Here is a 57,671-nt window from a genome sequence, read left to right as displayed (position 1 = left end):
GACAGACGCGTAGCGTGTACACCCAAGAGGGCAAAATCGCCGTTCGCCTCGACTGGAACCATGTGCGCCCTTTTGCATCCGCCGTGCCGGGTCCGCTAACCATGGGCGCGCTGCCGGCCTGGGCTTTGACATTGGTGGAATTCAGCGCTGGGCCATCGCCGCGGCCGATACAACGCATGCGCGTGCAAGGCATCCTGCCCGACCGGGATGCATGCCAGCGCCTGTGGGAACTCATCCGACGCTACATGGACGAGGCGCCGGAACAAATGCCTGAGCTCGAGGTGGTACCCGGTGGCCGTACATGGCAAAGCGCATTGCTCGACTTTGGGCCGATGCGGGAGGTCAGCCTCTCCGATTCATCAGAGGAGATAGCCGCGGGGGTCATTGGGCGCTTGCGCAAACGTAACTGGTGGCCCGCCATCGGACCTTTCCGCATCTTCTGGTGGACCGCCTTCTGGCCTGGGCCGCTGTCTACCATTTTGTATGAGCGGTTCCGGCGTGAGGCGCAGTTGCCTGCCGCATGGACGGCAGACGAAGGGCGAACAACCGAAGAGGCCAACCCGTACCGTGTTCGAAGCCAAGCCTCCGATGAGCGCGCTGGCCGACGTAAGGCGACTTGGATCATCGGTATCGTATGCGCTGTCTGCATTGCGCTGGGAGTAATCGCATGGGGGTTCGTATTCCACGTCGCCTTTCAACCGTTCTTGGTTGAAATCTGGGGCGAACTACTCCGGGAATTTTGAGACGGCACACAATCGAATGTCTTCTCTAGCTTCGTAGCCTTCACTGTACCCATGGACACTCTCTCCAATTCGCCATCGCGTCGCCAGCCTATCCGCTGGTACGGCGCCCTTGTCGCGCTACTGCTCATCACTGGTGGCTTGTGCTTGATGTTGGGCCAATCGCAAAACATCCGTTGGTTGGAGCAGTTGGACTGGCATCTCAACTACGACACGGCCGGCGTGGCATTGCTATGGCTTGGCGCACTGTTGATGCTTCCGCAGTTGGCGTATTCGTTTTGGCTCAGTCGCGGACCAAACGCACACGGCGGATGGCACAAGCGAGCCGGCGCCGCCATTGCGGTTTTGATAGCACTCGTGCTACTGGCAGTTGCCCCAGATAACCTGATGATCAAGAAGTACCACTTGCAAGACACGGCGGCGATGAGTGAGGGCGAGCCAACTGCCGGCGGCACACGCACGAGCCTCTATGCATTCCAAGGCTTTCGCCCAATACCCGGCTTCTACCGCCAGCATGAGGTTGATACGGCACCAAACCGGTCCATAGAAGGCAGGCCGAGCCGAACTATCTGGCGCGGCACGCACAACGTGGTATTCGGCACAATCGACACGTACGAAACCTACGCAGCCGATGAAGCCCAGACCACAAGCAACGCCGGGTCCCATGGTTACGAATGCCTTGTCCGCACAGTGCGATACTTCGGCCCATTTGTCGGGCTGTTCACCGTCAACATTCGCAACGCTGCAGAGGCGTCAAAGCAGCCGGAATGCAAACCCATCGCGTTGTCGCGATGATCCGGATCGCGAGTACGACAGCAAGGGCCATCTCACAGCAGTTCAAGCATGGTGAGTAGGTCGATCCACCAAGTTGGCGACATGAAAACTCTGTCCAACCCACCCTCCCGCCAACCCCTTCGCCGGTACAGCGCCGTTGTCGCCCTGCTGCTCATCACCGGCGGTCTGTGCCTCGCGCTGGGCCAGTCCAAAGACATCGGCTGGCTGGCCGCGCTGAACTGGCATCTCGGTTATGACGCTGCGGGCACTGCGTTGCTGTGGCTGGGCGGGTTGTTGATGCTGCCGCAACTCGCTTACTCGCTATGGGTGACGCGCGGGCCGGGAGTGCGCGGCGGTATGTATCGGCAGGTTGGTGTTGCGCTTGCTGCCGCAGTGGCGCTGCTGGTGCTGGCCATCGCGCCGGACAACGTGAGCATTGAGCATGTTCACCTGAGAGACGCTGCAACCAACACGAGCGGCGAACCGGAGCCGGTTGGCACCACGCAAGAGACTACGTACGCGTTCCACGGATTCCGGGCCCTGCCCGGCCCCCGCATCGAGCGGAATGCGGCTTCCGCACCGGTTGAGTCGGTTGAGGGCAGGCCGAGCCGCGTTGTCTGGCGCGGCGATCACACCGCCCTGCTGGGCACGCTGGACACGTTTGAAGCCTACGCCCCGGACGATGCCCAAGCGCAGGGCTATGAATGCCTGGTACGGACGCAGCGCTACTTCGGCCCGTTTTCAGTACTGCGTCTGTCCAACGTGCGGGACACGGCAGAGGCGGCCGCCCGGCCAGAATGCAACCCGCTCGGGCGCGCCCAGTAGCGCCATCCCAGCCGCGGTGGGTGCAGCCGCTGGCCGTGGCCATCTTGTTGCGGGCCCATGCGGCGGCCCGCACCAGGCTCACACGTCGATCGCCGAGGTGGAGTTCACCTTGCGGCGCAGCTCGTACTTCTGGATCTTGCCCGTCGACGTCTTGGGTAGCGGCCCGAAGAACACGGCCTTGGGCACCTTGAAGCCCGCGAGCAGCGTCTTGCAATGCGCGATCAGGTCTTCTGCGGTGGCGGTGGCGCCGTCTTTGAGCTCAACGAAGGCGCACGGTGTTTCGCCCCACTTGGCGTCGGGCTGGGCGACCACGGCGGCAGCCAGCACGGCGGGGTGCCGATACAGCGCGTCTTCCACCTCGACGCTTGAGATGTTCTCGCCGCCGGAGATGATGATGTCCTTACTGCGGTCCTTGATCTTGATGTAGCCGTCGGGCATGCAGACGCCCAGGTCGCCGGTGTGGAACCAGCCGCCGGCAAACGCCTCGCGCGTGGCCTTCTCATTCTTGAGGTAGCCCTTCATGCAGATGTTGCCGCGGAACATGATCTCGCCAATGGTCTCGCCATCAGCCGGCACGGGCTGCATGGTCTCGGGGTTGAGAACCGCCACCTGCGATTGCAGGTGATAGCGCACGCCCTGGCGTGCCTTCATCGTGGCGCGGTCATGCTCGGGCAGCGCGCGCCATTCGTCCTGCTCGGCACAGACGGCTGCAGGGCCATACACCTCGGTCAGGCCGTAGACGTGCGTCAGCTCAAAGCCCATGGCTTCCATCTGCGCCAGCACGGCGGCCGGGGGCGGTGCGCCTGCCACCATGCCGCGCACCGGCCCACGCAGGCCCTCGCGCCAGGACGGCGGTGCGTTCACCAGCGCGGTGTGCACGATAGGCGCTGCGCAGTAGTGCGTCACGCCTTCATCGCGCATGAGGTCGAACACCAGCTTCGGCTCAAACTTGCGCAGGCAGACGTTCACGCCCGCGCGCGCCGCGATCGTCCACGGGAAGCACCAGCCATTGCAGTGGAACATCGGCAGCGTCCAGAGATAGACCGGATGCTTGGGCAGATCCCACTCCAGGATGTTCGAGACCGCGTTGATGGTGGCGCCACGATGGTGATAGACCACGCCCTTCGGGTCACCCGTGGTGCCCGAGGTGTAGTTGAGCGCAATCGCATCCCACTCATCCGCCGGCATCTGCCAGTCGTAGTGCGGATCGCCCGAGGCCAGGAAGGATTCGTAATCGGTGTCGCCAAACGGCTCGGCCTGCGGGCCCAGGGCATCGTTCACGGCAATCACTTTCAGGCCAGGAATTTCCAGCGCCATCTGGCGGGCCACGTCGGCAAACTCGGTATCGGCCAGCAGCACGCGGGCTTCGCCATGACGCAGCATGAAGACGAGGTTGGCGGCATCCAGGCGGATGTTGAGCGCGTTGAGCACGCCGCCCGCCATCGGCACCCCAAAATGGGCTTCCACCATGGCCGGTGTGTTCGGCAAGAGCGCCGCCACCGTGTCGCCACGGCCGACGCCGGCCAGCGCCAGCGCACTGGCCAGGCGCCGCGCACGGGTGCAGGTGTCGCGCCAGTTCTGACGCACGGGGCCGTGCACGATCGCCAGGCGGTCGCCATAGACGTCTGCCGCGCGGGCAAGAAACTCGATCGGGGTGAGCGGGACGAAGTTGGCCGCGTTGCGGGCCAGACCGCTATCAAAATCCGTGGGCATTGCTGTGTCTCCGTGCGCCGGGCGCTGTTGCTTTTTGTTGGGCAACGCTATCATCTGCCGGCTCCCGCACTCTGTCACCTGAATGACAAACCGCCCGGAAACCCGCGCCACACCAAGGCTGACGGGTTTCTTACAAAGCGACGGCAGAGCCCCACGCGCCCCCGCCACCCTTTGACCGAGTGCCCACGCCTGCCATGAACGCCACCCGCGCCCCCACGCCTGCCACGCCCGCCATGCAACTGGAAGGCCATGCGTGGTTCACCGCGCTAGCGCCTGAACACCAGGCCCTGGCCGCGAGAGAAACCCTGCTGCAGGCATTCGAACCCGGCGCCTTCATTGCCCGGCGCGGCGAGCCGTCTCGCTACTGGATCGGCGTCGACACCGGCCTCATCAAACTGGCGGTGTACACCTCCGACGGGCGCGGCTGCACGTTCTCCGGCGTGCCCGCTGGCGGCTGGTGCGGCGAGGGCAGCGTCATCAAGCGCGAAGACCGCCGCTATGACGTGATCGCCATCCGTGCCTCGCAGGTGCTGCTGGTGCCCGAACCCGTGTTCAACACGCTGCTCGCGCAGAGCCTGCCATTTGCCAGCTTTGTGGTGCGTCAGCTCAACGAACGCATGGGCCAGTTCATTGCCACCGTGCAGAACGACCGCCTGCTGAGCGCAGATGCACGCGTGGCGCAAGCGATTGCGCAGTTGTTCCACCCGGCCCTGTACCCGCGCACAAGCACCGTGCTGGAACTGTCGCAGGAAGAGATCGGGCTGCTGACGGGGCTGTCGCGCCAGCGCGTCAACCGCGCGCTGCAACGGCTGGCCGAAGGCGGAATGATCGCGCTGTCATATCAGACCATCCGCGTGACCGACCTTGAGCGGCTGCGGCTCTTCGGCCTGTCGGAACTGTAAGCGGCACCCCACTCTGTCACCCGAGCGACATTGCCCCTGTTGCACGCAGACTTAGAATCCTGCGACAGTCGCGCTTCACCCGCCGCCTTATCGGTCAGCCATGCCACTCATCAGCCGTGCCCATGTCCGTCTCTCGCGCCTGCGCTTTCCGTTTGCGGTGCGCGTGCAGGCCGAGCGGGGCAGCGCGTGCCTGCGCGATGCCAACGGGCGGCGCGAAGTGCGCCCGGGTGACCCGTTTGTCGTGCCCGCCTTCGCGCATTTCGGCTGCGAGATACCGGGCACGGTATGGCAGCCATGCGCCATCAGCTTCAAGGCCATGCCCGACGCAGGCTGCCCGCGCATGGCCGCCATTCAGCATGACAAGCCCTGGGCGCGCGCAGCGGCCACGCTGGTGTTCGAACACCCCGCGCAGGCGTGGAAAGCGGCTTTGCTAAGCGAGTGCTGGCAGGCCTGCCCGCGCCAGGTGCGGGCGCGTCTGTTTGCAGAAGGCGAAGCGCTGCACGCCCTGGTGCGCGAGCAACGCGCCGCGTGGGCGCTGTACCAGCTGGCGCAGATGTGCGGCAGTGCCGAGCCCGATGGCGAAGCGCCGCACGCGCTGGCCCGGCGGGCCGGCATGCGCAACGTGCGCACGCTGAACGACACATGCGCAAGCCTGTTCGGTGTGGAACTGAGCGCCCTGCTGGCGGGCAACGCAGATTCGGCTGGCGGTGCGGCACACGGCAGCGCCGCCACATTGGAGCGGTGGGCGCAGCCGCTGGTGATGGCCGTTTAGGCGTTGCGCGGCAGCCGCCGCATCAATCCAAGATCACCCCGCCTCGCACGCCTGCACGCGGCGGCATGCTGGGCTCGCCCATGATGTCGCGCACCGCATCTTCAATCGTGTTGGACAGCGCGTTGAGCGCGAGATCGTTGTCTTCCGTGCCGAACGGATCTTCAAGCTGCGAGGCGATGGCTTCATGCGCCATGAAGGTGTACGCCACGAACACCGCAAACACGGGCGTGAAGCTGCCGATGCTTTCCACCAGCCCGAACGGCAGTGCGGCGCAGAAGAAGTACACCGTGCGGTGGATCATGACCGAGTACGCAAACGGCAGCGGCGTGCCGGCAATGCGCTCGCACCCGCCGATGCTGTTCGACAGCTCGTTCAGGTTGCGATCGAACGCCAGGGCGGCATACCCATCGAGTGCGCCGGCTTGCGCGCGACGCTGCACCCATTCACTCAACCACTGCACGATGGCGATGGGCTGGTAGCGCGAGGCCAGCACGCGTTCGAGCAACGGTGCAGGCAGGCGCGCGGCGAGGTCTTCGCATGCATCGGTATGGCGCAACTGATGGCGCAGCGCGTGCGGCAGCGCACCGAGCACCTGCGCGAACTCGCGCACGTCGGCATCGGCCACGGCACCGTTCATGCCATTCGGGCCATCGCCACGCGGCAGGGTGAGCGCCTGACGCATGAGCGAACGCGACGTATTGAGCAACTGGCCCCAGAGCTTGCGCGCCTCCCAATAGCGGTCGTAGCTCGCGTTGTTGCGAAAACCCAGGAACACCGCCAGCGCAATGCCGACGAGCGAGAACGGGGTCGTGCTCAGGTTGACCGAGATGGGCAGCAGGTGCGCATGCACCGCAATGGCCACCAGCGACACGAAGAAGATCAGGAACAGGCGCGGCAGAAGCTGCGGCAGCACCGAACCGCGCCATGCCAGAAGCATGCGGAACCAGTGCAGATGGGGGCGGACAACCATGGGGAGGGTGAGGCGGGAGCTGGAGTGCAGCGATTATCGCAGAGCACCCCGGGCGTCTGACACCCTTCTTGGCGCGGTGCTGAGCGCCGCTGCGCACTGCTGCGCAGGCGCACGCTGGCATCACGGCGGGTGAATTGCCGGCAAGCAGGGCCATGCCGCGCAGTAGGCGGCAAGACTGATAAGCAGATTATTTTCAAATACCGGCCGACCCTGACCTGGCAAAAACCAAGAAAATAAAAACCAAAAATAAAAAGCAAAACATAAATCGGCGTAAAGCGAACGCACTCGCTTTACGCCGACCTAGGCGGAACCCTTTTTCAGATTCCGCACGATCAAGCCTGCGGTAAATCAGTTGGTGGCGGTGTAGCCGCCCTTGGTCCAGCTGTTGCCATCCCAGCACCACTCCGTGGTGTTGCTGCCGCTGGTTGCATACACGCGGATATGGACAGCGCTGCCGACCAGCCAGCTGGTGACGGAGACGTTATCGCCGGGCTCGCTGAAAGCGCCCGTGTACCACCCCTTCCCGTCATAGCAACGCTCGGTGATCTTGCCACCATTGGCCGTGTACACACGGATCGACGGTACTGTCCCCCACGAAGTGGCAGCGGTCTGAACGTTCGACATGTTCTATCTCCAGAATGTGATTTCAATATTCATCAGGCAAATGCAGCGAGATATTCACGGCATTTACTTCGTCCCGATTTCAGGGCTTCGGTAGCATAAGCAAATAAAGATCCGCTCGCCCCTGAGAGATAAGATGCACAGATGGAGAGAAAACTTACTGAACAGGTTACCCATTTGGCGCGCCTAACCATTATGTTGAGCGCACCATCAAAATAGTCACAAGTACCGGGCGTGGGGATTAGAAAATATCTAATCCAAAATGGCTGAAAGAGATGGCATAGGCCCCGCCTACTGCACCGCGCCAATGAACGCCGCCAGCTCCGCCGTCTTGGGGCTGGCAAACACCTCCTTGGCCGGACCGCTTTCATGGATCAGCCCCTGGTGCATGAAGACGAGCTGATCACCAACGTCACGCGCAAAGCGCATCTCGTGCGTGACCATGATGAGCGTCATGCCTTCGGCCGCCAGTTGCTTGACCACGGCCAGCACCTCGTTCACCAGTTCAGGGTCCAGCGCGGAGGTGATCTCGTCGCACAGCAGCACCTTCGGCTGCATGGCCAGCGCCCGCGCAATGGCCACGCGCTGCTGCTGACCGCCGCTGAGCTGATCGGGGTACGCGTCAAACTTATCGGCCAGGCCCACCTTGACCAGCATCTGGCGCGCGAGGTCTTGGGCATCGGACTTTTTCATGCCCTTGACCACCACGGGCGACAGCGCCACGTTCTCGCCCGCCGTGAGGTGCGGAAACAGGTTGAACTGCTGGAACACCATGCCCACGTTCAGACGCAGCGCGCGCAGTTGCGCCGGCGTGGCCTGCGAGCCCTTGAGCACCGCGTTGTCTACCACGATCTGCCCGTCGTCGATGGCCTCCAGCCCGTTGATGGACCGCAGCAGCGTGCTCTTGCCCGAGCCGCTGCGCCCGATGATGGCGACCACCTGGCCGCTTTCCACGCGCAGGTCGACGCCCTTGAGAACGTGGTTGTTGCCGTAATGCTTGTGTACGGCGCAGAGATCAACGAGCGGCATAGAGCTTCTTTTCCAGATGAGAGGCGTAAAGAGACAGCGGCCAGCACAGCGCAAAGTACGCAACGGCCACCAGCCCGTAGATGAGGAACGGCTGGAAGGTGGCATTGGCCAGCACCGAACCCAGCTTGGACAGGTCTTCAAACCCGATGATGGACGCCACCGCCGTGCCCTTGACGATCTGCACGGAGAACCCGACCGTGGGCGCAATCGACAGGCGCACCGCCTGCGGCAGCACCACGTGCCGCATCTGCTGGAAGTAGCCCATCGCCAGGCTGGAAGACGCTTCCCACTGGCCGCGCGGGATGGCCTCCACACAACCGCGCCAGACCTCGGCCAGATAGGCGCTGGTGTATAGCGTCAGGCCGATGGCGGCGGCAGTCCAGGGCGACATCTCGAATCCCGCCATGGACGCACCAAAGAACACGATGAACATCTGCATGAGCAGCGGCGTGTTCTGGAAGAGCTGGATGTACGCCTTGCTCACGCGCCGCAGCGTGGCGTTGCGCCCCACGCGGGCAAACAGAACCACGAGGCCAGCCGTGCCGCCCAGTGCAAAGGCCATGAGCGACAGCATGAGCGTGGCGAGCAGCCCTTCCCCCAACTTGAGAAGAATGGGCAACAGAGGGATGTCGGAGATCATGCGGCGTCTCCAATGGAGGCGGCTGCGGTGGTGGCAGCAAGCGGTGCAGCGGACACCGCAGGCGCGCGGCGCCCCACGACAAAGCGCTGCCCGATCCAGGCCAGCAACTGACGCAGCAACAGCGCCAGCGCAAAGTACAGCGCCGTCACCACCAGGTAGGTTTCAAACGCGCGGAAGTTGCGCGACTGGATGAAGTTGGCGGCAAAGGTCAGATCCTGCGCGGCAATCTGCGAGACAACCGACGTGCCCAGCATCACGATCACGATCTGGCTGCTCAGCGCCGGCCACACCTTCTGCAGCGCGGGCCGCAGCACCACATGCCGGAAGATGGCCCAGCGGCTCATTGCCAGCGCATTGGCTGCTTCCAACTGGCCGCGCGGCGTTTCTTGAATGCCAGCACGCACGATCTCTGTGATGTACGCGCCCAGGTTGACCACCGCCGTGAGCAACGCCGCCTGCCATTCGTTGATCTGCACACCCAGCGAGGGCAAGCCGAAAAACACGAACATCAACTGCACCAGGAACGGCGTGTTGCGGATGCCCTCCACATACACCTTGAACAGCGCATTGAACGGGGCGATGCGCCAGGCGCGGCACACGCCCCCGGCAACGCCGATGGCGCCACCGAGCAACGCGCCCGCCGCCGTGAGCGCCAGCGTGAAGGCCGCGCCCTGCGCGAGCTGGCCGCTGTAACTCAAGACAGCGCCAAAGTCGAATTGATAAGCCATGGAGGTCATCCGTGACCCGGCACACCTAAGCGCGCGCCGGGCCTGTGTTGCGAAGGCGTGCGCGGTTCTTACATCTTTGCCGGCAGCGGCATCTTGATCCAGCGCTGCGACAGATCGTTCAGGCGGCCATCCGTCTTCAGTTTGGTGATGATGGCGTTCACCTTGTCCAGCAGCGCGGGCTCGCCCTTGGCCACACCCACGTAGCAAGGCGTGTCTTCCACGGGGAACTTCAGGTCGAGCTGGCGCAGCTTCGTGCGTTCGTTCACCGCGTTGGCCACGATGTTGCCCACCGTCACCAGCTGCACCTGGCCGATCAGGTAGCTCTGCGCCGTGGCGTTGTTGTCTTCATAGCGCTTGATGGTGGCCGACGCCGGCGCAACGGCCGAGAGCGCCAGGTCTTCAGTCGAACCGCGTGTCACGCCAATCGTCTTGCCGGCCAGATCTGCCGGACCCTTGATCGACGCTTCCTTCGGGCCGTACACGCTCTTGGGGAACGGTGCATACGCCTGCGAGAAGTCGATCACCTTGGCGCGCTCGGCGTTCTTACCCAGGCTGGAGATCACGACATCCACCTTGCCCGTGGTCAGGAACGGAATGCGGTTGGTGCTCGTCACGGGCACCAGTTCTGCCTTGACGCCGAGTTCCTTGGCGATGAGGCCGGCCATGTCGATGTCATAGCCCTGCAGCTTCAGGTCCGGACCGAGCGAGCCGAACGGCGGAAAGTCATTCGGGATGGCCACGCGGATCACGCCCGCTTTCTGGATGTTGGCCAGCGTATCGGCATGGGCCGGGCGCCCCGGCAACAACGCGACGAGGGCGCTGGCGGCCATGACGGCGTGGAAGAAGGTGCGGCGCGAGGTGTGACGCGACAGCTGCAGAGCAAGGGTGCGGAACATTCAAAAACTCCTTCAGAAAATTCAGGAAATCGAGGCGAGGCGAAAGGAAACCGGTTCGTGCTGCATGGGTTCGGGCGTGGCGGGCGGCGCGCTCAAGTCGATGCCGCTGCGGCGCGCGGCCGACAACAGATGCGCACGCATGGCCTCTGCGCTGGCGGCGGCATCACCCGCGGCAACGGCCTGCACGATGGCGTCGTGCTCGTGCGCGGGGTGGTCGTCTGCGCCGTTGCGGGCAAAGGGCAGGCGCAGGCTGTGGCCAATGGCGTGCTCCAACTGGCCGGCCATCGCCATCAGGCCCGGGTTGCCGGACAACTGCGCGAGCAGCACGTGGAAGTGCAGGTCCGCCTCTGCCGCGCTCAGCAAATCATTGCGCTCCAGCGCGTGGGCCAACTGCTGCTGCAGCCATTGCAGGTGGCGCAGGCCGGCGGCATGCATGCGCGCGGCGGCCAGCGCCGTCCAGCCGGGCTCCAGCACCAGACGCAGCTCAATCAACTGACGCGGCGACAGCGTGCCCAGCGCCGGCGTGGCAAACGGTCGATGCATGCGCTCGGCACTGGCCCGGTCTGCGCCAAACGTCTGGCCGCGCACCACCACGCCCCGGCTGGGCAGGATGTCGACTAGGCCCAGCGTCTCAAGCACCGTCAGCGCCTCGCGCAACGACGCGCGGCTCACGCCCAGCGTTTCCGCCAGCTCACGCTGCGGCGGCAGGCGGCTGCCACTGGGGTAATCGCCGCTCAGGATGCGTTGCTGCAGCGTTTGTGCGACGGAGGAAGGAATGCTGTGCATGGGCCGAAATTGGAGAAAGACACGGTCGTGGTCTGACCGGTCGCCCACGGCTTATGCGAGTTTTGTGCCATGCAGCATGAAGTGGCGTGTTGAGCCGCACTACGGGTGGTTGATTGCCTGGGCGCTGCCCTTGTGCTGGGCGTGCGCTGGCGAATGAGCGCATTGCCGCTTGGACTTGGTGCGGAGCGCACCGATTTGGAACGCCCCGCCCCACGCACCCGTGCCAAGCGCAACCGCGCAGGTCGTAAGTCAGACGCATACGCAGGCATTGCGCACCGCCAAGGCCATCTTGCGGACAGCGCAGGTTTGGTGCGTCCGGCCGGCTTGGTCAGGACGACAAGCCATGGAGATGTTCAAGAACTCTCACCAATCCCGCCATTGCCTTGACGCGCGCCGAGGCGACGTGGGATACCGCGTGTGCCAAACGGAGCACCCCACTTTGGTAGGGGGTGGCTGCCGCGCGTAACCCATCTAAAAGAAGAGCCAAGACATGTTGTTGACGTTGAGAAAAACGAGCGCGCCACAAGACCGGCATCCCCCCCTCGCGCGGAGCATGGTGATCGGTTTGCTGAGCCTGTGGCTAGCAGCGTGTGGTGGCGGCTCGGCCGACACGCCTGCCGACTCGTCCACTACGGGGACGACTGCGCCCGTGTCTGCATCAACTCCTGGCGCCAGCCCCGCGCCGACCACGACACCGACACCTGCGCCAACGCCCACTCCTGCGCCGAGCCCTACGCCAACACCCACGCCAACGCCAACGCCAACGATCACCTGGCTCAACCCCGCATCGATTGCATGGGGAACGGCGCTCAGCACAGCGCAGTTGAACGCGACTGCCAACGTGCCCGGCACCTTCACCTATTCACCCGCGGCTGGCACCAAGCCGGAGGTCGGCACGCAAACCCTGTCGGTGACATTCACACCGCAGGACACGACCAAGTACGCCACCACCACCGCCGTGCGAACGCTGACCGTCAACAAGGCCGAGCCGCCGGTGCGGTGGGATCTGCCCGCCGCCGTGCTGCAGGGTTCTGCGCTGACGCCTGCGCAGGTCTCCACCGCGCCCTATGCGCTGTACGGCATTGGGGGCACGGTGGACCCGGCTTCATACACCACAGCGGATGGCGCACCGCTGAGTGCCGCCACCACCAGCACCGCCGGCAGCGTGACCTTGCAGGCCACGTTCGTGCCGAGGGACAGCGCGCACTACCGCACGGCGATGGTCAGCACGACGCTGAGCATCAAACCCGCCGCCACGGCCGCGGCCATCAACTTTGGCAGTGCGAAACAAACCATCCAGGGGTTCGGCGGCTCGGCGGCCTGGTACTACACCAAGATGGCGGACGACCGCGTGAACGCGCTGTTCGGCACCAGCCTGACCGACAGCCTGGGGCTGTCCATCCTGCGGTTGCGCATTGCGCCCGCCGAGTGGAACACCACGACCCAGACGGCCGACACCACCCAATGGACGGCGGAGCTTGCGAACGGCGCCGCCGCCCAGGCACGCGGCGCACTCGTCTTTGCATCGCCGTGGACGCCGCCGGCCAGCATGAAGATCGTCAACACAGACCGCACGAATCCGCTCTACAGCGGGCGCCTGGACCCGGCGCGATACGCCGACTACGCCAAGTACCTGAACAGCTACATCCGGTATGCCGCCACGCGCAACGTGAACCTCTACGCCGTATCACTGCAGAACGAGCCGGACTGGGACCCGGCGACCTACGAATCCTGCCTGTGGAGCCCAGACGAAATGCGAGTGTGGGCCGCCGGCCATGGCGCCGAGGCCGTTGCCGGCACCACAGCCAAGCTGATGGCGCCGGAATCCTTCTACTTTTCTCAGGCGACGGTGGACACACTGCTGGGCGATACCAATGCAGCCAGCAACATCTCCATTATTGGCGGGCACCTGTACGGCGGCGTGCCCGCCTACCTGGCCTCTGCCCGCAAGCTGGGCAAAGACGTATGGATGACCGAACACTTCCTGGACTCCGTCAACAAGGCCGACAACAAGACGGCATGGCAGACCAGCATTGACGATGCCATTGCCATTGCGAAGGAGATCCACGACGGCTTTACGCTGGGGCAGTACAACGCGTACGTCTACTGGTGGCTGGTCAACTCCAACGACGCCCAGCCCACCGGCCTGATCGGTTCGGACAACAAGCCCACCTACTTCGGCATTGGCCTGAAGCACTTTGCGTACTTCATTCGCCCCGGCTACGTGCGCTACGACACCACCGCGTTGCCGCAGAAGGGCGTGCGTGTTTCTGCGTTTGGCACGCCTGCAGGTGCGAGCGTCAACAAGGCTGTGGTGGTGCTGGTGAACGAGAACGCCACGGACGTCACCCTGACGACGTCGATCAACCCTGCGGGGCGCACGGTGACCAGCCTGACCCCGTACCGGACGACGGCGACTGCCACGTTCGAGCAGCAAGCGCCGCTGGGGGTGAGCGGGAATACGTTCACGGTGACGCTGCCGGCCAAGAGTGTTACTACGCTGGTGAATTAGGGTGGCAGATTACATTTGATGGCCATGAAAAAATTAGCTCGCGGCCTTCTTTGCGTAATTCGTAGCCGAGATGCCATATGAACAAGGGCTCCCATCCTTAAACATGAAAGTCAGATTATTATCTCCCGACTTCATTGAAACCATAATTTTCTGTTCGAGAAATTGATTTTTCTCGCCAGCCTCCCTAATATCCTCTCGCGTTATGCAGAAATCATTTTGAGGCTCAAGATTCCAGAAGTGATCAATCGCAATATCTTTGTTACTCAAATTGCTATAAGTCGACGAAGAACTCAACCTTCCATATCGATCGTAAATTCTATAATTATTGTTCATCATGTTTTTTGACCAATCATAGACCTCCGATCGCTTCGTCACGTTGATGTTAAGAGTCTCCGCCATATATGCCGCATCCACCACATGATTAGATTGCGTTGCTGCAATCAAAGCGCGGACAAACTTAATTCTATCTTCGGCAGCGATCTGTTTTGGTGGCATTGGGGCGCAGCCCGAAAATAGGAGGGCGCACAGGCCGGTCAAAAAACAAACCAAGGAGAAAGGGCTTTTCATGAAATTCCTCGACAGATATAAATTTTAATCCACGACAATTCATGAGCGAAAGTGCTCATAAGTGGCTTGCACGACGTTAGCGATAGCTAAACTCAACGAGTCTGGGCAGAAAACAAGGCTTTGCTTGTTGAAGCGGTCAGCGTTGTTACCCAACAAAGTGGCGACGCGCGACAGCACGCCTCAGATGTTGTCTCATGCGAAAGCACTCCCTGCCGTTGTGAAACGGAACAACACCCCGACGGCCTCGCCCTGTCTGTTGCAGAGCGATCGCCTTTTTTTCTGTTTGCGCGGATGATAGTCGAAATGGCCTTCCCGATAGCCAGGAAATACAAATTCGATGCAAATGTGCGACGTTGCTCGCAACTTAGATCTGAATACAGCGATATTGAATTCAGATTAATTGAGACTTTGCAGCCTCATTTCAACAAGCAGTCTTGATGGCGGCCGGATCGAGCCCCAGCAATTCGCAGATGGATTGTTTAGAGCCCACATCCGCCAAAGACCATGCGGCGCCCGGAAGCATGCACCCCAAACCCATCACAAGATGAGGACGGATGAGGCTGCCGATGCCTCACCGTTGGCACGGTTGGCCCCGGCAGTTCCCTCACTGGCGCCGGCTTGTTGGCCATATTCCTCGGTAATCAAAAGGGGCGCCAATGCGCCCCTCCAACCCACAGTTACATCGCTGCAACGCCACCCGATGTCAGATACTGACCGAAGAGGCGCGCAAACTGGCCTCCGTCGGAGTTGATGTTCGTCGAATAGGTGCCGCCGCCGCCAAACACAATTGCGAAGGTATGCATGCCGCCGTACTCCCACGTGTTGCGCAGCATGTAGTCAACGTGGTTGTCTCGGTAGTGCCCGGGCGTGCCGCCAGGGGTGTCGGAAGGCACACCCAACGGCGTTTGCCACCAGAGAATCGGCAGCCCGTTGCCCAGCGCGTCACGATAGGCTGAGTACGCGTTCTGCTGTTGGTGGAAATTGGGCGTGTTGACGTTGTTCTCGTCCAGGTAGAACGGACCACTGCGGCCCATGCATTCCCCAACGGCCGCGGCTTCGAGGCAGCCGGCGTCGCGGTCGCTTGTCTGCGCCACGATGAAATCGGCACGATCCGCGCCAACGAGCTGCATTTGCTTTGCGAAGACGTCTGGCGTGGCATTCCAGAATGCCGGGGGAAAGCCAATCAGCGCTTTGGGCGCATGCCAACGCGCCATCGACACCAGACAGCTGCCGATGTTGGCGGCGGTGTTCGCCATCCAACTGCATTCCGGCTGGTTATTGAGCACGGCAGGCATTTGGGTCATGTCGTGGTTGGGCGCCTGCGCGTAGACGTAAGGCCAAAAGTCCGGCTCCAGATTGACCAGCACCGCGGTGTCGAGCTCGTTGATGCGGTCATACATCGTCCGCACTTGCGACCAGTAGTCATTCATGAAGCTCGCATCGTTGATGCCGCTCAGGTTACCGTCGCCCCGTTGGGCCATCTGGTAGAGCGTGAACATCGGGGTCGCGCCATAGCTGATGGCGTTTTTGGCCTGATAGGTCACGTATGCGCCGGTGGGGCTGTTCCACGAAGTCCAGGCGCCTGACCCAACGCCTACGAGGTAGACGTCGACAATGTCAGGACGAATGCCCTGGGCCTGCATATCGGCAATCGACTGCCCCGAACCCAGGCCGATCTGCACACGCCCCGTTCTGCCCATCTTGCTGAGAATCGCGGCGGAAGCGTTGGTGTCCGTACCCATGACCCGCTTGGCTTCGCCAGCGCCGGTGCCGGTGCCTGTTTGTGCCGAGCCTGGTGCGCTGCCACTGCTGCTTTGCGTCGTCGCGCCGCTGGTGGATGCATCATCGCTTCCGCCGCCGCAGCCGAATAAGGCAAGTGCCATCAAAGCTGCTGCCACATGCCGATGAGAGAACAGACAGCGATTTCCGCGCGCGTACATTTCTTGCCGACGCGTGTCCGCCGCCACACTACCGTTTGTCATTTCCCGACCTCGTCAATTTTCATGCTTATTTGAGAAAGCACCCGACTCAGCGGCACCTTCGCGCTGAGGGGCATCGCGGCCCGGCAAAGCAATCTGCTTGCGCCGGCGCCTTTTGCCTACATGCGTGCTATCACGCTGAATCAAATTAGCATCCGTGCGCGCGCTTAAAGATGACCATGAGGAAAGTTGAAGGTCCGAATCGCGCCTTTTACGGGCCGTTCGAATGGGCCAGCGTGAAGTGAATCGCCCCGCTATTTGAGGAGGCCTGTTGGCGCCAGTCGCTCTGCGTTGCGACTGGGCAGGTACCTGCGCGACGATGAACTAGATCGAATGCTCACACTCAATTGTTCTCGAGTCGATCGAGTGCTTCGAGGCCTCTGCGCAGTCGTGCGACCGTCTCCGTCGACACATCGTCGAAAGTCTCGGCTTCCTGGCCGTCGGTATAGACAATCGAGGGATTGGTGCCCAGGCGGGAATCGAAGAGTTCTTCCCCAACGACCCTAAGCGCATGCTCGGCTAGTTCATCCCCGAACTGCAACGGCCCTCGTCCGTGCATTGCTGCGCTTGTCGAAAGTCGTCCCTGTACTTCAGACGACGACATCGGCTCGATCATTTCCACCTGCTCTGCCATTCGGTCCCACTCTGAACCGCCTGGCGCGAATGAGTCGACAAACCGACCTTCGGTGGGGCGGTATGGGGTCCATGTGTCGGTCTTGGCATCATGCATCCGGGCTTCGGACAAGGTCGAAGCCGACGCGACGACGGGCCATGGATCCACCACTACAGTTCCGCGCTCGCCCCACTGTGGCACACGTGGATCGCCGATCATGGCATATGTGGTGTTCAAGGTATTTCTACCTTCCCAGACACGAATCACCGGTGCATTGAGTTCAGTGCCGGGATTCTTCCCAAGGCGAAGCAAGAGAGCAGTTGCTAGTGAGGCGTGCTCCGGGCAGTTACCCCCTTGCGCGTACTTCACCCGCTGAATCTGTGCGTGCATGGTGCCGCGTGGCGCATGCTTCGTGCCTAGTTCACGCCGTGCCCAACTCTCGCCGCCGCTTCCTGCGATATCCACGGCTTGGCAACCCGATCCGCTCTCCATAACGGAACCGACTGCCAGATTGGCCAATCGCCCCACGCCCAAGTGATGCATGGTTTGAGAGTTGACATTGACTGGCCGTTTTCTTGGCAGGCCGGCCAAGACACCGAGTTCGCGCCTGGACAGCGTTTCATGAGCTTTCACCGTCGGCCCACTGTGAGCGAGCGGGTCGAATCCGTCATTGCCGTCATTGGCATAAGAGGTTGACAAATGATCGGTGTGAGTCGATCCGGCGCGAAGGCAATTTCCCATAGGTTGTCCCTTTCAAGGTGATGAACGCACGCTGGGCTGCTGTTTTGGCGCACCTCGGATGATGAATTGCTGCCGTTGCCGGTCGCGTGCCTTCTTGGCGAGGAAGTCGACGCGTGGATGGCGCCCCATAAGGAGCGGCGCATTCTTACGATCGAATGAGCACACACTACATACAAGCCTCAATAGTTCGCCCGAGATGCGGCGAAAACTTGAGGAAGAATGCGAAAGAGATTGATGGAATGTACGCGCCCTGCCATCAGCGACGCCCGCTCAATAACGGGGGTTCTCGGGCGGATATGGGGAACCTCTTGCTTCGCACACGACTTCGTTGCTTCGCCAGCGGGCGGGGCGGGTGTCTTGCCTGCGTGGCAGCATCGACTGCCAATCATGCTTTGCGAACCCCCGTATGGACACCAAGTTCAACAATGTGCCGCACGATCCAGCTGCGTACGCAGAGCTGCATCAGAGAGTCAGCGGCCTTCAGTTGGAACAGGACGCGACTGCCGCAAGGCAGCCTGCCTCAACGGATTCACCGCAACGTTCTACGCGCGTGCTGCAGCGCCCGGACGGCATGCCGGCTGCGCGGCGCGCGGGAATCAGTTCACACGCCGATGGGCCCATGCGCCGCCGCGCACCCTTGCCGAGACGTCCGATCAGCGCCACGGCGCCCAGCAGCAGCCGTGCAACCGTTGGCGAAGCATCGTCGTCTCGGCAGAGCGCGCCCGGTTCTCCGGCGTTGCCAGAAGGGCCACATCGGTCGGTCTATCCGGCCGCTGAGTTCTCGCACTTCAGGGGCATCTCAACGGTGGTCGGGGCCATGTATGAGCGCCCGCCCGCAGCCTATGGCATTCCGCCGGATATCAAATACGCGCCGATGGCGGAGCCCATGGTCCGTTGCAGCGATGGTGCCGTCCGGCGGTTCCCGCGCGCGGAGGGTGACAACGACCGCTACTTCTCGCAGTTGGGGAAGGGGCAGATCTACGACATTCCCGCCAAATACGTCACCAAGCGCATTGGGGGCATCAAGCTAGCCGCCGATGCCAAGCACGCAGCGTTTGAGGTGAACGGCAATACGGTCAGCCCCATTCAAGTCGGCTGGCAATTCAAGGCCTATCCGCTTGGAAACGGCAAGGTGATGGTGCCGCAGCCGGGTTTTCGTGATTGCACCGGCGCCTGCGAACTGATGATGATGTTTGACCATGGGCACATCAACCGCGATACCGCCCACGGTTACGAAGCAGCCCTTGGCAAGACCCGCGAAACCGCCAACCTGATGGCTTCGCTACACCACCAGACTGGATGGACCCCGATCCTGGTGGAGCACGACCTCAACTACAAGACGGGCCTGTTTGGCGCCGCGCACCCGAGCCGCAAACAGGCGTGGCGGGATCTTGCGAGCAAGATCAATGACATGGGGCCATGCATGCTCCGAAAAGCCGGGCACATGGTGATGCTGGACGGCATTCGGGAAGCGAACGGACAGTTTCATCTATCGATACGCGACCCGTTTCACGGCACGGCGGTTGAGTTTCGCGACACGGCCAAATTCTTTACCGATCAGTTCGGTACGCCCGACCGCGCGCACATTGAAGCCGTATTTTTGAAGCGGCCGACGTGAACGCACGGGCCGCAGAAGCGGTCAGGAAAACCGGCCCGCAAGTCGAGTGCGTTGAACTATTGAAGAGGCGGAGACTGGCTTGGCGCGAGCGGGCCTGAAGCGCTGCCTTGTCATCTTCTTCCGCATGTTGGCAAGAACTTGAGTCAATTACTCGATGGTGATCGCGGCGACGGGCTGAGTTGAATATTTGCGAGGCATCCTTCGGGTATCGCGTCCGGCGAGTATGAGCGAACACGGCGAAGATCATCGAGCACGACTGGCTTGGCAATCTTCGGCATCATGAGCATGGCCGCGCCCCCGCCAATACACGTGATTGCAAACGCCCAGGAACTCGTCATGATGGCAGCAACAATCCCAACGGGGATGAGTGCCAAGGCCCCCACCCGGATGGCCGGATAGGCGGATGCAATCCACCCCCATCGATTGACGTGCGTTCCGCAACGGAACGTGATTTGTGGCACCAGTTGGCGATTAATCAAGGTAGCGTGAAGCGCCTTGACCCAGTTGTTATAGGCCGCCACTTGGCCTGCATCAGCCGGAGGATAAGGACCGCGAACGGCGATCGTGACGGCCAGACCGAGTTGTTTGCGGTTCAGCCAGATAGCGGTGACTGGACCGAAGTTCGTCATGGCTGGCGTCAACTGGACACCCCGAATGGCAGTGTAGGGCTCGAAGCTCTTGCCGTTCGGCGCTTCCACTGCGATCCCATCGGTCTCCAAAGTGAATTTAATGTTGTACGTGGAATCTCGCGAGGTCCACGTGTAGGTCGCCACCGAGCCAAATTCGTTCATCTTCATAGTTGATCATCCGCAACAGACACCGGAAGCTTCTTTAACTCCGTGCGTGGTCCGCAACACGCCTTCATCGCGGCTTCTTCAGGCTAGTCTTTCTTCACCTTGATGGTGTCGCCACTCAGGCTCACTCTCTCATACTGCTCGTACAGCTTGTAGCTAAACTCTGCCTGCGCGGCGTGCTCATATGCATCGCCATCCAGCGGGAGAACTATTTCGAGGACGTCGCGGCCACTGTCCTTGTCGGTACGCAGCGACACATCTTTGTCGGCCAAACCGGTCAACGATTTGCCCGCGCCATCCTTCACAGTCATCGTCCATGACACAAGCCGATTATCACCATGCGATGCGCTCTCCAATTTGGCCTTGAGCACATGACCGCGCGTCAGGTACTTGTACCCCCCGACGAGGATAGGGCTTACGACGTCAGCGACCGACGGTTTCCCCATTTCTTCCCGCGCCCACTCCAGCGTTACTTTGATACCCAGCGTAAGGCCGGAGAACGCTTGCATTTCTTCGTCCAGCCCTCTGCGGACCCACGCACTAATCTGCGAAGCATTGGACGTTACCTTCGGGTCGCCGAATGACGAGATGGGTTGGTCGCCGATGCCCCAGTAACTCCGTTTGAGGAACGCATCATTGAGGTCGTCTTCCATGTAGAGCGCGTAAAGCGACCAAGCGAAGCCTACAATGCCCACAATGATGCCAATGCCGGTGAGTGCTGCGCCGAGAGTTTCGAGCGCAGCGGCCGAAATGATCCGGCTCGTGATTGTTTGGGCCAGACCAGTCGCAGCCTTTCCCTCCATACCCGCCAAGAAGAGAGCGCCCGCTCCTAGTGCCATTGAGGCCGCCGACCCCGCAAACATCAAGCCCGCTTTGAAATACTCGTTTGCCGCCTGAGCATCTCCACTGTCTTTCCGCGCAGCATATTTCGCGAATGACCCAACCGCGTCAAATACCGAACCTGCAGCGCCTGCCAAGCCACTAGCGAGCCGCAACGCGTTCAGGTTCGCAGCCGCACGAGGGACCAACTTCAGCCCCGCACCCACTGTCCGCACTTCGATGGCCGTCATGGATACCGCCAAGCTACCCTGGGTCAGGCCTGCGACGCAGCTGAAGACGCTCATCAGCGCGTCCACGTATTCGTAGCCCTGCGCATTCTTCAAGGACTTCACCGAGACAAGTAGTGCCCAGATCTGGAACACTGCCAGCACGCGTAGGACATGGCTCTTCTCGCCCATCAAAGCTTGCAACGTCGCACGGCCGGCCGTTGCCTGTTCGCCAATCAATTTGGTCGCCAAAGATTTGGGCAACTTGAACGGCTGCTTGAGCCCACCGAGAACATCGTCAGGCACGACCTCTACCAGCTCCTCGCCAGCACGTGCGGCTTGCTTTTGTATTCGGGCGAGGGTTTCCTGCGTCATCATCACCGGATAACTCTCGGGCACGTCCAAGCCCGGACGGCCCGCCAACTTGCGCAAGGAGCGACCGGTCTCGCGCCGCTCGGCACGCGTAGTGGCAGCCTTGTTCGTCACGGTGGCTTCAAGTTGGCCCTTGCTGAAAGCCTCCGCAACTGCATCAAGGGCATCACCCTGCGCGATCTTGAACCGAACGGTTACGTAGGGCTGCGCGACATCCGGGTGCGTTACTTGTGCCATCAGCACACGGGTGCGGATATGGAACCGATAGTAGGTCTCCAGCTTGGCAGGATCGGTTTTTGGAATGCCCGCGACCTTCGCCTTCGCTTCGTCCAGCGCTGCCGTAGCCAGATGCAATGCCTGCTCTTTTGTAGCGGCGATGCTCTCGGCAGCACGTGCCAGTTCCTCCTGATGCGCCTTCAGTTGTTCCCGAACTAGCTGGGAGACTTCCAGCACACCAGCAATCTTTTCGATGTTGTCCTTGCGCTTGCCGGGGTCGCTCATGATGGCCTGAACGGCATTGAAGGGGACGACCAGCGCACGATCCGCCCAATTCTTCGGGTCATCAACCGGCTTATCCAGCATGGCCACGAACACCTTGGCGGAAACGTCGCCCAGTGCTCCGCCACCGCACGCCTTGTCGACAGCAACAATGCGCGCAACAACGTCTGCAACCTGTTGGGCAATCGTGCCAAGCGATGACTGAATGCTCTTGAGATTGATGCTCCAGTCAAAGTCATGGCCCATCACAAGCTCAAGCGAAGAGCTCTTCAGCCAGGCCACATAGTCGAAGTCGCGCTTCGCGATAAATTCCTTATCCCAGCGGTCGCTCGCTTTTTGATAGGTAGTGCGCCAGTCCGACAACTCGCGGAAGCGCAGCTTTTCCCGATATCGGTCTCGTCGGCCTGTGGCAGTCTGGCCACCATAGCGGCGGTCCGCCAGAGCTTTGACCTCGGCTGAAGGCACTCGCCGATAGCCAAGTATGGTCTGCTGCCCGGGATGGTCATGAGAACCCACGGTTTGCGGGACGGGGCGCCCCTCATCATCCAAGCGGACTGTGCTTGTCGGTAGCTCGCCTTTCAGGATACGGCCGTAGTCAACATCTCGGTACGGAATGGGCTCGAACGTTGCGCCCTTCGGCAACTCTCCGCTCGCTACCCCCTTCTTGAAGTCCTCTTCCGTTATCGGCGGAATATTGCGGTTCATTTCCCGCGTGATGTTGCGACGCACCTCTTCACGCGCCTGCGCAATAGCCCAACCTTCGATGGTTTGGGCATGCAAGCTAGAACGCAGCTTCCATGCACGTTGCGGGTCGGCATCTATTCCCTTGTAGTCAGGCGCGCCTACCGACCAAGCCTTTTTGGCTTCCAGTGCCATCAGCCGAATTTGGTTGTGCTCCGCGGCCACCCCAATCGGGTCTTGCAGCATGAGGATCAATGCCTTGTCTTTCGACTTGGGCCCGGCGGTCTTTTCGATTTCCCGAACGGCTTGGACCATCGCCTGCGCCTTGCCCAGACGCGCCGTCGTGAGCGGAACAAGCGCGTTTTCGAACGCCGTCAGGATGGGAGCATGGTCGGCGCCCGTCTTTGGTACGGCGCCGTTGAACTCGATCACGTTGTGCTGCAGGGCATCCGTATTCAAGAGCATCGCGCCTTTGCTCGGCAGAGTGCCGTCGTCGAGCCATGCTTTTGCCTTGAATTCCGTCATGCGCTCAGCCCGCTTACCGTGGCTGTCCGAGGTGTGGTCGCGCAGCACCTGTGGTGCCCATAGGTGGGGCGTGTAAGCGAACCAGATTTCCGATTGCGTGTTCGGTCCGACCAGCGTGATCAGCCCCGCCGGTAGATTCGAAGCTCCCCTGGCGCATATGGAGCCTTTGGTATCGTCCTTGAGCCCGTCTGACATCTTGGCGTACTCGTCAGGCGTGACTTGCTCCAACAGCTTCTTGAGCGTGCCATCGTTGTAACTACGCCAGAGGTCCCACTTGCCTCGGTCCTTGTAGAACACGAGCACAAAGCCCTCTGCCAACAGGCGCACCGCAGGCACTGTCCCTTCGCGCTTGAGATCACCGAACTCTGAGTCCAGGCTGGAGGCATAGACATAGTCAGACTCCTTCAGGATGCCCTGATAACGCATGTCCACAACCGTGGGCCGCACGAGCAGCAGCGGAAAATAGATACGCCCGCATTGCTGACAGTTCGCCCCGTGCATATGAGCAGGTTTGCCCCCTGAGGATGACGTTGCTGTGTTTCCTGCCATGTCTCTTTCCCTTTAAACCTTGATGATCGCTACGCCAGTTCAGACTCGCGCGGCGGCATAGCGCTCCCAGAACGGGGCGGGCACCGCGTTCATGTGGTCTTCTAATGTGCCGGGCGCGTTGATGGCCGCACCGATGGCGGCACGCCAACTCGGGTCTTGCTCAAAACCCGTCTTCAGTTCGACGGCCAGCAGCACATAGGTTTGCGCATCACGTCCATCCAGGCCGTGTGCCGAGGCCTGTGCCGCATGTCTGTGCAGAACGTCGATGGCATCTTCCGGCAGCGTCTTGCCGGCCTCATGCAACCGCTCCCGCCAGAGTTCGAGAAAGCGGTTGACCATGCCAACATGGCGTAGTCGGGTCCATTGCGTTCTATCTGATTCCGCCGGCATACAAGCCTGGGCTACGGCTTCCGGCGTTTCGGCATCGAACACCGTCAGCCGCCTCATCGCACCAACCGCCACCCACGCCGAGCGCGTTCCCAGCAGAGCGACGCGTTGTGCGACAGGAAGTTGCGGCCAAAGGTGCGATAGCACTCGTGGGTCGTGCCAGCGCAGCCGCACCGTTCGGTTAGTTTGTGAATCGAACCGATGCGCAGCCTGCCCCAAGCGGCGGGCGACAGTGCTGGCGTCGTCGGGGCTGGCCAACCAGCCGCACACAGCGTCAGCGCGATCGTCGTTGCCGACGAGTCCCTCATAGGCCAATGCAATGCTGGACTCCAGCAATGGATCATCCAAGGCGGGGTCTGTTTCAAGCAGATAGGCAGCGACTTTGAGGCAATCGAAGGTGACAACGTGAGGAAGAAATGCCTCATCAGCGTCTGCATCAGCTTGCAATATGTCACGCGCAATTGCTTGCACGCGCGCATGTCCAGTCTGCAACTGAAGAGGGTCTTCAGTGCCGGGCACATAGAGCAGATGGAAGCTGCCATCGGGCCAGCGAGCCCGCAGCGTAGTCAGGCGCTGAAGCACCTCTTGTCGGAAGGCGGCATTTTGCATGGGGCTTCGCCTCTGTCGAAAATCCCGCTGGGCGGCGGAGACTGTTTACCGTTCGACATGCTAGAAGAGGTGCGCGCCCTGTAATCGTGCGAGGCGTTAACTTTTGAACTGTTGAACCTGAAAGATTTCTACATCAGACCATCAGGAGATTTATCTCCAGCTGTCCGTCGACGCGTTGCGCAAACGGCCAGCTAAGTGCGCGAAACAGGTGCAGAGGTATCACCGTCCACATACCGGCATTCCCGCCCGTCACGGGAATGCGTCAATCTGTTTTTATTAGCTGTAGCCCCGCCGCTCTATGGCGGCTAACACGTCCCACGTTTGCGGATCGACATCGCGCCCTCCGAGCGACATCGATACGTACGCATCAATCGCATCCACAAAGCCTTTGATGAAGGCCGGCGGGAACGCGTGCGCGGAAAACTGCTGAAGCTGCTCGCGCAGCATCCCTGGCCGGCATTGGCCGTGTGTGCACATGGCGGTGCGCGTGCGCTTCAGATACGCCTGCGCTGCGATTGCGCCGTTCAGGTAGGTGCGGTTCTTGGTGAGCCGGCCTGTGTCGGATGACGTGGGCGTGTGCGTGGGTGGCTCGGGTGGAGATGGATAAGACGCGGGGCGGTGCCCGCTGTGATTTGCAGTCATGACAGCCTCTTGGATGGTTAAGAGGCCCGTCATTCGTCGCCAGACGAGGTGGCGGGCCCGACGGCGAGGCTGGCGAACCGGCTCCAAGAAAACCGGCAGACCCGAAGGTCTCCCCACCCGGCCCGCCTTAGAAAAAACGCGCGAGCGAGTGCTCGGGGCTGACCGTGCATGACATCAGCCCCTCTTGGAAAAACCGCAGATCGCCAGACCCGGCTGCCGTTGGAGCAGCAGCGGGTGGAATTATAGCGATGCGGACCGCCAGAAAAATCTGATTCTTGGGAGTGGACCTCCAAGCTTTTCTCGGGGAGCCTCAAGGTCCATTCATGCAGCACAGAGGTCCAAGCTTCGGGCTTTTTTGCCCGGTCATGGAGGTCAGAGGTCGAAGGGCGAACCTTTTTGCTCCACTAATGGACCCAGCGAGGTCCAAAGGTCGACCTTTTGGGCTCACTCGCAGAGGTCAGAGGTGCGCGCGTCGAGCCTTTTGGCCCATTGGTCGAGGTTCGAGATTCGAGAGTGGACCTTTTTGCTCCACTGCTGGACCTCAGAGGTGCATTGATGGACCTTTGAGCTCCTCTCGTGGAGCTTTGAGGCCCATGGATGGGGTTCGAAGACCCATTCCGATATGAACTTACCCCGTACTTCCGTCAAATAACGTCAAGAATCGGCCTTTCGCTTGCGAGACGCCTTTGCCGCAACCAATCTGAGGCCGTCGTGCCAGTCGGCATGACCAAGCAACATCAAATTGAGGAAAGTAATGGCACAGAACCTGATCTCGCTTCAGATCAGCACGGCTGACTTGGCTGCAGTCGACTCAGCCTTGAAGTCGTTGGAAGACAAACTTAGCGGCTTGATCGACCTGTCTACAGAACAGCGCAGCGGTGTGGTGAAGATGGGCGACAAATCGGAAGCGTTCTGCCGCAAGGCAGTGGAAGTGTTGGGGAACAACCCCGCCGTACTGCCTGGCAACTTCAGCCTTGCGGAGATGCGGCGTGACCTGGCGGCATTCGATGCGCTGCGGCCGCGTCTGAACCGCCTGGAAAAGATTTATGAGCGGATGCGGGATTCGCAGCTTGCCTTGGGTAGCGATCTGATGAGCGCTTCGCTGGAAGGGTATGCCCTTCTGAAGATTTCGGGCAAGGGGGAAGGGCTTGATATGGCCCGGAAAGCGTTGGGGGCGCGGTTTAGTAAGAATGGGCCGAAGAGGAAGGTGGAGGAGGTTGAGGCGTCGTGATTTGATTGATGGATGTTGGTTGTGAGAGAAGCCGCCTGTTGGGCGGCTTCTTGCATTTGTGGGCAGGCAATACGGCGTCACTCGACATACCCTCTTTCGGTTGGGCAGAAACGGACAGCTCTATTGTGGATAGTGCGATTACAGCCCTGAGGACGATAGCTACATGGACACACTCTCAACTGCATTCTCCAGCCCGATTGTCGGGCCGCTGCTAGTGCCGTGCCTAACGGCGCTCGCGGTCATCCTACTCGTCATTACGTTTTGGCGACGCACCTACTCGCTGCATGCACCGTGGGAACGAGTTTGGCGATTGATTGCCGGTAGTGCGGAGGTTCAAGAGCCGCGCCTACGTGCATTTATGCAAGAGATGCGAGACCTGGAGAAATTCCGATTGGTGTACGGCTTGAAAGTCACCAACCTGGGCGATCTGCATAAGCTTATTGGGCTGGTGCGGCGATACCGGCTCGATATGGCGATGCTACAGAAGGCAAAGCGGTGGATCGACGTATCGAAGCCGGAGATCGTGTCGCCGCCTGGCACGCGTTTCTATTTCTGGAATGGCGCTGGATACTTTTCTGCCGTGTTCTTCGCACTTGCGATGACGCTCTTCTTCGGATCACCAGCGCTATTTAAGGGGAACACCTCGCAAGTCTGGTTCGCAACAGATGGAGAGACTATTCGTCACGTGTACGGTTGGACGAGCTACAAACTTGATAAGTGTACGTCGGACCTTCCGGGGCTGAAGAGCACGTTCCAGCTCGCTGACAATGAACTCAAATCGATCTGCAGCGGGTACGCAGACGGAACCCTGAAAAAGCAGACTTCAAAGGCGATGTCAGAGCAGCGAATGGTCAGTGCGATGGGGTTGGGCTTTGCGGCTTTTGTGCTGATCGCTACCGCTCTGAGCATGCGCAGCGGAAGAGCCGCAGAACTGGTCGCTATGCAGATTGGGCAAAAAGCGCGCACTTCCTCTCAGGAGACAAAACCTTACCTGCGCCCCAATAACGAAGTCAGCACAGGCCTTGCGGCAGGTGAAGCATGCAGCCCAGAAACCCCAGAGAATAGATCTGGGAAGATTGCATGATGCTAGGCCAGGTGGACGACGTTGGCGAAGAGCGGGCTTATGAAAAGCCCCTACGGACGATACGCGTAGCGCCGCAAACGGCGGGTATTCTTGAAGAGTTTCGTCGGCAAAGACTTGTGGCAACGCTATGGAGCACTGCATGGACTCCGTCTCGCCGGAAAAGCGATCTCGCATTATGTCCCGCATCAGGGGAAAAAACACGAAGCCAGAACTGGCCGTTCGGAAGATCGCCCATGCTTTGGGATTCCGGTTCCGCCTACATCGACGCGACCTTCCTGGGTCTCCCGATCTGGTGTTTCCGCGCCTACGCAAGGTGATCTTCGTGCACGGATGCTTTTGGCACCGCCATCAAGGATGTCGATTTGCATACACCCCGAAATCCAACACTGATTTTTGGATGTCGAAGCTGGAAGCCAACATCCGCCGAGACGCTTCGGCATGCGTGGCTCTGCAGAATGCCGGCTGGGATATTCTTGTGGTATGGGAATGTGAGATAGCTGACACGCCCAAACTATCTCAGAAGCTCAGGACCTTTCTTGAGAGCGCCTCGTCTCGCTAGTACTGTCACGCAACGGAAAGAGCAATATGGCTAAGAGCCTACCATTTCGCGTTCAATCACACGTCTTGAAGCTGCTCGGGGACGAGCTAATCGGCCACGACCGCCTTGCAGTCTTTGAGCTTGTGAAGAACGCATACGATGCAGATGCGACGGTCGTTGACGTCACGTTGGCACTTGATGCCGTTCCACCCAAGATTACCGTCCGAGACAACGGGTCAGGCATGTCGTTGGACACCATCGAGCATGCATGGCTAGAGATTGGCACCGACTCCAAACGAAGCAAGTCCGCCCGATCGCGGACTGCATTGGGTCGTCTTCCCCTGGGTGAAAAAGGGGTGGGCCGACTCGCTGTACAGAAACTCGGGGGAGTGCTAACGCTGACAACCCGCGAAAGCGAACAAGCAGAATCGGCGCTTTCCATCGATTGGGCCAAACTTATAGACAGCGCTCGTTATCTTGGGGACGGCATGGAGGTGAATGTCCGAGAGAACATCCCTCCCGAAGTTTTCAAAGACGGAGCCGGCACTCAAGTGGAGATTACTCACTTGCATCGGCCTCAATGGAGCCGCCGAGAGGTCAGAGAGCTCTACCGACTGGTATCTTCTTTGAGCAATCCGTTTGACGCTGACGAGTCCTTTGTCGTAAATCTTCATCTTCCCGGTAGAGAAGATGAAGTGCGGGGCTTACCAACCCTGCAAGAGATGCTTAACTCTGCCGTCTGGAGCTTTTCTTTTTCACTGGATGCGGAAGGAAAGTTTATCTGGAAGTATGACTTCACCCCCCCCAAATTCAAGGGCCTGCAACCGCGCGGAACGCACGCAACGGAAAAAGAGAAGCTTCAGCTTCTCGAACCAGACGAAGACGATCTGCCAGTGGAGATAGGACAGAGTCGGCAGAAACGTGACGGGAACATTTTCCTTCAGGCTACCGACCTAATTGGTATCGGCCCTATTACTGGAAAGTTCTATGCATTCCATCGGCGGGATGAGATCCTGAAAGCATCGGGAGCGTCGCAGCAGTTAAAGAAATGGTTGGACAATCAAACTGGTGTGCGCGTTTATCGAGACAATATTCGTGTTTTCAATTACGGGGAGCCTGGCGAGGATTGGTTGGGGCTAGATGCTCGCCGCATTAATCGTCCTGCCGGAAAATTAGGAACGCAAAGCGTCATAGCTCAGGTCGCACTCAGTTTGGCAGATAGTTATGCACTAAAGGAGAAGACCAACCGCGAAGGGTTCGATGACAATGAAGCCTTTCGGATGCTGCGCCGCGTTGTGCTGAGTATATTTGACCGCTTTCAACGTGAACATGCTCCAGATAGAGCCGAAATCGACAAGGCTCTTAAAGGCGAGGATGCCCCGCCACCAGCGATTGATGACGCTTTATCGAAACTGGAATCTCTGGGCAAACAACATAAGCTTGAGACGGAAGTCAAGCCGATCCTGCAGTCCATTCAGCAGGAGCTGAAAACGTTCCGAGAAGTTATGGTTTCATCCGGCCTCGCCGGAATGAACTTGGCGCTTATATTTCACGAAGTCGTGCATACAATCGACCGGGTGCAAAGAAGGCTCCAGGGAGCACCAAATCCGGACGACATCCGAAAGGAAATCGATCATCTTAGAAAACTGCTCGATACGTTCAAGCCTCTGCTACAGCGAGATCCTCCTCGTAAGGTTTCCGCCGAGGATTTAGTAGATCGCGCGGCTGGGATGCATGAAGACAGGTTCGAGAGACACGGAATCGTGTTTTCAAACTGGGCTGCGGATGCCAAAAAGAAGCACTCTTTTACCCAAATGCTGCCACGAGGCTTGATGGTTGCAGCTTTAAGTAATGTCATTGACAACGCCATCTATTGGACTCGGTTCCGCCGTGAACGGGATGAGCGAGACGTACCGGGCGCGATCCTGGCTTTGTCTCATTGGGACGAGGAAGACGGAGGGATGATCGCGGTGGTTGATAATGGACCGGGCTTTCAGCTACCCCCGGACCAAGTTGGACGACCATTTTTTTCAACTCGTGCGGGCGGGATGGGGCTTGGCTTGTTTTATTGCAAAACGGTCATGGACTCCATCGGTGGGAAGATGGACATAGTGGAGGCGAGCAGCCTAAGGGATATTGTCGACTTTCCGCCGGCTTACGATGGCACGGCAGTTATCTTTACATTCAAGAACGAAAAATGATTCCTCGCTATTCACGAGTTGTTGCGATAGATGACGACGAAGATCATCTGCAGAAAATCGTTTGGGGGCTTGGAAAGGCTGGCTTCTGCGCAATCCCTTTCTTCTTCGACGACGGAAAGCTTGAAGATGAACCATCAGCGCCGCTCCCCGGCATCAGGTTGGTATTCACCGACATCCATATGGTCGGCGGTGGACAGCATAACGACGTCATTCATGCCACAAATATCGTAAAGTGTCTTAAAAAAATAGTAGGAACAGGACCATATGTATTGATATTTTGGTCTCAATTTCCCGATGAGAAAGATAGGATCGGCGGCCTAATCAATGAGCGTTCCATCGGCGCAAAATTGAACCCACCAATTGGCTATGGCGCCATCAATAAGAACGATGTCTTTAATCTTGAATCAGCGAGTGGAGAGGACGCATTCAATGCCAGCAGGTTGCGAGATCTGATACTTGAAGCAGTGCAAAGCTTTAGAACAATAGCCGTGCCAGCCGCCTGGGAGAACAGGGTGGCGCAGGCTGCAGCAACTACGACGAACCGTCTTTTCGATTTAGTGAAGGCCTCCGGCACCGCTACAGACGATTGGGAACAGTTGTTTGCCTGTCTGGCGTGCGAAGCGGTTGGACATCATCAAGCCCGGGAGAATCCGACCGATGCTTTGGATGAAGCTTTACTGCCCTTATTGGAAGATCAACTATCAGTGCTGGGAGATGGAAATATTGCTGCAGCCAATAGCCCTCAATGGCTGCGGGACCTTCTGAACTCGGAGCGATCGCCCAGGCGTCCACGCTCTGTATCAACCGCGCAGCTCAATACCAGCTATCTGATCGAACAGTTCAATGGCGAAGGACAACCCGAGATGTGGGAGCGCGGCGTAGTAACTGCTCTTGGGCCAGCGTTTCTTAACTCCGGTCCGTTCGTCCGGGCGTTTGGCTTAGAAGCAACGGAGTTGATTCGGGACGAGTTTGCGACTCGCACAGATATGGAAGCGGGTGAGCTCGCCCAGACGAAACTGCATATCGTCGAATTAGGGCCGGAATGTGACCACGTGCAAGGCAAGATGAAAACTCACCGATACCTCCTTGCCTTACTTGTACCCGATTCACTCATCGACGCGTTTTCAGGCCAACAGAAGCGGGGGACAAAAGCCCCTTCGAATAAGCGTTACGGCAACGAAAGCGTTATGGATGTCGGACGGTTAGCGCTGGAGAGCCCACCTCTACAAACCCCAGGGGATTGGCATCTGCTAGTGTCTTGCCGGCGCTTCATGTCACTCGCGGTGAAAACCAAGATCGATGGGACACCTCGATTCAGGCTGCGACGGGCGCTAATGGAGGAAGTTGCTCATCGCTATGCAACCCATGCTCGTCGGCCGGGGGTAATGCGCTTCTACGACTGATGGAAGGCTGGCAAAGCGATCGAATAATGGCTTCCATGACTGGTGAACATACGGCGTTACCAAGAAGTTTCACTCGTTCACGTCGCGTTACCTCCGGGAAAACGTAGCCGTCGGGGAAACCCATTGCCCTCCTGATCTCCGACGGTTGTAGCATGCGCATCATGTGGCCCGCCGCAGAGGGACGAACTAGCGCAAATCGGTCGACCGTGGTTACCGTACGAAGCGGCACATCAAGGGACTGCCAGCCCCCAGATCCATCGCTACCGTAGTAGACGATCAGGAAGGGGGTTGCGTTGCCGAGTTTTGCGATCGCCCTCTCCGCACGTTCCAAAGTCCCCTTCGCACGATTTGGAGTCCGTAGGGGGGTCATCGGCCACGTACCATCAGTGTCGAGAATTGATTCCGCGGTTGCGATCGATCTTAGAGGGGCCTGAATTGCGCTGGGCATCGCGAGAGCATCAGCTAGTAGAAAAAGGCGTCGACGTTTCTGAGGCACACCGAAATCTGACGCATCAAGTACCTGCTCTCGCAACTTATAGCCGAGGGCCAAGAGTTTCTCTTTCAGCTCGGGATATCGTTCCCATGGTCGCATGTGCACGACATTCTCTAGGATGATCCAACGCGGGCGCATAGCTTTCGCGTACCGAATAACTTGCAGAGCGGTTTCCTTGCTTTCTTCTGACCGCGGCTTATTCCCTCTTGCACACGTATGGTGAGTGCACTCCGGCGACGATAGAAGCAGGTCGATCTCACCGAGCTGCTTAATAACACTCGCCGGAGTAAGCTTGCGCAAATCCTTATTGAAGACTGTCGCCTCCGGGAAATTGAGCTTGAATGCCTCCGTCGCGGGAGTCCAGAGATCCACTCCACCGATAACCTGTACGCCGGCGGCACGAGCACCGAGGCTGCTGCCCCCACCGCCACAGAACATATCGAAGCTTCGTATTTCGTGCATTGCGTTTTTTTCGTAGTGCCGCTTTTAGCCAGGTTACCAGGCCCCAGTGAGGTAACAAAGCATCTTCAGCAAAGAACAGCATCAAGTATTCTGCTGGCTCGCCCAAGTTTGGTTGCCATCGAGCTGCTGGACAATCCGAACATCGCCGCAGACAAAATAAAAACGCCGAGAGTTGTCTCCCGGCGTTTTCTACCTCAACGAGGCGCCCCCCTCAAACATCAATATTCCGCGCCACCAACGCATTGCTCTCAATGAAGTTCCGGCGCGGTTCCACGTCGTCGCCCATCAGCGTGGTGAAAATCTGGTCCGCGGCAATGGCGTCTTCAATCTGCACGCGCAGCAGGCGGCGCTGGGTGACGTCCATGGTGGTTTCCCACAGCTGCTCGGGGTTCATTTCGCCCAGGCCCTTGTAGCGCTGGCGGCTTACGCCGCGCTCGGCTTCGGTCAGCAGCCACGTCATGGCGGCGTGGAAGTCGGTCACGTGCTGTTCGCGCACCTTGTCGCCGGTGCCGCGGCGCACCTTGGCGCCGTCGCCAATCAGGCCCTGGAAGGTGGCGGCGGTACCTGACAGGGCGGCGTAATCTGCGCCGGCCACAAAGTCTGCGTCGATATGGCTCAGGCGCTGGTTGCCGTGCTGGCGGCGTACCACCATGACGCGGTACTTCTCGCTCTTCTCGTCGTACTGCATGAAGGCGTCTGCGGTGGCGCCGCCGTTGGCGTTGCTGGCGTTGCCTTGCATTTCGAGCAGGCGGGCCTTGAGCGTGCGGGCGCTGGCTTCGGCTGCGGCTTCGCTGCTGAGGTCCAGGGCCACGCCTTCGGCAATGGCGCGCAGGGCGTCGGCGTCAATCACGCGAGACAGGCGCTCGATCACGCCGCGGCTGAGCTGGTACTGGCGTGCGAGTTCGGCCAGGGCGTCGCCGGCAATCTCGGTGCCGTCGGCACGCACGAGCACGGCGGTGTCCAGCGCTTGGCGCACGAGGTAGGCGGCCATCTCAACGTCGTCTTTGATGTAGCGCTCTTCCTTGCCGTGCTTGATCTTGTAGAGCGGCGGCTGGGCGATGTAGACGTGGCCGCGCTCGATGATCTCGGGCATCTGGCGGTAGAAGAACGTGAGCAGCAGCGTGCGGATGTGCGAGCCGTCTACGTCAGCATCGGTCATGATGATGATGCGGTGGTAGCGCAGCTTGTCGAGGTTGTAGTCGTCTTTGCCAATGCCGGTGCCCATGGCGGTGATGAGCGTGAGCACTTCCTGGCTGGAGAGCATCTTGTCAAAGCGTGCGCGCTCGACGTTCAGGATCTTGCCCTTGAGCGGCAGGATTGCCTGGAACTTGCGATCGCGGCCTTGCTTGGCAGAGCCGCCTGCGGAGTCACCCTCGACGATGAAGAGTTCTGACAGCGCGGGGTCTTTCTCTTGGCAGTCGGCCAGTTTGCCGGGCAGGCCCATGCCGTCGAGCACGCCCTTGCGGCGGGTCATTTCGCGGGCCTTGCGGGCAGCTTCACGCGCGCGGGCGGCTTCAACGATCTTGCCGCAGATGATCTTGGCGTCTACGGGCGTTTCCAGCAGGAAGTCGCTCAGCGCCTTGGCGACAACGTCTTCCACGGGCAGGCGCACTTCAGACGAGACGAGCTTGTCTTTGGTCTGCGAGCTGAACTTGGGCTCGGGCACCTTGACGGACAGCACGCAGGTCAGGCCTTCGCGCATGTCGTCACCCGAGGTGTCGACCTTGGCTTTCTTGGCGATCTCGTTGTCGGTGATGTACTTGTTGATGACGCGCGTCATGGCGGCGCGCAGGCCCGTGAGGTGGGTGCCGCCGTCGCGCTGCGGGATGTTGTTGGTGAAGCAGAGCACCTGTTCGTTGTAGGCGTCGTTCCACTGCATCGACACTTCTACGGCCACGCCGTCTTTCTCGCCGGCGGCAAAGAAGACGGTCGGGTGCAGCACGGTCTTGTTCTTGTTGATGTACTCAACAAAGCCCTTCACGCCGCCCGAGAAGGCGAAGTCTTCTTCCTTGCCGGTGCGCTGGTCGGTCAGCTTGATGTGCACGCCGTTGTTCAGGAATGAGAGCTCGCGGATGCGCTTGGAGAGGATCTCGTAGTGGTATTCGACGTTGGTGAAGATTTCTTCGTCGGCCAGGAAGTGCACTTCGGTGCCGCGCTTATCGGTGGTGCCCGACACGCGCAGCGGCGAGACTTCGACCATCTGGCCGTCCGGCGCTTGCACCGTTTCGATCAGGCGGTTTTGCGGAACGCCCTGTGCAAACTCGATGTAATGCACTTTGCCGCCCTGGCGGACGGTGACCTTCATCCACTTCGACAGACCGTTCACGCAAGACACGCCAACGCCGTGCAGGCCGCCCGACACCTTGTAGCTGTTCTGGTTGAACTTGCCACCGGCGTGCAGCTCGGTCATGGCGATCTCGGTCGCGCTGCGCTTGGGCTCGTGCTTGTCGTCAAACTTGATGCCGGTCGGGATGCCGCGGCCGTTGTCGATCACGGAGATGGAGTTGTCCGTGTGGATGGTGACCTGGATCTCGGTGCAATGCCCGGCCAGCGCCTCATCGATGGAGTTGTCCAGCACCTCGAACACGAGGTGGTGCAGGCCGGTGCCATCCGAGGTGTCGCCGATGTACATGCCCGGCCGCTTGCGTACCGCCTCCAGGCCTTCCAGGATCTGGATCGAGGCGGCGTCATAGCTGTGGGCCTCGGCGGGGGTGGATTGCGGTTTCTGCTCTTCGGTCATGTCGTTCTGCTCGCAGCCATGGGCGTTTTGCGCACACAGCGGGGTTGCTTAAAAACGGCGAAGGGGCGGATCGTCACGATCCAGCCCCTCGTCTTGCTCTGGGTGCAGCGGTGCGTCAAATGCGCATCGGCATGACGACGTACTTGAAGGTGTCGTCGTCGGGCAGGGTGATGAGTGCGCTCGAGTTGGAGTCGCCCAGGCTCACCTGCACTTTTTCGGCCTTGAGGTTGGCCAGCACGTCCAGCAGGTAGGTGACGTTGAAACCGATATCCAGCGCATCGCCCTGGTAGTCGATTTCGAGTTCTTCCTGCGCTTCTTCCTGGTCAGCGTTGGTGGAGCTGATCTTCAGGACGTTGGTGTCGAGCATGCAGCGCACGCCCTTGAACTTGTCAGTCGTCAGGATGGCCGTGCGTTGCAGTGCGCTCTGCAGGAACGTGCGGTCGATCGTGAAACTGTTGCGGTAACCCTTCGGGATCACGCGCTGGAAATCCGGGAACTTGCCTTCGACCAGCTTGGAGATCAGTTCGATGTTGCCGAAGGTGAACTTGACCTGGTTCGACGCCAGTTGCACCGAGACGGGATCGTCCACGTCTTCGAGCAGGCGTTGGAGTTCGAGAATGGTCTTGCGCGGGATGATGACTTCCTGGCGGCCGCCGGCGCCTGCCGGTTGCTCGCCGGTTTCAACGCCGCAATAGGCCAGGCGGTGGCCGTCGGTGGCGACTGCCATGACCTGCTTGCCATCGACCACCAGCAGCATGCCGTTGAGGTAGTAGCGGATATCTTGCTGGGCCATCGCGAAGTGCACCATCGCCAGCAGATGCTTGAGCGTCTTCTGCGGCACCGTGATGCGGGCACCGAAATCGGTTGCCTCTGCGACGGTCGGGAATTCTTCGGCGGCCAGCGTCTGCAGCGCAAAGCGGCTCTTGCCGGATTGCACCGTCATGCGCTTGTCGTTGAGCGTGAGGGCGACTTCGCCGTCGGGCATGGCACGCAGGATGTCGACTAGCTTGCGGGCGGCCACGGTGGTGGCCACATCGCCGGTGCCGGCGCCGCAATCAGCGTGCGTGGTGATCTGGATTTCGATGTCGGTGGACAGGAAGGAAACCCGTTCACCTTGCTTGGTGATGAGCAGATTGGCCAGGATGGGCAGCGTGTGTCGGCGTTCCACGATGCCGCTCACGATTTGCAGCGGACGCAGCAGGTTGTCTCGCGAGGTTTTGACCAATTGCATGAAGGCGATCCTTGGCTTGAGAGGTGACACCGCGCGCGCCCCAGCCTGGGCCCACGTGGGCCGGTGCCTGCAGGAGCATTCGCGATTAACCCAAAGTTGTTGTAAATCAAGGGGTTAATCACAAATTATACCGCAAATAAGGGGGCGCTGGATAGCGTCACGCGCGCGGCAAATATGTCTATTGTGCATGAAAAGACGCCCGCATTCGAGCGGGCGTCTGTCGAGGCTTGATTCAGGGCGAATGGCGTTGCCATGCGCTCTGCTGACCATCGCGCGGTCAGCCCTTGAGCGTTTGCTCCAGCACGTGCAACTCGTGGTTGAGCTGGGCGTCCTTGGTGCGCTCGTCGGCGATCTTTCGCACGGCGTGCAGCACCGTGGTGTGGTCGCGTCCGCCGAACAATTCGCCAATCTCAGGCAGGCTCTTCTGCGTGAGTTCCTTGGCCAGATACATGGCGATCTGGCGCGGGCGCGCGATGTTGGCCGGCCGCTTCTTGGAATACATATCCGCGACCTTGATGTTGTAGAAATCCGCGCAGGTCTTCTGGATGTTTTCCACCGAGATCTGGCGGTTCTGTACGGTCAGCAGGTCTTTGAGCGCCTCGCGCGTGACCTCGATCGTGATCTCTTTGCCGTGGAAGTTGGAGTACGCCAGGATCTTGCGCAGCGCGCCTTCCAGCTCGCGCACGTTCGAGCGCAGGTGCTTGGCCACGAAGAAGGCCACCTCTTCCGGCACGGTCACGTTCTCCGCCTGCGCCTTCTTCATCAGAATCGCGACGCGCATCTCCAGCTCAGGCGGCTCGATGGCCACGGTCAGGCCGGAGTCGAAGCGCGAGATCAGGCGGTCATCGATGCCGGTGATCTCTTTCGGATACGTATCGCTGGTGATGATGACCTGCGCGCGGTTGGCGATCAGCGCCTCGAACGCGTAGAAGAACTCTTCCTGCGTGCGGTTCTTGCCCGAGAAGAACTGGATGTCATCGATCAGCAGCAGATCGAGCGAGTGGTAATAGCGCTTGAAATCGTCGAACGCCTTGCGTTGGTAAGCCTTCACCACATCGGACACGTATTGCTCTGCGTGGATGTAGCGGATGCGCGCGCGCGGATTCTCCATCAGCATGAAGTTGCCGATGGCATGGATCAAGTGCGTCTTGCCCAGGCCCACGCCGCCGTACAGGTACAGCGGGTTGTACGACTTGCCCGGGTTGTTGGCGACCTGGATGGCCGCAGCGCGCGCCAACTGGTTCGCCTTACCGGTGACGAAGTTGTCGAACGTCAGGATCTGGTTCAGCCGCGAGCGCTCGTGCACGGAATCGTCCACCGGCGCTTGCGGGGGCGGGGCCGGGTTTGTGACCACGGCGGGCGCTTGCGGCATGCGGTACGACTGGGCCCGGACTTCGGCGGCATCCATCACGGGCACATCGATATCGGCAGCGGTATGGCTGGCCGTTGCGAGCGCGGTTTCGCGATACACGGCCGGCGCGGGGCGCAGATTGGTCGCATCATGCGCGGCACCGTTGCCGACCGGCATGGCCTGTCGCGGTTGAATCTGTTGCCCCCCCAGAGGCTGCATCGGCACCGGCGCAAGCGACGGTTGCAAGGCCGCCTGGCGCTGGCCGGCGGTCGGGTCGAGCACGAACTGCACGTCGACCGTCGCCTCCCAGTAGTCGCACGCAAGCGACTGGATGCGGCCCGAGAACTGGCTCTTGACCCAGTCGAGCTTGAAGCGGTTGGGCGCGGCAATCCGCAGCGTGCACGCCTGCTCGTCGAATGACAGCGGCGTCAGCGGCTTGATCCACGTCTTGAATTGTTGCGGCGTTAGCTCACTTTCAAGCTGAGCAGACGCCGCATGCCAGAAATCCTGCATCGTTATCGCTAGGTGTTTGACCGGCGCCACACGCGTCTGTTGACGTCCCCGGGAGGGCCGGCCGCCGGGCGTCTGGCGCAGGCCAGAAACCGGGTGGCTTTCGTTATTGGAACGGGATTGTACCCCCTGCGGAAAGTTATCCACAAAGGATAAGTCTGTGGATAACCTGTGGACCCGCTGTGAGTAGCGGTGGACAACCGCTTTTATTGACTCGCCGCAAATCAAGCCCTGACAAGGCTTTGCGCAGAGCACACCAAGCCGCACAAGGCGATGGGGACAACTCGTCGCCGGGTGGAATTCGGGTGCCGGGCCCACGTTATCCCCAGTCAGCAAGGCTTGACAGATGTGGGAAATGCCGCTTAAATGTCGGGTTCTGCGATGCGCAGCAGGGGAGCGCACGCTTGTTCGTGTCAGATGCGGGGCGAGAAACACTTCGTCGCGACTGATCCGGCTTAGGCCCGATGCTCTCGGTGCCCGATGTTCCGGTGACACCCTAGACCTGAACAACACAGCGCACGGCGGTCTGCGTGGGCGATTTCTCTGACTGAATCGACACCAGGCCGCAGGGGCAGCCCTAGGCCCGGCGCGTGCGGCGATGTCCGCACCACCCATTAACAAGAGAGTGCATCATGAAGCGTACCTATCAACCTTCCGTTACCCGTCGCAAGCGCACCCACGGTTTCCGTGTCCGCATGAAGACCCGTGGTGGCCGTGCCGTGCTGAACGCACGCCGCGCCAAGGGCCGTAAGCGCCTGGCCATCTAAAGACGGCCGCGCCGAGGGTGGCGGCTCATGGCCGTTGCCCCTGGCTTTGCGGCACGCTGGCGATGGGCCTGCACGCCTACCCCAAGGCCGCAAGGCTGACAAAAACGGATGAGTTTTCATCCGTTTTTGCTTTGCGGCCGGTCCGGCGTAGTCGTCACTTCGTGCTGTATGTACGCGCCAACGGCAACGCCCAAGCGCGTCTGGGCGTAGTGATCGGCAAGAAATTCGCCAAGCGCGCTGTCGAGCGCAATCTCATCAAACGGCAGTGCCGGGAGTTGTTTCGCCTGCGGCAGCCTTTGCTGGGTGGGCGCGACGTGCTGATCCGCTTACAGGCGAAGTTTCCGCGCCAGGACGTGCCTACCGTGGCCGCCTTCAAGCGCATCTGCCGTGAAGAGCTGGCGCATCTCTTTGAGATTGCCACACGACCGCTGCCAGCTCCACCTGCTGCCACCCCTTCCCAGCCCACCGCTGGGAGCACGCCATGACGCGCGTGCTGCTGTTTCTGCTGCGCATCTACAAAGTGGCGTTCAGCCCGTTTGTGGGCGCGCAATGCCGTTTCCTACCGACCTGTTCTGACTACGCGCGCGACGCCGTACTCACTCACGGGCCCGGTTACGGCAGTTATCTTGCGGCAAAACGTCTATGCCGCTGCCATCCGTTCGCACAAGGCGGGTATGATCCTGTGCCGCCCGCCGCTGGCGACGCTGTGCCCCGCTCCAACGATCCCGCATCGACCGACGCGACCGCAGCTGACGCCCAGCCTGCGCGGCCGTCGATCCAGGCAGCGCCGGAAAACGTAGCAAGCAGCCCGAGGTTGGACCGAGAAGCGCAACCGTACAAGGGTACGGAGAGCATCGCAGGTTCAAGATCAGGCTGCGCAGCCGTTTTTCGGCGCTGGCTTCACCTTCCCAGACCGTAATCCGACATGGATATCAAACGCACCATTCTCTGGGTGATCTTCTCGCTGGCGGTTGTCCTGCTGTTTGACAACTGGCAACGCGCGAATGGCCACCAGTCGATGTTCTTCCCGACGCCGCAAACGGCCACGACGGCCGCCGCGCCGGGCAGCACGCCCGCAGGCGACGTGCCGAACAGTGCCACCACGGCAGCTGCCGCCGGCTCGCAGGCCGCCCCGGCCACGGGCGCTGCTTCGCAGGCACCGGCTTCGGAAAAGATCGTCATCTCGACCGACCTGCTGCGCGCCACCATCGACACCGACGGCGCGATCGTCACCAAGCTCGAACTGCTTGACCAGAAGGACCACGACGGCAACCCGATGGTGCTGTTCGACCGCAGCGTTGAGCGTACGTATCTGGCGCGCTCCGGCATCATCGGCGGCGACTTCCCGAACCACACGACGGTGTTCACGGCATCTGCCGGCCCGCGTGACCTGGGCACGGGCAACGATGTCTCCATCACGCTGACGGCCGATAAGGGCGGCGCCAAGCTGGCCAAGACGTATGTCTTCAAGCGCGGCAGCTACGTGATCGATACGCGTTTCGACGTGACGAACGACGGCACCGCGCCGATCAACCCGACGCTGTACCTGGAGTTGGCCCGTGACGGCGGCGCTGTGGAGCAATCGCGCTTCTACAGCACGTTCACCGGCCCGGCCGTGTACACCGACGGCGACAAGTTCCACAAGATCACCTTTGCCGACATCGACAAGGGCAAGGCGCACGTGCCGGCCCCGACCGACAGCGGCTGGGTGGCGATGGTGCAGCACTACTTTGCTTCCGCGTGGATTCCGGCTGACAACGTCAAGCGCGAGTATTACGTCAACCGCGTCGACACCAACTTCTACCGCATCGGACTCCAGGAGCCGCTGGGCACGATCGCCCCCGGCGCCAGTGTGTCGGCCACGGCCCGCCTGTTTGCCGGCCCGCAGCAAGCACGCATGCTTGAGGCCATCACGCCGGGCCTGGATCTGGTGAAGGACTATGGCTGGCTGACCATCGTGGCCAAGCCGCTGTTCTGGCTGCTCGAAAAGATCCACGGGCTGCTGGGCAACTGGGGCTGGTCGATTGTCGCGCTCACGGTGCTGATCAAGCTGGTGTTCTTCCCGCTGTCGGCCACGAGCTACCGGTCGATGGCCAAGATGAAGGACCTGCAGCCGCGCATGACGGCCATCCGCGAACGCCACAAGGGCGATCCGCAGAAGATGAACCAGGAAATGATGACGCTGTACCGCACCGAGAAGGTCAATCCGCTCGGCGGCTGCCTGCCGATCGTGATCCAGATTCCGGTGTTCATGGCGTTGTACTGGGCGTTGCTGTCGTCGGTGGAAATGCGCGGTGCGCCTTGGATCGGCTGGGTGCACGATCTGTCCGCGCCTGACCCGTTCTACATCCTGCCGGTGCTGATGGCCGTGTCGATGTTCGTGCAGACCAAGCTGAACCCGACCCCGCCGGACCCGGTGCAGGCCAAGGTCATGATGTTCATGCCGATCGCGTTCTCGGTGATGTTCTTCTTCTTCCCGGCCGGCCTGGTGCTGTACTGGGTGGTGAACAACTGCCTGTCGATCGCGCAGCAATGGTCGATCAACCGCATGCTGGGTACCAACAAGAAGGCGGCACCCGCCAAGTAAGGCGAATGCGCTTCAGCAAAAAGGGCACCTCCGGGTGCCCTTTTTTTACGCCTGCCTGAAACGCTTCAAGCGCTTCAAACGGGAGCGTGGCAGACGGCCTCGATGTTGTGGCCATCCGGATCGCGCACGAAAGCGCCGTAGTAGTTCGGGTGATAGTGCGCGCGCACGCCGGGTGCACCATTGTCGGTGCCGCCTGCGGCCGTTGCCGCAGCGTAGAACGCCTCCACCTCGGCACGCGTATCAACGCGGAAGGCCACGTGCAGCGGCGGCTTGTTCGGCCCCCGCCCAGCCATTGCTGCTGAAATCCAGAACTCCGCCTTGCCGGGCGGGCCAAAACCGGCCACATCGGTGTGGCCCGTGACGGCCGCCGGAAACTCCAGCACCTTGGCCAGGCCAATGGCGCCGAGCGCCTGTTCGTAGAACCGCTTGCTGGCTTCGAAGTCGCTGACGACGACGCCGGTGTGATCGATCATCCGAATCTCCTTGGTTGGAAACTGGCGCGCAACGGCGCGGCTGCCGCACAATACCGCCCATGACCGCTGCTGACCACCCTACCGCCTTGCCGAAAGCTTCCACCACGCCGCGCACGCCCATCCTCACGATCCCCATCGCGGCGATTGCCACCGCGCCCGGGCGGGGCGGCATCGGCGTGGTGCGCGTATCGGGGCCCGACGTGCGCGCCGTCATGCAAGCCGTTTGCGGGCGCCTGCTGACGCCGCGCCAGGCAACCTACCTACCCTTCCTCGACGCCAACGGCAACGCCATCGACCGCGGCATCGCGCTGTGGTTTCCCGCGCCGCATTCGTACACGGGCGAAGACGTGCTGGAGCTGCAGGGCCACGGCGGCCCCGTCGTGATGCAACTGCTGCTGCAACGCTGCCTGGTCGCCGGCCGCGAGGTTGGCCTGCGCGTGGCCGAACCCGGCGAGTTCACGCGCCGCGCCTTCCTCAACGACAAGATGGATCTGGCGCAGGCCGAGGCCGTCGCCGACCTGATCGAGGCCAGCACCGAGGCTGCCGCCCGTTCGGCGGCGCGTTCGCTCGATGGCGCGTTCTCGCAGGCAGTGCATGCGCTGGTCGAACGCGTGATCCATCTGCGCATGCTGGTGGAAGCAACGCTGGATTTTCCCGAGGAGGAAATCGACTTCCTGGAAGCCTCCGACGCGCGCGGTCAACTCGCCGACATTCGCGCGGCGGTGGATGGCGTGCTGGCGCAGGCGCGCCAGGGTGCGCTGCTGCGTGAAGGCCTGCACGTGGTGCTGGCGGGGCAGCCGAACGTGGGCAAGTCGTCGCTTCTCAATGCGCTGGCCGGCGCGGAACTAGCCATCGTCACGCCCATTGCCGGCACCACGCGCGACAAGGTGCAGCAGACCATCCAGATCGAAGGCATCCCGCTGAACATCGTCGACACGGCGGGCCTGCGTGACACGGAAGACGAAGTCGAGCGCATCGGTATCGAGCGCACCTGGGCTGCCATCGCTCGCGCCGATGTCGTCCTGCATCTGCTTGACGCTGCGGACTATCGCGCCAACGGCCTCTCGCCCGAAGATGCCACCATCGACGCCCGCATCGCCGAACACGTGCCCGCCGGCGTGCCCACCCTTCGCGTCGTCAACAAGATCGACCTCTCGGGCGTGGCCGTACCGGGCCGCGTGGATTCAGAGCCGCCCGAGGTGTGGCTGTCGGCGCGCGATGGCCTGGGCGTTGAATTGCTTCGGGCGGCGTTACTGGAAATTGCCGGCTGGCAGGGCGGCGGGGAGGGGCTTTACCTCGCACGTGAGCGCCATCTCGCTGCGCTGCGCACGGCCCGTGAACATCTGGCCACAGCGGCGGAACATGCAGATCAGCAAGCGCAATCGCTGGACTTGTTTGCCGAAGAACTGCGGCTTGCGCAGGAGGCGTTGAACAGCATTACGGGGGCGTTTTCGAGTGATGATTTGCTGGGCGTGATTTTTAGTCGGTTTTGCATCGGCAAGTGAGCACCATGTCTGCTTACCCCGTCTCCATCAAGGGCGTCCTGCACACGCCCACCGGCGAGATCGTCCTGCTGCTCAATGAGCGCGAAGAATGGGAGTTGCCCGGCGGCCGTATTGAACTCGGCGAATCCCCCGTCGAATGCCTTGCACGTGAGATTGCTGAAGAGCTGAACCTGCAGGTGGAGGTGCGCGCTCCGATCGACACGTATCTGTTTGAAGTCGTGCCGGGCAAGCATGTGTTCGTTGCCACGTATGCGTGCGCGCTGGCGGGCCCGTTTGAACCCATCGTCAGTCATGAGCACAAGCGCCTTGGGCTGTTTGCGCCCGACGCGTTGCCGATGAATTTGCCGAAGGGCTATCGGGCATCGATTGCGGCAACGCTGGAGGCACCGGTTTAGCCCGATGCGTGTGCTCTTCATCTGCAGCCGCAATCGGCTGCGTAGCCCGACGGCGGAAGTGGTCTTCGCCAAGTGGCCAAACGTCGAGACAGATTCAGCGGGCTTGGCTCCCGACGCAGACGTGCAACTCGACGCCGATCAGCTCGACTGGGCTGAGGTGATTTTTGTCATGGAACGCAGCCACCAGCGACGCCTGTCCCAACGGTTTGGTTCGCGGTTACGCGGCAAGCGCGTGGTGTGCCTGGGTATTCTCGACGACTACGCGTTCATGCAGCCGGAACTCGTCGCCTTGCTGGAGAAACGGGTTGGCCCGTATCTGCGCAGTTGATTGGTAAGCAAACCGTTCAATCCTTGCCCCAACGCCAGCGCGGTGGCTCGCCCTTCCACCAGCAAACCAGCACCAGCAGCGCTGTCACGCCCAGCACGTACAACGCAAAGCTCGACTGCGTGCGCCCTGGGTGCAGCCCGACGATGCCCGCCACCAGCAGTACGGCATAGATGGCGAGCACCATCCAGCCCTGCCAACGCGAAGGCAAGCCCCATCCCCAGCCGTAGCGTTTGGCAGGGAACCAGTATTCGTTGGAATTGGTAGGCATCGTTGTCTGAGAGCACGTGTGCAAAGGACGCATGCCACTGTACTCCCACGCAGAATCGGCGCAACAAACGCCAACAGCCAGCCGGTCAATTACCGCTGGCGGATGTCGTTTGCAACAGAGAAGGGCGCGCTGAGCGCACCGAAGCGGCGGACAATGGCGCACAGGCCATCAACCGCATCTTGCTAGCTTCTGTATCGGGGAGTGGAGCGTTGGTTGAATCCGGAAAGGCTTCCGGTACGCGCTAGGCGCTACAAACCAAGCTCAGCGGAACGGAGGTCGATTGACTTCACACCGCCAGCGGCAGCACCCGATTGGTGCTACCGAAACAATCGCGCGATTAGTAGAGCTTCTTCGGCAGCATTTGCGAACGCAGGCGTTTACGCGTACGCGACACGGCAGCAGCCTTCTTGCGCTTGCGCTCGGTCGTCGGCTTTTCGTAAGCGGTGCGGGCGCGCAGTTCCTTGATCAGGCCAGTGCGCTCGATTTCACGGCGGAAGCGGCGCAGCGCAACTTCGACCGGCTCGTTTTCTTTCAGACGGATGGTGGTCATCGGGTCCCTTGCTCAATATTCGGGTGGACGGCGAAACAGCGGATTATATACCGCCCAGAGGGCGTGCAGTGTAGTTGAATCTGTTTACCGATGCAAGGCACTTCCGATTGTGGCGGAAAGTCCATTTCTTGCCGCAATTTTGTGCAGATGCGTGGCCTCGATACTACGCCATAGGGCGGCCAACCATCGGAGTGCGCACGGAAGAGGAACGCCGCTTGCTCAGCGCGAGCATCCCTCCTGACTTCTATCGTGGAACGCGTTCCCAAGTCTGCGCCTGGGTTGGTTGCCACAAGCGCACCGCCCCTTGCCGAAGCGCTGCCCGAACGGCTGAGCTATGTGGACGACACGCGCCCGGGCTACACCCGGCGCCGGCTGCGCGGCCGCTTCGTCTATTTCGATACGCGCGGCGAGCGCATCCGCGATCCGGCGGTCATTGCGCGCATCAACAAACTGGCGATTCCGCCGGCCTATACCGACGTATGGATCTGCCCCCACGCGGGCGGCCATTTGCAGGCCACAGGGCGCGACGCGCGTGGGCGCAAGCAATATCGCTATCACGCCGACTGGCGCGCCTTTCGCGATGCCGACAAATACGGGCGGCTGCTGGCCTTCGGGTCAGCGCTGCCGCGCGTGCGTGAGGCGATCACCGCCCACCTGGCGGCGCCCGGCCTGTCGCGCGAGAAGATGCTGGCGACGGTGGTCTTTCTGCTGGACGTGACGCTAGTGCGCGTGGGCAACGCAGCGTATGCGCGCGACAACCGCTCCTACGGGCTCACGACGCTGCGCAATCGCCACGTGGAGGTGCACGGCAACACGGTGCGCTTTCAGTTTCGCGGCAAGAGTGGCGTGGAGCACGACGTGTCGGTATCGGACCCGCGCCTGGCGCGCATCATTCGGCGCTGCGTCGATCTTCCGGGGCAGGAGTTGTTCCAATACTTCGACGAAGCTGGCGAGCGCCGTGTGGTTGATTCCACGGATGTGAATACATACTTACAAGAGATTACCGGCGCGGATTTCACGGCAAAGGACTACCGCACCTGGGCCGGCAGCGTGCTCGCGCTGGATCTGTTGCGCGGGCGCACCTCGGCGAGCGTTACCGAGGCGCGCCGGCAGGTGGTGGAAGCCGTTGCTGCCGTGGCCCAACGCCTGGGGAACACGCCGGCCGTCTGCCGCAAGTGCTATGTGCATCCGGCCGTGGTGGACGCCTTCCTGGCCGGCGAGCTGGAAGCACTGCCCCCGACCCGCGCGCGCAAGGGCCTGCGACGCGAAGAAGTGGCCCTGCTTCGATTTCTCGAACACACTGCCAGCGCAAAGGGCACGGGCGAAAAAAAGCCCGCCTGAACAAGGCGGGCTTTCGAGCGAACAGACGCGAATTTACTTCGATTGCTGCGGCGTCATGTCCGGCGTGACGGGCGCAACGCCCGGCGCAGCCGTCGGCTGAGCCTGCTGTGCGGCCACGGTGGTGCTGTGTTCCTGCAGACCGCCACCCAACGCCGTGTACAGATCGATGGCGTTGGTCAGGCGCGCCAGGCGCGTCTGCACCAGCGTCTGGTCGGCGCTGAACAGATCGCGCTGTGCATCGAGCACGTCGAGGAAGCTCGACACGCCGTTGCGATAGCGCTGGTCAGACAGCGTCAGGCGATCGGCCGTCGCATCGCGGAAGCGCTTCTGCGCTGCCACCTGCTCTTCCAGCGTGCCGCGCGCCACGAGGGCGTCGGACACTTCGCGAAACGCGGTCTGGATCGTCTTCTCGTAGTTGGCAACCGCGATCTTCTGGTTGGTCTTGGTCAAGTCCAGGTTGAAGATGTTGGTGCCCCAGTTGAAGATCGGCAGCGTCAAGTTCGGCACGAACGACCACAGCCCCGTTCCGCTCTTGAAGAGATCGTGCAGCGCCGTGCTGGCCGTACCGATATTCGACGTCAGCCCGATGCTCGGGAAGAACGCCGCACGCGCCACGCCAATGTTGGCGTTGGCGGCAATCAGCTTCTGCTCGGCCTGGCGAATGTCCGGGCGCTGCTCCAGCAGTTCCGAGGGCACACCGGGCGGAATGTCAGCGACGATCTTTTCCGACGACACCGTGGTCGGCGTGGGCAGGTCGGCCGGCAAGGGAGCGCCGACCAGCACCACCAGGGCGTTGGTCGCCTGGGCGTACTGGCGCGTGAGCTGAGCCACCGACACGCGGGCCGACTCCACCAACGTCTCGGTCTGGCGCAGGTCCAGCGCCGACGAAGCGCCGACGTCAAACCGCTGCTTGGCGAGCTTGTAGTAATCCTCGCGGCCCTTCAGGGTCTGCTGTGCCAGGTCCAGCTGCTCGGCGTAGGCGCGCTCGTTCAGGTAGGCCTTCGCCACCTGCGAGATCAGGCTGATCTGCGCGGCACGCCTGCCTTCGTCCGTCGCCAGATAGCTCGCACGCGCGGACGACGTAACGTCGCCCACGCTGAACAGGTTCACCTGGTAGTTGCTGATACCCACGCCAAGCTGGTACTGCTTGGTGTAGATGTCGCCGCCGGTGGTTGAGATCGACGGCGGCGTATGGCTGCGCGTGTACGTGGCAGATGCGTTGACCGGCGGCAGCAGGTCGGCGATCTGCAGGCGGTACTGCGCACGCGCCGCCTCGACGTTGAGCATGGCCACGCGCAGGTCGCGGTTGTTCTCAAGCGCAAGGCCGATCAGCTTCTGCAGGCGCGCATCGGGGAAGAACTCGCGCCAGCCCAGTTCGGTCGCGCGCGGGGCGTTCTCGCCGGGCTTGGCAGAGTCTGCCGGCACGGCATAGCCGGCCGGTGCCTGCGGATAGGTGCTCGTTACCGGAGCATCCGGGCGCTCATACGTCGGCGCCAGCGAGCAGCCGGACAGTACGCCGGCAGCCAGCAGGAGCGCCGGCAGCAGCGCGGGGGTTCGAAAGGTCATCGTTTTCTGCATGTTCAGATTTCCTCGTCCAGCGGACGGTGCGCGGCATCCAGGCGGCGTTGGCGCTCGCTGCCCTTGAAGATGCGGCGGACCACCACGAAGAACACAGGCACCAGCACCACGGCCAGCACCGTCGCGGTGATCATCCCGCCCATCACGCCGGTACCGATGGCGCGTTGGCTGGCAGAGCTGGCGCCGGTGGCAATCGCCAGCGGCAGCACGCCAAGGATGAAGGCGAACGACGTCATGATGATCGGGCGGAACCGCAGGTGCACGGCTTCCAGCGTCGCCTCGATCAGGCCCTTGCCTTGCGCCTGCAAGTCCTTCGCAAACTCGATGATCAGAATTGCGTTCTTGGCGGACAAGCCCACCACCGCGATCAGGCCGACCTTGAAGTACACGTCATCGGGCATCGCGCGCAGCGTCACGCCCAGCAGTGCGCCAAGCACACCCAGCGGCACCACCAGAATCACCGCCGCCGGGATCGACCAGCTTTCATACAGCGCTGCCAGCACCAGGAACACCGCCAGCAGCGACAACGCATACAGCGCCGGCGCCTGCGAGCCCGAGGCCTTTTCCTGCAGCGACTGGCCCGTCCATTCGTAGCCGATACCAGCCGGCAGCTTGGCAGCCAGGCGCTCCATCTCGGCCATGGCATCACCCGAGCTGGCACCCGGCGCGGCCGCACCCGAAAGGCGAACAGCCGGATAGCCGTTGTAGCGCACGAGCTGCACCGGGCCGACGATCCAATGGCCCTTGGCGAACGTCGACATCGGGACCATGTTGCCCTGCGCGTTGCGCACGTACAGGTTCATGATGTCTTCGGGCTGCATGCGGTTGATCTTGTCCGCTTGGACGATCACACGCTGCTGACGACCGTAGTTCGGGAAGTCGTTGGCGTACGCCGAACCCAGCGCTGTCGACAGCACAGCGTTGATGTCGGTGAACGAGACACCCAGCGCGTTGGCCTTCTCGCGGTCGATATCCACCTGGTACTGCGGCGAATCTTCCAGACCTTCCGGGCGCATGCCAGTAATGATCTTGCTTTTCGCCGCCATCCCCATCAGTTGATTGCGAGCGGCCATCAGAGCGTCATGCCCCAGGCCGGCACGATCCTGCAGACGGAAGGTAAAGCCGGTGGCATTGCCCAGTTCCGGAATCGGCGGCGGGTTCAGCGGGAACACGATCGCATCGCGAATACCACCAAACAGCGCACCAAAGGCACGGCCGGCCACGGCATCAGCAGTTTGATCCTTGCCCTTACGCTCGCTCCAGTCCTTGAAGGGGGTGAACACGATACCGGCGTTCGGGCCGTTACCCGAGAAGCTGAAACCCTGCACGGCCACAATGTTCTCGACCGCCTTTTCCTGCTTGTAGTAGTTCTCGACCTGCTTGATCACTTCCAGCGTGCGGTTGGCCGATGCACCCGGCGGCAACTGGATGTTGGTCACGATGTAGCCCTGGTCTTCGGTCGGCAGGAACGAAGACGGCAGGCGCAGGAACAGGAGCACCACCGCAGCGATCAGCGCAGCGTAGATCACCATGTAGCGGAAGGTCTTCTTCAGCATGCGCTCCACGAAGCTTTGATAGCGGTTCGTGGTCGTGCTGAACATGCGGTTGAACCAGCCGAAGAAGCCTTTCTTCTCGTGGTGCGAACCCTTCTCGATCGGCTTGAGCAGTGTCGAGCACAGTGCCGGCGTGAGCGTCAGCGCCATGAGCGCCGAGAAGAAGATCGACGACACCATCGACAGCGAGAACTGGCGATAGATCGCGCCCACGGAGCCCGAGAAGAACGCCATCGGGATGAACACGGCCATCAGCACCAGCGTAATACCGATGATGGCGCCCGTGATCTGGCCCATGGCCTTGCGGGTGGCTTCACGCGGGGGCAGGCCTTCTTCGGCCATGATCCGCTCGACGTTTTCCACCACCACGATCGCATCGTCAACGAGAATACCGATCGCCAGCACAAGGCCAAACATCGTCAGCACGTTGATCGAGAAACCCATCGCGTTCATGACGGCAAACGCGCCCAGCAGCGAGATTGGCACCACGATCGACGGCACCAGCGTGTAGCGGATGTTCTGCAGGAACAGCAGCATCACCAGGAACACCAGCACCATGGCTTCGAACAGCGTCTTGACCACTTCCTCGATCGAGATCTGGACGAACTTGGAGGTGTCGTACGGCACCTTGTATTCCACGCCCGCCGGGAAGTACTTCGAGAGCTCTTCCAGCTTGGCCTTCACGGCCTTGGCCGTACCCAGAGCGTTACCCGTGGGCGAGAGTTGCACACCAATGGCCGAGATCGGCTGGCCGTTGATCCGCGCAGAGGTCGAGTAAGTCTGGCCGCCCAGTTCCAGGCGTGCAACGTCCTTCACGCGCACCAGCGAACCGTCAGGCTTGGCCACCAGCACGATGTTGCCGAACTGCTCAGTGGTCGTGAGCTGGCCCTCCACCACGACCGTTGCTGCGAGGGGCTGATCGGAGACAGACGGCAGATCGCCGATCGTACCGGCCGAGACCAACGCGTTCTGTGCGCGGATAGCGTTGTAGACATCCGTGGGCGTCAGCTTGTAGCCGACCAGCTTGGCCGGATCGATCCAGACGCGCATGGCGCGTTCCGTACCGAACAGGATGGCCTGACCCACACCCGGCACGCGCTTGATTTCATTCAGCACGTTGCGTGAGATGTAGTCACCCAGTGCGACCGGGTCCATCTTGCCGTCGGTGGATGCCAGCGTGGCAAACAGCAGGAAGTTCGAGCGGGCCTTGTCGACCTGCACGCCCTGCTGCGTCACCGCAGAAGGCAACCGAGCTTCCACGCGCTTCAAGCGGTTCTGCACGTCCACCTGCGCCAGTGCCGGATCGGTACCGGCCTTGAACGTCACGGTGATCTGCGCCTGGCCGTTACCGCCCTGGCTGACCGACTCCATATAGAGCAGGCCGTCCGCACCGTTCATTTCCTGCTCGATGATGCTGGTGACGGATTCGTCCAGCGTCTTCGCGTTGGCGCCCGGATACGTTGCCGTGATGATGACGGACGGCGGCGCGATGGTCGGGTACTGCGAGATCGGCAGCTGGGTGATCGAAATCGCCCCAGCAAGGATGATGAACAGCGCGAGCACCCAGGCAAAGACCGGGCGATCGATAAAAAACTTTGCCATGCGATGGCTCCTTGTTTACTGCTTGGCTGCCGGTGCGCTGGCAGCGGGAGTGCTTGCAGCAGGGGCGCTGGCCGCCGAAGCGGGTGCGGCGCCGCCACCCTGGCCGCCCTGACCTTGCGGGCCCTTGCCCTGGCCTGCCGACATCGGCTGCCACGGCACAGCCTTGACCGGTGCGCCCGGATGAACCTTCTGCAAACCGTCGACGATCACCTTGTCGCCTGCCTTCAGGCCGCTGGCGACGATCCATTCCGTACCGGTCGAGCGATCGGCCTGGACTTGGCGCACTGCAGCCATGCCCTTCTCGTCGACCACCATGACCGAGGCGCCGTCCGGGCTGCGCGTCACTGCTTGTTGCGGCACCGTGATCGCCTGCTCGTCGACGGCCTGCTCCAGGCGGGCGCGTACGTACATGCCCGGCAGCAGCGTGCGATCGGCGTTCGGAACAATTGCGCGCAACGTGATCGTGCCCGTGGCCGGGTCCACTGTCAGGTCCGAGAAGTAGAGCTTGCCCGACTGTGCATAGGCGCGGCCGTCTTCCGTCACGAGCGTGACTTTGGCTGCATCACCACCGGCCTTGGCCAGCTTGCCGTCCTTGAGCGCTTGCTGCAGACGCATCACTTCGGTGCTTGACTGCGTGAAGGTCAGGTAGATCGGGTCGATCTGCTGCACGGTCGTCAGCAGCGTCGCCTCGCCCTGGCCCACCAGCGCGCCTTCGGTGACCTGCGCCAGACCAGCACGCCCGGAGATGGGCGAAGTCACGCTGGCGTAGCCGACGTTCAGCTTGGCGGTTTCCACGGCAGCGCGGGCGGCGGCCACGTCAGCGGTGGCTTGCTTGGCGGCGGCGGTGGCGTCGTCGTAGTCCTGCTTGCTGATGGCGTTGGTGGCAACCAGCGGCTTATAGCGTTCAGCCTTCAGTTGCGCCTGCGTTTGCGTGGCTTCCGAGCGCGCAAGCTGTGCCTTGGCGCTGTCGAGCGACGCTTGATACTGCGCCGGATCGATCTGGAACAACTGCTGGCCGGCCTTCACGTCACTGCCTTCAGCGTAGGTGCGCTTGAGCACAATGCCTGCGACCCGTGCGCGCACCTGCGCCACCCGCGTGGCCTCCAGGCGGCCCGGCAACTCGCTGGTCAGACCAACGGAGTGCGGCTGCACGGTCACAACGCCGACTTCGGTCGGAGGCATGCCGGCGCCGCCCGGCCCTTGTGCCTGCTTGTTGCCGCAGGCTGCAAGTGCCACCACCGTGAATGCGGCGGCAGCGAGTTGGTGATAACGGCGGGTGTTCGTCATAGATGACCCCATGTGGCGATAAGCGGAATGCCGGGTGCCGCCACGCCGCGCAAACGAGTGCGACGCCGGCAAACCGTCAGCGAAACCAAAAAACACAAAACGAAAACGTCCGATGCTAGCTGCATCTCGCGGCGTGCGATATGGCCTTTGCGACGAACTCGCAACAACTCGGACCAGAATGCTAAGACGCGGGAGCGATCGGCAGTCGATCTCCGACTGGCTACCGACAGACAGAAGTCGGCTCCAGACCACGTGCCCGGGATTGGATGTGGCGCATACGGCCATGGGCAAGCGACGGAGTGCGCGCTATTATAGATACGTTCGCGCATGTATGTAAGTGACGCCGTTACGAATAGGGACTCCGTTGACACCTTTCCGGAGTTCGTAGCAATGACGGCGATCAAGCGAACGTGCGGCGAATACCGCGCTGCGACAAGCATTGTCAGCCAACGGACCCGCTGCCGCGTTGTGCGAAGCGCAATAGTGCGTTGCCTGGAATTGTGCATTGCACAAAAGCCAATCGAAAGAACGTCGACTCAGGTGATACGGCGTTCCTCTGGAAGATCATGGTTAGACGAACGAAGGAAGAAGCACTGGAAACACGTAACCGCATCCTGGATGCGGCGGAAGACGTGTTCTATGCGCGCGGCGTGGCACGCACATCGTTATCGGATATCGCGCAGGCCGCGGGCGTGACGCGCGGCGCCATCTACTGGCACTTCCGCAATAAGACCGATGTTTTTGCCGCCATGTGCGAGCGCGTGAAACTGCCCATGGAGACCATGTGCACCCCGCTCGGGGTGGAAGCCGATGATCCGTTGGGCGAATTGCGCACGGTGGGCAACTTCCTGTTGCGGCAACTCGTGGAAGATGCGCACTGGCGCAAGGTCTTCGAGATCATGTTCAACAAGTGCGAGTTCGTGGAAGACACCAGCCCCATCCTCAAGCGCCAACAAGAATCATTTGAGGAAGGCATGACCCACCTGACGAGCATCATCGAGCAGGCAACGCGGCGCGGGCAACTGCCGGCCGACCTCGATATCCCGCTGGCCGTGGCGCATTTCCATGCCACGTTCAACGGCATCATGGGCGATTACCTTTTCTACCCGGATGCCTCCAGCCTCGCCACCAAGCGCGAGCGTCTGCTGGATGCGTGCATCGACACACTGAAATACGCGCCATCGCTGCGGCTAGAGCCGACAGCGGCCGCGGCCGCCCGCACGGGGACTCCGGCATGAACGCGCCGGTGTTCGATCAGATGGTCTTTGCCGGCGGCGGCAACCGCTGCTGGTGGCAGGCCGGCTGGTGGGATGTCGTGCAGCCCGAACTGGGCCTGGCGCCGCGCGTGATTGCCGGCATCTCGGCCGGCGCATCGACGGCGTGCATGCTGCATGCATGGAATTCGGCCGAGCTGATGGATTACTACGGCGAAGCCCTGCGTCAGAACACCCGCAACGCCCATTGGGGCAACCTGCTGCGCGGCGAGCGCGTGTTTCCGCATTACGGCATGTACCGCACGGCGCTGCTGACGGTGTTCGGCGAGGGTCGCTTCGGGCGGCTGGCGCAGGCGCCCGAGATCCGTATCGGCGTGGCGCATATCCCGCGCTGGCTGGGCGCACGGTCGGCGGTGGCGGCAGGGCTGATTGCCTACAACATCGAAAAGCACGTCCGCAAGACGCTGCACCCGACGCTGGGCAAGCGCCTCGGCTTCACGCCGGAAATCGTGCGCGCACAGGATTGCGCCACGCCCGAGGATCTTGCGGATCTTCTGCTGCAATCGGCCTCCACCCCGCCGTTCACGCCAGTGCTGCGGCGCGCGGGGCGGCCAGTACTCGACGGCGGGATGGTGGACAACGTGCCCGTGCACGCGCTGGACGCCACGCCCGGCGACGCGCTGGTGCTCGTCACGCGCCTGTACCCGCGGCCGACGTATTTCCGCATGGATGTGCCCGTGGCCGACGGCGTGCAGCGCCGCTTTTACGTGCAGCCCTCGCGCAAGGTTCCCATTTCAAGCTGGGATTACACCCGCCCGGGCGCTATGCGCGACGCCTATGCGCTTGGCCGTCATGACGGCGAAACCTTCCTGCGCGAACTTCCACGCGGGTTCGCCACGGCGGCGGCTGCGTAGCCTCCTCCTCTAAGACAGGCGGCGGGCGCGCCGCTTGCTGCGCATGGCGCGCCCGCCGGCGTGCCACCAAGGTCGTCCGGCCGATGCTTCTTCGACGGACACCTCATGCCCGCAAACCCTGCACATGCGTTTGACCTGATCGTGATCGGCGCCGGTTCGGCCGGGCTCGCGGCTGCGCGCCGATCTGCGCAACTGGGGGCACGCGCGCTGCTGATTGACCGCGCACAAGTTGGCGGCACCTGCGTCAACCGCGGGTGCGTGCCGAAGAAGCTGCTTGGCTACGGCGCCGCCTGGTCGCAGACCGTGGCGCGGTGCTTGCGCACTGCCAACGCCGCCGACGCCTGGGCCGATGCCATCGCCCGCACGCGCGCCGAAGTCGTGCGGCTGCACGAAGCACATTTCGCCCAACTGGCCGATGCCGGCGTGCAGTGGTTGAGCGGCACGGCCTCGCTGCGCGGCCGCGGCATCGTCCGCCTGCAAACCGATACCGGCAAGACCACGCTGCGGGCACGCCAGATCGTGCTGGCCGCCGGCGCCCGCCCCATGCCGCTTCCCGTACCCGGCACGGAACTGTCCTGCACTTCCGACGACGTGTTTGGCTGGGACACGCTCCCCGCATCGCTCATCATCGCGGGCGGCGGCGTCATTGCGGTGGAGATGGCGTCTACGCTGGCACGCTTTGGCGTGCGGGTTACCGTGCTGACGCGCGATACGCGTGTGCTGCCTGAATTTGACGTCACGGTGGCCGAGGCCGCTGCGCAGTCGCTGGCCGGCTGCGGCGTCGAGCTGATCCTAAACGCCGACGTCGTCCGCGTCGAACGCGATGCTGTGAACGGCGGCGGCGTGGCCGTCTACGCGAGCACCGAAGGCAGCGATGTTCCACGCGTGCTGCGCGCCCAGCGTGTGTTGAGCGCCATCGGCCGCACGCCGAACATCGCGGGCCTCGGCCTGGACGCGGCCGGCGTCACGCTCGACGCACACGGACGCGTCGCGGTCGATCGCCATTTCCGCACGCGCGCCCGCGGCGTGCATGCCGTGGGCGACATTTGTGGCGGCAGCCCGCTGCAATTGACGCCCGTGGCCGCAGCGCAAGGCCGCTACGTGGCTGAACGCTTATTCGGCAAAGGCACCAAGCTGCCCGACATGAACACCGTGCCGATGGCCGTGTTCTGCGATCCGGCGATCGCCTGCGTAGGCCTGACCGAGGCTGACGCGCGCACGCGCTGGCCTGAATTGGGCAAACGCGGAGCGGACACCGACAAACGCGCGTTGGCAGATCGCATCGACGTGGTGGTGCGCCGCTTCGTCTCGTTGGAGCAGCGTTTTGCGGGCTCGAGCATGGAATCGCTGATCAAGCTGGTATGCAATGCGCGCAGCGGACGCGTGCTCGGCGCGCACATCGTCGACAACGCCGCGCCAGAGATCATCCAGGCGCTGGCGGTGGCCGTGCGCATGGGCGTACGGCTCAAGCATCTGCATACAACCGTCGGCCTGCACCCAACGGTGGCGGAGGAAATGCTGAGCATGTAAGCGCACTCGTTCAATTTTCCTGATCCCGATCTGCAAATCCATACACGTTGCTGGTGCTGTGTCGGCGCAGAATGGCAAATATATTCTTCAGGAAATTTGACATGCTTCCCGTGCTTTATCTGTCCCATGGGTCGCCCATGCTGGCGGCCGATCCGGGCCCTGTCGGCAAGATGCTGGCGGCGCTCGGGCAAGAGATGACCGCCCTCAAACCGCGCGCCATCGTCGTGGTTTCGCCGCATTGGATGACGCGCCGGCCAGCCGTCACTGCCCGCGCCCAGCAGGAAGCGTGGCACGACTTCGGCGGCTTCCCGCCACAGCTATACGCCCTGGAATACGCCCCGCCCGGCGCGCCGGACTTGGCCGAGCGCATCCGTGCACTGATCGACGGCAACATCGTCCCGGGGCTGGAAGAACAGGCTTCCACCGTGCTGGACCCGCGCCAGCCGCTGGACCACGGCGCATGGGTGCCACTGATGCTGATGTTTCCCGAGGCGAAGATTCCCGTGGTGCAGGCGTCGTTGATGCCAGGCCTGTCGCCAGCGTGCCAGATGGCGATGGGGCGTACGCTCGCGCCGCTGCGCGACGAAGGCGTGCTGATCGTCGGCTCCGGCAGCTTCACGCACAACTTGCGCGCGCTGATGCGCGGCCCGGGCATGGCGCAGCACGGTGTGCCAGTCGAGCCTTGGGTGACGGCCTTCCGCGAATGGATGATTGAGACGATGACTGATGGCATCCGCAGCGGCGATTTCACCCGCTTCTGCGATTACCGCGCGCAAGCCCCGAACGCCGCCCACGCCCACCCGACCGACGAACACCTGATGCCGCTGTACGTGGCACTGGGCGCCGCCATGGGCCAGCCGAGCCAAGCCACGCCGGGCGGCGTGCAGGCTCAGCACGTGGTCGATACGGTGACGTACGGCTCGCTGGCGATGGACAGCTTCCGCTTTGACGGTGCTGGAGCCAATCAGCCGCAGCTGCGTGCCGCGGCTTGATTGACGAAGAAAAA

The 57,671-nt window shown here is 61.6% G+C and carries 48 protein-coding genes and 2 pseudogenes (1 of these 50 running past the window's edge); 24 read left to right on the top strand and 26 right to left on the bottom strand.

The features are described 5' to 3' along the window. The 3 genes from BM136_RS19275 to BM136_RS19265 form a co-directional block, all read left to right on the top strand. Positions 1-743 carry the 3' portion of a hypothetical protein gene (locus BM136_RS19275; RefSeq protein ID WP_139219384.1) on the top strand. The gene continues 403 nt to the left of window position 1, outside the view, so only the last 743 of its 1,146 coding nucleotides appear in the window; the start codon falls outside the window, past its left edge; the stop codon is at positions 741-743. 51 nt (positions 744-794) lie between these two features. After that, positions 795-1,535, top strand: a complete 741-nt coding sequence (locus BM136_RS19270) for a hypothetical protein (protein WP_139219383.1) — start codon at positions 795-797, stop codon at positions 1,533-1,535. A gap of 81 nt (positions 1,536-1,616) precedes the next feature. Continuing rightward, the gene (locus BM136_RS19265) at positions 1,617-2,339 is read left to right on the top strand and encodes a hypothetical protein (protein WP_092974277.1); all 723 of its coding nucleotides are present in this window, start codon (positions 1,617-1,619) and stop codon (positions 2,337-2,339) included. Positions 2,340-2,417: 78 nt separating this feature from the next. Here BM136_RS19265 and BM136_RS19260 read toward each other — a convergent pair whose 3' ends face one another. Continuing rightward, positions 2,418-4,052, bottom strand: coding sequence for an acyl-CoA synthetase (locus BM136_RS19260; protein WP_092974274.1), 1,635 nt, complete (start codon positions 4,050-4,052; stop codon positions 2,418-2,420). 194 nt (positions 4,053-4,246) lie between these two features. Between BM136_RS19260 and BM136_RS19255 the strand changes: the two genes are divergently transcribed. After that, a complete protein-coding gene (locus BM136_RS19255; RefSeq protein ID WP_092974271.1) occupies positions 4,247-4,954 on the top strand; it encodes a Crp/Fnr family transcriptional regulator in 708 nt (235 codons plus the stop codon). A 100-nt stretch (positions 4,955-5,054) separates the two neighbouring features. Then, complete coding sequence (locus BM136_RS19250; protein WP_092974268.1) at positions 5,055-5,726, top strand: AraC family transcriptional regulator; 672 nt, start codon at positions 5,055-5,057, stop codon at positions 5,724-5,726. 22 nt (positions 5,727-5,748) lie between these two features. Here the strand turns inward: BM136_RS19250 and BM136_RS19245 are convergent, their stop codons facing one another. The 7 genes from BM136_RS19245 to BM136_RS19215 form a co-directional block, all read right to left on the bottom strand. Continuing rightward, positions 5,749-6,696 carry a bestrophin family protein gene (locus tag BM136_RS19245; RefSeq protein WP_092974264.1) on the bottom strand — a complete coding sequence of 316 codons (948 nt, stop codon included), beginning with the start codon at positions 6,694-6,696 and terminating at the stop codon, positions 5,749-5,751. A gap of 348 nt (positions 6,697-7,044) precedes the next feature. Continuing rightward, entirely contained in the window at positions 7,045-7,320 is a 276-nt protein-coding gene (locus BM136_RS19240) for a fucose-binding lectin (protein WP_092974261.1), read from the bottom strand. Between the two features lie 288 nt (positions 7,321-7,608). Beyond that, on the bottom strand, positions 7,609-8,346 hold the full coding sequence (locus BM136_RS19235; protein WP_092974258.1) for an amino acid ABC transporter ATP-binding protein: 738 nt from the start codon (positions 8,344-8,346) through the stop codon (positions 7,609-7,611). Beyond that, the gene (locus BM136_RS19230; protein WP_092974255.1) at positions 8,333-8,986 is read right to left on the bottom strand and encodes an amino acid ABC transporter permease; all 654 of its coding nucleotides are present in this window, start codon (positions 8,984-8,986) and stop codon (positions 8,333-8,335) included. The genes BM136_RS19235 and BM136_RS19230 overlap by 14 nt, the downstream gene beginning before the upstream one ends. Continuing rightward, positions 8,983-9,714: an amino acid ABC transporter permease gene (locus tag BM136_RS19225; RefSeq protein ID WP_092974505.1), complete on the bottom strand. Its 732-nt coding sequence runs from the start codon at positions 9,712-9,714 to the stop codon at positions 8,983-8,985. Before BM136_RS19225 ends, BM136_RS19230 begins: the two co-directional genes overlap by 4 nt. Before the next feature lie 68 nt (positions 9,715-9,782). Next, positions 9,783-10,544, bottom strand: coding sequence for a transporter substrate-binding domain-containing protein (locus tag BM136_RS19220; protein WP_254775698.1), 762 nt, complete (start codon positions 10,542-10,544; stop codon positions 9,783-9,785). A gap of 87 nt (positions 10,545-10,631) precedes the next feature. Next, on the bottom strand, positions 10,632-11,396 hold the full coding sequence (locus BM136_RS19215) for a FadR/GntR family transcriptional regulator (RefSeq protein WP_092974249.1): 765 nt from the start codon (positions 11,394-11,396) through the stop codon (positions 10,632-10,634). A 553-nt stretch (positions 11,397-11,949) separates the two neighbouring features. Between BM136_RS19215 and BM136_RS19205 the strand changes: the two genes are divergently transcribed. After that, entirely contained in the window at positions 11,950-13,908 is a 1,959-nt protein-coding gene (locus tag BM136_RS19205; RefSeq protein WP_139219382.1) for a glycoside hydrolase, read from the top strand. A gap of 33 nt (positions 13,909-13,941) precedes the next feature. Here BM136_RS19205 and BM136_RS19200 read toward each other — a convergent pair whose 3' ends face one another. The 3 genes from BM136_RS19200 to BM136_RS25220 all read right to left on the bottom strand — a co-directional run bounded on the left by BM136_RS19200 (position 13,942) and on the right by BM136_RS25220 (position 17,808). After that, complete coding sequence (locus BM136_RS19200; protein ID WP_139219381.1) at positions 13,942-14,475, bottom strand: hypothetical protein; 534 nt, start codon at positions 14,473-14,475, stop codon at positions 13,942-13,944. Between the two features lie 677 nt (positions 14,476-15,152). After that, a complete protein-coding gene (locus BM136_RS19195) occupies positions 15,153-16,358 on the bottom strand; it encodes a hypothetical protein (protein WP_092974237.1) in 1,206 nt (401 codons plus the stop codon). Positions 16,359-16,797: 439 nt separating this feature from the next. After that, entirely contained in the window at positions 16,798-17,808 is a 1,011-nt protein-coding gene (locus BM136_RS25220) for a hypothetical protein (RefSeq protein ID WP_139219380.1), read from the bottom strand. Between the two features lie 817 nt (positions 17,809-18,625). Between BM136_RS25220 and BM136_RS19185 the strand changes: the two genes are divergently transcribed. Continuing rightward, positions 18,626-19,426, top strand: a complete 801-nt coding sequence (locus tag BM136_RS19185) for a hypothetical protein (protein WP_139219379.1) — start codon at positions 18,626-18,628, stop codon at positions 19,424-19,426. Positions 19,427-19,569: 143 nt separating this feature from the next. On the opposite strand, the gene BM136_RS19180 is transcribed toward BM136_RS19185, so the two are convergent. From BM136_RS19180 to BM136_RS19165, 5 genes and pseudogenes are all read right to left on the bottom strand, one after another. Beyond that, positions 19,570-20,223, bottom strand: coding sequence for a hypothetical protein (locus BM136_RS19180; protein ID WP_092974229.1), 654 nt, complete (start codon positions 20,221-20,223; stop codon positions 19,570-19,572). Between the two features lie 83 nt (positions 20,224-20,306). Next, positions 20,307-23,891, bottom strand: coding sequence for a T6SS effector BTH_I2691 family protein (locus tag BM136_RS19175; protein WP_092974226.1), 3,585 nt, complete (start codon positions 23,889-23,891; stop codon positions 20,307-20,309). Between the two features lie 39 nt (positions 23,892-23,930). Further along, a complete protein-coding gene (locus BM136_RS25640) occupies positions 23,931-24,230 on the bottom strand; it encodes a hypothetical protein (RefSeq protein WP_254775699.1) in 300 nt (99 codons plus the stop codon). A 213-nt stretch (positions 24,231-24,443) separates the two neighbouring features. Then, positions 24,444-24,887, bottom strand: a pseudogene (locus tag BM136_RS25635) (hypothetical protein); the annotation flags it as partial. Between the two features lie 276 nt (positions 24,888-25,163). Then, entirely contained in the window at positions 25,164-25,529 is a 366-nt protein-coding gene (locus tag BM136_RS19165; protein WP_092974502.1) for a hypothetical protein, read from the bottom strand. Positions 25,530-26,283: 754 nt separating this feature from the next. Here BM136_RS19165 and BM136_RS19160 point away from each other — a divergent pair. The 5 genes from BM136_RS19160 (at position 26,284) to BM136_RS25215 (ending at position 31,986) form a co-directional block, all read left to right on the top strand. Then, on the top strand, positions 26,284-26,760 hold the full coding sequence (locus BM136_RS19160) for a hypothetical protein (RefSeq protein WP_092974218.1): 477 nt from the start codon (positions 26,284-26,286) through the stop codon (positions 26,758-26,760). 163 nt (positions 26,761-26,923) lie between these two features. Next, entirely contained in the window at positions 26,924-27,844 is a 921-nt protein-coding gene (locus tag BM136_RS19155) for a DUF6216 family protein (RefSeq protein WP_139219378.1), read from the top strand. Positions 27,845-27,983: 139 nt separating this feature from the next. Beyond that, positions 27,984-28,403 (top strand): very short patch repair endonuclease, encoded by a 420-nt coding sequence (locus BM136_RS19150; protein WP_092974499.1) that lies wholly within the window; start codon positions 27,984-27,986, stop codon positions 28,401-28,403. 26 nt (positions 28,404-28,429) lie between these two features. Next, positions 28,430-30,583, top strand: a complete 2,154-nt coding sequence (locus BM136_RS19145; RefSeq protein ID WP_092974212.1) for a sensor histidine kinase — start codon at positions 28,430-28,432, stop codon at positions 30,581-30,583. Next, entirely contained in the window at positions 30,580-31,986 is a 1,407-nt protein-coding gene (locus BM136_RS25215) for a hypothetical protein (protein WP_139219377.1), read from the top strand. Before BM136_RS19145 ends, BM136_RS25215 begins: the two co-directional genes overlap by 4 nt. On the opposite strand, the gene BM136_RS25760 is transcribed toward BM136_RS25215, so the two are convergent. The 4 genes from BM136_RS25760 to dnaA form a co-directional block, all read right to left on the bottom strand. Next, positions 31,898-32,917, bottom strand: a complete 1,020-nt coding sequence (locus BM136_RS25760; RefSeq protein ID WP_368073444.1) for a DNA cytosine methyltransferase — start codon at positions 32,915-32,917, stop codon at positions 31,898-31,900. The genes BM136_RS25215 and BM136_RS25760 overlap by 89 nt on opposite strands. A 235-nt stretch (positions 32,918-33,152) precedes the next feature. Further along, entirely contained in the window at positions 33,153-35,681 is a 2,529-nt protein-coding gene (gene gyrB, locus BM136_RS19135; protein WP_092974206.1) for a DNA topoisomerase (ATP-hydrolyzing) subunit B, read from the bottom strand. Positions 35,682-35,796: 115 nt separating this feature from the next. Next, complete coding sequence (gene dnaN / locus BM136_RS19130) at positions 35,797-36,912, bottom strand: DNA polymerase III subunit beta (RefSeq protein ID WP_092974203.1); 1,116 nt, start codon at positions 36,910-36,912, stop codon at positions 35,797-35,799. Between the two features lie 277 nt (positions 36,913-37,189). Next, complete coding sequence (dnaA, locus tag BM136_RS19125) at positions 37,190-38,776, bottom strand: chromosomal replication initiator protein DnaA (RefSeq protein WP_217649363.1); 1,587 nt, start codon at positions 38,774-38,776, stop codon at positions 37,190-37,192. Between the two features lie 629 nt (positions 38,777-39,405). On the opposite strand from dnaA, the gene rpmH reads away from it, so the two are divergent. The 4 genes and pseudogenes from rpmH (at position 39,406) to yidC (ending at position 42,127) form a co-directional block, all read left to right on the top strand. After that, a complete protein-coding gene (gene rpmH, locus BM136_RS19120; protein ID WP_003262958.1) occupies positions 39,406-39,540 on the top strand; it encodes a 50S ribosomal protein L34 in 135 nt (44 codons plus the stop codon). 62 nt (positions 39,541-39,602) lie between these two features. Then, positions 39,603-40,025 (top strand): ribonuclease P protein component, encoded by a 423-nt coding sequence (gene rnpA / locus BM136_RS19115; protein WP_092974198.1) that lies wholly within the window; start codon positions 39,603-39,605, stop codon positions 40,023-40,025. Beyond that, positions 40,022-40,228: pseudogene (gene yidD / locus BM136_RS19110) on the top strand (membrane protein insertion efficiency factor YidD); the annotation flags it as partial. The gene rnpA and the pseudogene yidD, both read left to right, overlap by 4 nt. A 237-nt stretch (positions 40,229-40,465) precedes the next feature. Further along, entirely contained in the window at positions 40,466-42,127 is a 1,662-nt protein-coding gene (yidC, locus tag BM136_RS19105; RefSeq protein ID WP_092974192.1) for a membrane protein insertase YidC, read from the top strand. Positions 42,128-42,201: 74 nt separating this feature from the next. Here yidC and BM136_RS19100 read toward each other — a convergent pair whose 3' ends face one another. Next, the gene (locus BM136_RS19100; protein WP_092974189.1) at positions 42,202-42,600 is read right to left on the bottom strand and encodes a VOC family protein; all 399 of its coding nucleotides are present in this window, start codon (positions 42,598-42,600) and stop codon (positions 42,202-42,204) included. Positions 42,601-42,659: 59 nt separating this feature from the next. Between BM136_RS19100 and mnmE the strand changes: the two genes are divergently transcribed. The 3 genes from mnmE to BM136_RS19085 are packed head-to-tail and all read left to right on the top strand — an operon-like array spanning position 42,660 to position 44,828. Beyond that, positions 42,660-44,105 (top strand): tRNA uridine-5-carboxymethylaminomethyl(34) synthesis GTPase MnmE, encoded by a 1,446-nt coding sequence (mnmE, locus tag BM136_RS19095; RefSeq protein ID WP_092974186.1) that lies wholly within the window; start codon positions 42,660-42,662, stop codon positions 44,103-44,105. A 5-nt stretch (positions 44,106-44,110) separates the two neighbouring features. Further along, positions 44,111-44,500, top strand: a complete 390-nt coding sequence (locus tag BM136_RS19090; RefSeq protein ID WP_092974183.1) for an NUDIX hydrolase — start codon at positions 44,111-44,113, stop codon at positions 44,498-44,500. A gap of 4 nt (positions 44,501-44,504) precedes the next feature. Continuing rightward, positions 44,505-44,828: a low molecular weight protein tyrosine phosphatase family protein gene (locus BM136_RS19085; protein WP_092974180.1), complete on the top strand. Its 324-nt coding sequence runs from the start codon at positions 44,505-44,507 to the stop codon at positions 44,826-44,828. 16 nt (positions 44,829-44,844) lie between these two features. Here BM136_RS19085 and BM136_RS19080 read toward each other — a convergent pair whose 3' ends face one another. Both BM136_RS19080 and rpsU read right to left on the bottom strand, forming a co-directional pair. Next, entirely contained in the window at positions 44,845-45,096 is a 252-nt protein-coding gene (locus BM136_RS19080) for a hypothetical protein (RefSeq protein ID WP_092974177.1), read from the bottom strand. A gap of 337 nt (positions 45,097-45,433) precedes the next feature. Beyond that, positions 45,434-45,646 (bottom strand): 30S ribosomal protein S21, encoded by a 213-nt coding sequence (gene rpsU / locus BM136_RS19075; protein WP_003262970.1) that lies wholly within the window; start codon positions 45,644-45,646, stop codon positions 45,434-45,436. Between the two features lie 249 nt (positions 45,647-45,895). On the opposite strand from rpsU, the gene BM136_RS19070 reads away from it, so the two are divergent. Next, the gene (locus tag BM136_RS19070; protein ID WP_092974174.1) at positions 45,896-46,987 is read left to right on the top strand and encodes a DNA topoisomerase IB; all 1,092 of its coding nucleotides are present in this window, start codon (positions 45,896-45,898) and stop codon (positions 46,985-46,987) included. Between the two features lie 33 nt (positions 46,988-47,020). On the opposite strand, the gene BM136_RS19065 is transcribed toward BM136_RS19070, so the two are convergent. From BM136_RS19065 to BM136_RS19055, 3 genes are read right to left on the bottom strand one after another with little or no spacing between them, the layout of a single operon-like run. Further along, positions 47,021-48,565 carry an efflux transporter outer membrane subunit gene (locus BM136_RS19065; protein ID WP_092974171.1) on the bottom strand — a complete coding sequence of 515 codons (1,545 nt, stop codon included), beginning with the start codon at positions 48,563-48,565 and terminating at the stop codon, positions 47,021-47,023. Between the two features lie 2 nt (positions 48,566-48,567). Then, the gene (locus BM136_RS19060) at positions 48,568-51,720 is read right to left on the bottom strand and encodes an efflux RND transporter permease subunit (protein ID WP_092974168.1); all 3,153 of its coding nucleotides are present in this window, start codon (positions 51,718-51,720) and stop codon (positions 48,568-48,570) included. Positions 51,721-51,735: 15 nt separating this feature from the next. Continuing rightward, positions 51,736-53,007, bottom strand: coding sequence for an efflux RND transporter periplasmic adaptor subunit (locus BM136_RS19055; protein ID WP_092974165.1), 1,272 nt, complete (start codon positions 53,005-53,007; stop codon positions 51,736-51,738). Positions 53,008-53,573: 566 nt separating this feature from the next. On the opposite strand from BM136_RS19055, the gene BM136_RS19050 reads away from it, so the two are divergent. From BM136_RS19050 to BM136_RS19035, 4 genes are all read left to right on the top strand, one after another. Continuing rightward, positions 53,574-54,245: a TetR family transcriptional regulator gene (locus tag BM136_RS19050; protein WP_092974162.1), complete on the top strand. Its 672-nt coding sequence runs from the start codon at positions 53,574-53,576 to the stop codon at positions 54,243-54,245. Beyond that, positions 54,242-55,135, top strand: coding sequence for a patatin-like phospholipase family protein (locus tag BM136_RS19045; RefSeq protein ID WP_092974159.1), 894 nt, complete (start codon positions 54,242-54,244; stop codon positions 55,133-55,135). The genes BM136_RS19050 and BM136_RS19045 overlap by 4 nt, the downstream gene beginning before the upstream one ends. A 105-nt stretch (positions 55,136-55,240) precedes the next feature. After that, complete coding sequence (locus BM136_RS19040; protein WP_092974156.1) at positions 55,241-56,665, top strand: dihydrolipoyl dehydrogenase family protein; 1,425 nt, start codon at positions 55,241-55,243, stop codon at positions 56,663-56,665. Between the two features lie 101 nt (positions 56,666-56,766). Further along, the gene (locus BM136_RS19035) at positions 56,767-57,657 is read left to right on the top strand and encodes a DODA-type extradiol aromatic ring-opening family dioxygenase (protein WP_092974153.1); all 891 of its coding nucleotides are present in this window, start codon (positions 56,767-56,769) and stop codon (positions 57,655-57,657) included. Positions 57,658-57,671: the final 14 nt, after the last annotated feature.

It is taken from the genome of Ralstonia sp. NFACC01 (assembly GCF_900115545.1).
In the GTDB taxonomy this organism is placed as follows: Bacteria; Pseudomonadota; Gammaproteobacteria; order Burkholderiales; family Burkholderiaceae; genus Ralstonia; species Ralstonia mojiangensis.
The sequence above is the reverse complement of the archived record's forward strand: the minus strand, read 5'-3'. Positions and strand labels throughout refer to the sequence as shown.

Excerpts from the sequence above, each read along its gene's own strand:
- BM136_RS19270 (WP_139219383.1), top strand. The coding sequence starts at position 795 with ATGGACACTCTCTCCAATTCGCCATCGCGTCGCCAGCCTATCCGCTGG.
- BM136_RS19265 (WP_092974277.1), top strand. The coding sequence starts at position 1,617 with ATGAAAACTCTGTCCAACCCACCCTCCCGCCAACCCCTTCGCCGGTAC.
- BM136_RS19260 (WP_092974274.1), bottom strand. The coding sequence starts at position 4,052 with ATGCCCACGGATTTTGATAGCGGTCTGGCCCGCAACGCGGCCAACTTC.
- BM136_RS19255 (WP_092974271.1), top strand. The coding sequence starts at position 4,247 with ATGAACGCCACCCGCGCCCCCACGCCTGCCACGCCCGCCATGCAACTG.
- BM136_RS19250 (WP_092974268.1), top strand. The coding sequence starts at position 5,055 with ATGCCACTCATCAGCCGTGCCCATGTCCGTCTCTCGCGCCTGCGCTTT.
- BM136_RS19245 (WP_092974264.1), bottom strand. The coding sequence starts at position 6,696 with ATGGTTGTCCGCCCCCATCTGCACTGGTTCCGCATGCTTCTGGCATGG.
- BM136_RS19240 (WP_092974261.1), bottom strand. The coding sequence starts at position 7,320 with ATGTCGAACGTTCAGACCGCTGCCACTTCGTGGGGGACAGTACCGTCG.
- BM136_RS19235 (WP_092974258.1), bottom strand. The coding sequence starts at position 8,346 with ATGCCGCTCGTTGATCTCTGCGCCGTACACAAGCATTACGGCAACAAC.
- BM136_RS19230 (WP_092974255.1), bottom strand. The coding sequence starts at position 8,986 with ATGATCTCCGACATCCCTCTGTTGCCCATTCTTCTCAAGTTGGGGGAA.
- BM136_RS19225 (WP_092974505.1), bottom strand. The coding sequence starts at position 9,714 with ATGGCTTATCAATTCGACTTTGGCGCTGTCTTGAGTTACAGCGGCCAG.
- BM136_RS19220 (WP_254775698.1), bottom strand. The coding sequence starts at position 10,544 with ATGGCCGCCAGCGCCCTCGTCGCGTTGTTGCCGGGGCGCCCGGCCCAT.
- BM136_RS19215 (WP_092974249.1), bottom strand. The coding sequence starts at position 11,396 with ATGCACAGCATTCCTTCCTCCGTCGCACAAACGCTGCAGCAACGCATC.
- BM136_RS19205 (WP_139219382.1), top strand. The coding sequence starts at position 11,950 with ATGGTGATCGGTTTGCTGAGCCTGTGGCTAGCAGCGTGTGGTGGCGGC.
- BM136_RS19200 (WP_139219381.1), bottom strand. The coding sequence starts at position 14,475 with ATGAAAAGCCCTTTCTCCTTGGTTTGTTTTTTGACCGGCCTGTGCGCC.
- BM136_RS19195 (WP_092974237.1), bottom strand. The coding sequence starts at position 16,358 with ATGGCACTTGCCTTATTCGGCTGCGGCGGCGGAAGCGATGATGCATCC.
- BM136_RS25220 (WP_139219380.1), bottom strand. The coding sequence starts at position 17,808 with ATGGGAAATTGCCTTCGCGCCGGATCGACTCACACCGATCATTTGTCA.
- BM136_RS19185 (WP_139219379.1), top strand. The coding sequence starts at position 18,626 with ATGTATGAGCGCCCGCCCGCAGCCTATGGCATTCCGCCGGATATCAAA.
- BM136_RS19180 (WP_092974229.1), bottom strand. The coding sequence starts at position 20,223 with ATGAAGATGAACGAATTTGGCTCGGTGGCGACCTACACGTGGACCTCG.
- BM136_RS19175 (WP_092974226.1), bottom strand. The coding sequence starts at position 23,891 with ATGGCAGGAAACACAGCAACGTCATCCTCAGGGGGCAAACCTGCTCAT.
- BM136_RS25640 (WP_254775699.1), bottom strand. The coding sequence starts at position 24,230 with ATGGTCAACCGCTTTCTCGAACTCTGGCGGGAGCGGTTGCATGAGGCC.
- BM136_RS19165 (WP_092974502.1), bottom strand. The coding sequence starts at position 25,529 with ATGACTGCAAATCACAGCGGGCACCGCCCCGCGTCTTATCCATCTCCA.
- BM136_RS19160 (WP_092974218.1), top strand. The coding sequence starts at position 26,284 with ATGGCACAGAACCTGATCTCGCTTCAGATCAGCACGGCTGACTTGGCT.
- BM136_RS19155 (WP_139219378.1), top strand. The coding sequence starts at position 26,924 with ATGGACACACTCTCAACTGCATTCTCCAGCCCGATTGTCGGGCCGCTG.
- BM136_RS19150 (WP_092974499.1), top strand. The coding sequence starts at position 27,984 with ATGGACTCCGTCTCGCCGGAAAAGCGATCTCGCATTATGTCCCGCATC.
- BM136_RS19145 (WP_092974212.1), top strand. The coding sequence starts at position 28,430 with ATGGCTAAGAGCCTACCATTTCGCGTTCAATCACACGTCTTGAAGCTG.
- BM136_RS25215 (WP_139219377.1), top strand. The coding sequence starts at position 30,580 with ATGATTCCTCGCTATTCACGAGTTGTTGCGATAGATGACGACGAAGAT.
- BM136_RS25760 (WP_368073444.1), bottom strand. The coding sequence starts at position 32,917 with ATGTTCTGTGGCGGTGGGGGCAGCAGCCTCGGTGCTCGTGCCGCCGGC.
- gyrB (WP_092974206.1), bottom strand. The coding sequence starts at position 35,681 with ATGACCGAAGAGCAGAAACCGCAATCCACCCCCGCCGAGGCCCACAGC.
- dnaN (WP_092974203.1), bottom strand. The coding sequence starts at position 36,912 with ATGCAATTGGTCAAAACCTCGCGAGACAACCTGCTGCGTCCGCTGCAA.
- dnaA (WP_217649363.1), bottom strand. The coding sequence starts at position 38,776 with ATGCAGGATTTCTGGCATGCGGCGTCTGCTCAGCTTGAAAGTGAGCTA.
- rpmH (WP_003262958.1), top strand. The coding sequence starts at position 39,406 with ATGAAGCGTACCTATCAACCTTCCGTTACCCGTCGCAAGCGCACCCAC.
- rnpA (WP_092974198.1), top strand. The coding sequence starts at position 39,603 with ATGGGCCTGCACGCCTACCCCAAGGCCGCAAGGCTGACAAAAACGGAT.
- yidC (WP_092974192.1), top strand. The coding sequence starts at position 40,466 with ATGGATATCAAACGCACCATTCTCTGGGTGATCTTCTCGCTGGCGGTT.
- BM136_RS19100 (WP_092974189.1), bottom strand. The coding sequence starts at position 42,600 with ATGATCGATCACACCGGCGTCGTCGTCAGCGACTTCGAAGCCAGCAAG.
- mnmE (WP_092974186.1), top strand. The coding sequence starts at position 42,660 with ATGACCGCTGCTGACCACCCTACCGCCTTGCCGAAAGCTTCCACCACG.
- BM136_RS19090 (WP_092974183.1), top strand. The coding sequence starts at position 44,111 with ATGTCTGCTTACCCCGTCTCCATCAAGGGCGTCCTGCACACGCCCACC.
- BM136_RS19085 (WP_092974180.1), top strand. The coding sequence starts at position 44,505 with ATGCGTGTGCTCTTCATCTGCAGCCGCAATCGGCTGCGTAGCCCGACG.
- BM136_RS19080 (WP_092974177.1), bottom strand. The coding sequence starts at position 45,096 with ATGCCTACCAATTCCAACGAATACTGGTTCCCTGCCAAACGCTACGGC.
- rpsU (WP_003262970.1), bottom strand. The coding sequence starts at position 45,646 with ATGACCACCATCCGTCTGAAAGAAAACGAGCCGGTCGAAGTTGCGCTG.
- BM136_RS19065 (WP_092974171.1), bottom strand. The coding sequence starts at position 48,565 with ATGCAGAAAACGATGACCTTTCGAACCCCCGCGCTGCTGCCGGCGCTC.
- BM136_RS19060 (WP_092974168.1), bottom strand. The coding sequence starts at position 51,720 with ATGGCAAAGTTTTTTATCGATCGCCCGGTCTTTGCCTGGGTGCTCGCG.
- BM136_RS19055 (WP_092974165.1), bottom strand. The coding sequence starts at position 53,007 with ATGACGAACACCCGCCGTTATCACCAACTCGCTGCCGCCGCATTCACG.
- BM136_RS19050 (WP_092974162.1), top strand. The coding sequence starts at position 53,574 with ATGGTTAGACGAACGAAGGAAGAAGCACTGGAAACACGTAACCGCATC.
- BM136_RS19045 (WP_092974159.1), top strand. The coding sequence starts at position 54,242 with ATGAACGCGCCGGTGTTCGATCAGATGGTCTTTGCCGGCGGCGGCAAC.
- BM136_RS19040 (WP_092974156.1), top strand. The coding sequence starts at position 55,241 with ATGCCCGCAAACCCTGCACATGCGTTTGACCTGATCGTGATCGGCGCC.
- BM136_RS19035 (WP_092974153.1), top strand. The coding sequence starts at position 56,767 with ATGCTTCCCGTGCTTTATCTGTCCCATGGGTCGCCCATGCTGGCGGCC.